The sequence below is a fragment of the Ruegeria sp. YS9 genome, assembly GCF_024628725.1.
Lineage (GTDB): Bacteria > Pseudomonadota > Alphaproteobacteria > Rhodobacterales > Rhodobacteraceae > Ruegeria > Ruegeria atlantica_C.
The window spans coordinates 2,264,189-2,319,777 of sequence record NZ_CP102409.1; the positions used below are offsets into that span (position 1 = coordinate 2,264,189).

General features: G+C 59.2%; 58 protein-coding genes, 4 tRNA genes and 2 pseudogenes (2 of these 64 running past the window's edge). 29 read left to right on the forward strand and 35 right to left on the reverse strand.

Features of this window, described 5'->3' with window-relative positions; translation table 11 throughout:
- The 3 genes from ggt to NOR97_RS11500 form a co-directional block, all read right to left on the reverse strand.
- On the reverse strand, positions 1–546 hold the 5' portion of the coding sequence (gene ggt, locus NOR97_RS11490; RefSeq protein ID WP_257599172.1) for a gamma-glutamyltransferase. The gene continues 1,242 nt to the left of window position 1, outside the view; only the first 546 of its 1,788 coding nucleotides appear in the window; the start codon lies at positions 544–546; its stop codon lies off the left edge, out of view.
- 110 nt (positions 547–656) lie between these two features.
- Entirely contained in the window at positions 657–1,046 is a 390-nt protein-coding gene (locus NOR97_RS11495) for a GFA family protein (protein ID WP_257599173.1), read from the reverse strand.
- Positions 1,047–1,066: 20 nt separating this feature from the next.
- Entirely contained in the window at positions 1,067–2,053 is a 987-nt protein-coding gene (locus tag NOR97_RS11500) for a D-glycerate dehydrogenase (protein WP_170343576.1), read from the reverse strand.
- Between the two features lie 198 nt (positions 2,054–2,251).
- Here NOR97_RS11500 and NOR97_RS11505 point away from each other — a divergent pair, with 198 nt between their 5' ends.
- The 5 genes and pseudogenes from NOR97_RS11505 (at position 2,252) to NOR97_RS11520 (ending at position 5,175) form a co-directional block, all read left to right on the forward strand.
- The gene (locus NOR97_RS11505; protein ID WP_170344704.1) at positions 2,252–2,713 is read left to right on the forward strand and encodes an SH3 domain-containing protein; all 462 of its coding nucleotides are present in this window, start codon (positions 2,252–2,254) and stop codon (positions 2,711–2,713) included.
- A 96-nt stretch (positions 2,714–2,809) separates the two neighbouring features.
- A complete protein-coding gene (locus NOR97_RS11510; protein ID WP_257599174.1) occupies positions 2,810–3,799 on the forward strand; it encodes an NADPH:quinone reductase in 990 nt (329 codons plus the stop codon).
- Between the two features lie 90 nt (positions 3,800–3,889).
- Positions 3,890–3,964, forward strand: a tRNA-Gln gene (locus tag NOR97_RS11515).
- 167 nt (positions 3,965–4,131) lie between these two features.
- A pseudogene (locus tag NOR97_RS21220) lies at positions 4,132–4,245 on the forward strand (hypothetical protein); the annotation flags it as partial.
- A 42-nt stretch (positions 4,246–4,287) separates the two neighbouring features.
- Complete coding sequence (locus NOR97_RS11520; protein WP_257599175.1) at positions 4,288–5,175, forward strand: hypothetical protein; 888 nt, start codon at positions 4,288–4,290, stop codon at positions 5,173–5,175.
- 42 nt (positions 5,176–5,217) lie between these two features.
- Here the strand turns inward: NOR97_RS11520 and NOR97_RS21225 are convergent.
- The 4 genes and pseudogenes from NOR97_RS21225 to NOR97_RS11535 all read right to left on the reverse strand — a co-directional run.
- Positions 5,218–5,319, reverse strand: a pseudogene (locus NOR97_RS21225) (DUF6538 domain-containing protein); the annotation flags it as partial.
- A gap of 589 nt (positions 5,320–5,908) precedes the next feature.
- Positions 5,909–7,186, reverse strand: a complete 1,278-nt coding sequence (locus NOR97_RS11525; RefSeq protein ID WP_257599176.1) for an O-antigen ligase domain-containing protein — start codon at positions 7,184–7,186, stop codon at positions 5,909–5,911.
- Positions 7,183–8,511 (reverse strand): hypothetical protein, encoded by a 1,329-nt coding sequence (locus NOR97_RS11530; protein ID WP_257599177.1) that lies wholly within the window; start codon positions 8,509–8,511, stop codon positions 7,183–7,185. The genes NOR97_RS11525 and NOR97_RS11530 overlap by 4 nt, the downstream gene beginning before the upstream one ends.
- Positions 8,512–8,778: 267 nt before the next feature.
- Positions 8,779–9,393 carry a response regulator transcription factor gene (locus tag NOR97_RS11535; RefSeq protein WP_170723061.1) on the reverse strand — a complete coding sequence of 205 codons (615 nt, stop codon included), beginning with the start codon at positions 9,391–9,393 and terminating at the stop codon, positions 8,779–8,781.
- A 252-nt stretch (positions 9,394–9,645) separates the two neighbouring features.
- Between NOR97_RS11535 and NOR97_RS11540 the strand changes: the two genes are divergently transcribed.
- The 4 genes from NOR97_RS11540 (at position 9,646) to NOR97_RS11555 (ending at position 15,112) form a co-directional block, all read left to right on the forward strand.
- Entirely contained in the window at positions 9,646–11,019 is a 1,374-nt protein-coding gene (locus tag NOR97_RS11540; RefSeq protein WP_257599178.1) for a WecB/TagA/CpsF family glycosyltransferase, read from the forward strand.
- A 20-nt stretch (positions 11,020–11,039) separates the two neighbouring features.
- The gene (locus tag NOR97_RS11545) at positions 11,040–11,921 is read left to right on the forward strand and encodes a UTP--glucose-1-phosphate uridylyltransferase (RefSeq protein ID WP_257599179.1); all 882 of its coding nucleotides are present in this window, start codon (positions 11,040–11,042) and stop codon (positions 11,919–11,921) included.
- Between the two features lie 101 nt (positions 11,922–12,022).
- Positions 12,023–12,529 (forward strand): molybdopterin-dependent oxidoreductase, encoded by a 507-nt coding sequence (locus NOR97_RS11550; RefSeq protein ID WP_257599180.1) that lies wholly within the window; start codon positions 12,023–12,025, stop codon positions 12,527–12,529.
- Between the two features lie 45 nt (positions 12,530–12,574).
- The gene (locus tag NOR97_RS11555) at positions 12,575–15,112 is read left to right on the forward strand and encodes an ATP-binding protein (protein WP_257599181.1); all 2,538 of its coding nucleotides are present in this window, start codon (positions 12,575–12,577) and stop codon (positions 15,110–15,112) included.
- A 1-nt stretch (position 15,113) separates the two neighbouring features.
- Here NOR97_RS11555 and NOR97_RS11560 read toward each other — a convergent pair whose 3' ends face one another.
- Entirely contained in the window at positions 15,114–16,343 is a 1,230-nt protein-coding gene (locus NOR97_RS11560) for a polysaccharide biosynthesis/export family protein (protein ID WP_171228899.1), read from the reverse strand.
- 195 nt (positions 16,344–16,538) lie between these two features.
- Here NOR97_RS11560 and NOR97_RS11565 point away from each other — a divergent pair, with 195 nt between their 5' ends.
- From NOR97_RS11565 to NOR97_RS11580, 4 genes are read left to right on the forward strand one after another with little or no spacing between them, the layout of a single operon-like run.
- The gene (locus tag NOR97_RS11565; RefSeq protein WP_257599182.1) at positions 16,539–17,777 is read left to right on the forward strand and encodes an oligosaccharide flippase family protein; all 1,239 of its coding nucleotides are present in this window, start codon (positions 16,539–16,541) and stop codon (positions 17,775–17,777) included.
- A complete protein-coding gene (locus tag NOR97_RS11570) occupies positions 17,774–18,688 on the forward strand; it encodes a glycosyltransferase family 2 protein (RefSeq protein WP_257599183.1) in 915 nt (304 codons plus the stop codon). The genes NOR97_RS11565 and NOR97_RS11570 overlap by 4 nt, the downstream gene beginning before the upstream one ends.
- A gap of 20 nt (positions 18,689–18,708) precedes the next feature.
- Positions 18,709–19,695: a glycosyltransferase family 2 protein gene (locus tag NOR97_RS11575; RefSeq protein ID WP_257599184.1), complete on the forward strand. Its 987-nt coding sequence runs from the start codon at positions 18,709–18,711 to the stop codon at positions 19,693–19,695.
- A 13-nt stretch (positions 19,696–19,708) separates the two neighbouring features.
- On the forward strand, positions 19,709–20,620 hold the full coding sequence (locus tag NOR97_RS11580; RefSeq protein WP_257599185.1) for a glycosyltransferase family 4 protein: 912 nt from the start codon (positions 19,709–19,711) through the stop codon (positions 20,618–20,620).
- A gap of 279 nt (positions 20,621–20,899) precedes the next feature.
- Here the strand turns inward: NOR97_RS11580 and xerC are convergent, their stop codons facing one another.
- The 3 genes from xerC to NOR97_RS11590 are packed head-to-tail and all read right to left on the reverse strand — an operon-like array spanning position 20,900 to position 22,715.
- The gene (xerC, locus tag NOR97_RS11585; RefSeq protein WP_257599186.1) at positions 20,900–21,985 is read right to left on the reverse strand and encodes a tyrosine recombinase XerC; all 1,086 of its coding nucleotides are present in this window, start codon (positions 21,983–21,985) and stop codon (positions 20,900–20,902) included.
- The gene (locus NOR97_RS21230) at positions 21,951–22,457 is read right to left on the reverse strand and encodes a helix-turn-helix domain-containing protein (protein ID WP_374041581.1); all 507 of its coding nucleotides are present in this window, start codon (positions 22,455–22,457) and stop codon (positions 21,951–21,953) included. Before NOR97_RS21230 ends, xerC begins: the two co-directional genes overlap by 35 nt.
- Before the next feature lie 9 nt (positions 22,458–22,466).
- Positions 22,467–22,715: an AlpA family transcriptional regulator gene (locus NOR97_RS11590; protein ID WP_257599187.1), complete on the reverse strand. Its 249-nt coding sequence runs from the start codon at positions 22,713–22,715 to the stop codon at positions 22,467–22,469.
- 125 nt (positions 22,716–22,840) lie between these two features.
- Here NOR97_RS11590 and NOR97_RS11595 point away from each other — a divergent pair, with 125 nt between their 5' ends.
- Both NOR97_RS11595 and NOR97_RS11600 read left to right on the forward strand, forming a co-directional pair.
- Positions 22,841–23,380 (forward strand): hypothetical protein, encoded by a 540-nt coding sequence (locus NOR97_RS11595; RefSeq protein ID WP_257599188.1) that lies wholly within the window; start codon positions 22,841–22,843, stop codon positions 23,378–23,380.
- 12 nt (positions 23,381–23,392) lie between these two features.
- On the forward strand, positions 23,393–24,571 hold the full coding sequence (locus NOR97_RS11600) for a site-specific integrase (RefSeq protein ID WP_257599189.1): 1,179 nt from the start codon (positions 23,393–23,395) through the stop codon (positions 24,569–24,571).
- 66 nt (positions 24,572–24,637) lie between these two features.
- On the opposite strand, the gene NOR97_RS11605 is transcribed toward NOR97_RS11600, so the two are convergent.
- From NOR97_RS11605 to NOR97_RS11680, 16 genes are all read right to left on the reverse strand, one after another.
- Positions 24,638–24,712: transfer RNA gene (locus NOR97_RS11605), tRNA-Phe, on the reverse strand.
- Positions 24,713–24,791: 79 nt separating this feature from the next.
- The gene (locus NOR97_RS11610) at positions 24,792–24,974 is read right to left on the reverse strand and encodes a DNA gyrase inhibitor YacG (RefSeq protein WP_257599190.1); all 183 of its coding nucleotides are present in this window, start codon (positions 24,972–24,974) and stop codon (positions 24,792–24,794) included.
- Complete coding sequence (locus NOR97_RS11615; RefSeq protein ID WP_257599191.1) at positions 24,971–25,993, reverse strand: ribonuclease E/G; 1,023 nt, start codon at positions 25,991–25,993, stop codon at positions 24,971–24,973. The genes NOR97_RS11610 and NOR97_RS11615 overlap by 4 nt, the downstream gene beginning before the upstream one ends.
- Positions 25,990–26,568 carry a nucleoside triphosphate pyrophosphatase gene (locus tag NOR97_RS11620; protein WP_257599192.1) on the reverse strand — a complete coding sequence of 193 codons (579 nt, stop codon included), beginning with the start codon at positions 26,566–26,568 and terminating at the stop codon, positions 25,990–25,992. The genes NOR97_RS11615 and NOR97_RS11620 overlap by 4 nt, the downstream gene beginning before the upstream one ends.
- Before the next feature lie 11 nt (positions 26,569–26,579).
- Positions 26,580–26,798, reverse strand: a complete 219-nt coding sequence (gene infA, locus NOR97_RS11625) for a translation initiation factor IF-1 (RefSeq protein ID WP_005978431.1) — start codon at positions 26,796–26,798, stop codon at positions 26,580–26,582.
- Positions 26,799–26,889: 91 nt separating this feature from the next.
- Entirely contained in the window at positions 26,890–27,765 is an 876-nt protein-coding gene (locus NOR97_RS11630) for a carbon-nitrogen hydrolase family protein (RefSeq protein WP_257599193.1), read from the reverse strand.
- A 67-nt stretch (positions 27,766–27,832) separates the two neighbouring features.
- A complete protein-coding gene (locus tag NOR97_RS11635) occupies positions 27,833–28,102 on the reverse strand; it encodes a DUF4242 domain-containing protein (RefSeq protein WP_152458857.1) in 270 nt (89 codons plus the stop codon).
- Between the two features lie 63 nt (positions 28,103–28,165).
- Entirely contained in the window at positions 28,166–28,759 is a 594-nt protein-coding gene (locus tag NOR97_RS11640; protein WP_257599194.1) for a GNAT family N-acetyltransferase, read from the reverse strand.
- Complete coding sequence (locus NOR97_RS11645; RefSeq protein WP_257599195.1) at positions 28,752–29,150, reverse strand: ketosteroid isomerase-related protein; 399 nt, start codon at positions 29,148–29,150, stop codon at positions 28,752–28,754. Before NOR97_RS11645 ends, NOR97_RS11640 begins: the two co-directional genes overlap by 8 nt.
- Positions 29,151–29,152: 2 nt before the next feature.
- Complete coding sequence (locus tag NOR97_RS11650; RefSeq protein ID WP_170346176.1) at positions 29,153–29,605, reverse strand: low molecular weight phosphatase family protein; 453 nt, start codon at positions 29,603–29,605, stop codon at positions 29,153–29,155.
- 3 nt (positions 29,606–29,608) lie between these two features.
- Complete coding sequence (locus NOR97_RS11655; RefSeq protein WP_257599196.1) at positions 29,609–30,088, reverse strand: UPF0262 family protein; 480 nt, start codon at positions 30,086–30,088, stop codon at positions 29,609–29,611.
- Between the two features lie 98 nt (positions 30,089–30,186).
- Entirely contained in the window at positions 30,187–31,488 is a 1,302-nt protein-coding gene (gene hisD / locus NOR97_RS11660) for a histidinol dehydrogenase (RefSeq protein ID WP_257599197.1), read from the reverse strand.
- A 61-nt stretch (positions 31,489–31,549) separates the two neighbouring features.
- Positions 31,550–32,071 (reverse strand): GNAT family N-acetyltransferase, encoded by a 522-nt coding sequence (locus NOR97_RS11665; protein ID WP_257599198.1) that lies wholly within the window; start codon positions 32,069–32,071, stop codon positions 31,550–31,552.
- The gene (locus NOR97_RS11670) at positions 32,072–32,548 is read right to left on the reverse strand and encodes a DUF2948 family protein (protein WP_257599199.1); all 477 of its coding nucleotides are present in this window, start codon (positions 32,546–32,548) and stop codon (positions 32,072–32,074) included.
- Positions 32,545–33,813, reverse strand: a complete 1,269-nt coding sequence (gene murA, locus NOR97_RS11675; RefSeq protein ID WP_257599200.1) for a UDP-N-acetylglucosamine 1-carboxyvinyltransferase — start codon at positions 33,811–33,813, stop codon at positions 32,545–32,547. The genes NOR97_RS11670 and murA overlap by 4 nt, the downstream gene beginning before the upstream one ends.
- Before the next feature lie 6 nt (positions 33,814–33,819).
- Entirely contained in the window at positions 33,820–33,975 is a 156-nt protein-coding gene (locus tag NOR97_RS11680) for a hypothetical protein (protein WP_170346170.1), read from the reverse strand.
- Positions 33,976–34,058: 83 nt separating this feature from the next.
- Here NOR97_RS11680 and NOR97_RS11685 point away from each other — a divergent pair.
- Positions 34,059–34,133, forward strand: a tRNA-Thr gene (locus tag NOR97_RS11685).
- Between the two features lie 289 nt (positions 34,134–34,422).
- Entirely contained in the window at positions 34,423–34,911 is a 489-nt protein-coding gene (locus NOR97_RS11690) for an invasion associated locus B family protein (protein WP_257599201.1), read from the forward strand.
- A 188-nt stretch (positions 34,912–35,099) separates the two neighbouring features.
- On the opposite strand, the gene NOR97_RS11695 is transcribed toward NOR97_RS11690, so the two are convergent.
- The 3 genes from NOR97_RS11695 to NOR97_RS11705 form a co-directional block, all read right to left on the reverse strand.
- A tRNA-Met gene (locus NOR97_RS11695) sits at positions 35,100–35,176 on the reverse strand.
- A 72-nt stretch (positions 35,177–35,248) separates the two neighbouring features.
- The gene (locus NOR97_RS11700) at positions 35,249–36,235 is read right to left on the reverse strand and encodes an alpha/beta fold hydrolase (protein ID WP_257599202.1); all 987 of its coding nucleotides are present in this window, start codon (positions 36,233–36,235) and stop codon (positions 35,249–35,251) included.
- Positions 36,236–37,708: an NAD(P)/FAD-dependent oxidoreductase gene (locus NOR97_RS11705; protein ID WP_170346167.1), complete on the reverse strand. Its 1,473-nt coding sequence runs from the start codon at positions 37,706–37,708 to the stop codon at positions 36,236–36,238.
- A gap of 226 nt (positions 37,709–37,934) precedes the next feature.
- Between NOR97_RS11705 and NOR97_RS11710 the strand changes: the two genes are divergently transcribed.
- The 4 genes from NOR97_RS11710 to NOR97_RS11725 all read left to right on the forward strand — a co-directional run bounded on the left by NOR97_RS11710 (position 37,935) and on the right by NOR97_RS11725 (position 41,336).
- Positions 37,935–39,482, forward strand: coding sequence for a trimethylamine methyltransferase family protein (locus tag NOR97_RS11710; protein ID WP_257599203.1), 1,548 nt, complete (start codon positions 37,935–37,937; stop codon positions 39,480–39,482).
- A gap of 71 nt (positions 39,483–39,553) precedes the next feature.
- Positions 39,554–39,877: a hypothetical protein gene (locus NOR97_RS21165; RefSeq protein WP_306976804.1), complete on the forward strand. Its 324-nt coding sequence runs from the start codon at positions 39,554–39,556 to the stop codon at positions 39,875–39,877.
- Positions 39,874–40,605: an SDR family NAD(P)-dependent oxidoreductase gene (locus NOR97_RS11720; RefSeq protein ID WP_257599204.1), complete on the forward strand. Its 732-nt coding sequence runs from the start codon at positions 39,874–39,876 to the stop codon at positions 40,603–40,605. Before NOR97_RS21165 ends, NOR97_RS11720 begins: the two co-directional genes overlap by 4 nt.
- A complete protein-coding gene (locus NOR97_RS11725; RefSeq protein ID WP_257599205.1) occupies positions 40,602–41,336 on the forward strand; it encodes an SDR family NAD(P)-dependent oxidoreductase in 735 nt (244 codons plus the stop codon). The genes NOR97_RS11720 and NOR97_RS11725 overlap by 4 nt, the downstream gene beginning before the upstream one ends.
- 10 nt (positions 41,337–41,346) lie before the next feature.
- On the opposite strand, the gene NOR97_RS11730 is transcribed toward NOR97_RS11725, so the two are convergent.
- From NOR97_RS11730 to NOR97_RS11745, 4 genes are read right to left on the reverse strand one after another with little or no spacing between them, the layout of a single operon-like run.
- Positions 41,347–42,687: an FAD-binding oxidoreductase gene (locus NOR97_RS11730; protein WP_257599206.1), complete on the reverse strand. Its 1,341-nt coding sequence runs from the start codon at positions 42,685–42,687 to the stop codon at positions 41,347–41,349.
- Positions 42,684–44,180 (reverse strand): aldehyde dehydrogenase, encoded by a 1,497-nt coding sequence (locus tag NOR97_RS11735; protein WP_257599207.1) that lies wholly within the window; start codon positions 44,178–44,180, stop codon positions 42,684–42,686. Before NOR97_RS11735 ends, NOR97_RS11730 begins: the two co-directional genes overlap by 4 nt.
- A gap of 5 nt (positions 44,181–44,185) precedes the next feature.
- Entirely contained in the window at positions 44,186–45,103 is a 918-nt protein-coding gene (locus NOR97_RS11740) for a dihydrodipicolinate synthase family protein (RefSeq protein ID WP_170346161.1), read from the reverse strand.
- Between the two features lie 7 nt (positions 45,104–45,110).
- Entirely contained in the window at positions 45,111–45,821 is a 711-nt protein-coding gene (locus tag NOR97_RS11745) for a GntR family transcriptional regulator (RefSeq protein WP_170346160.1), read from the reverse strand.
- Positions 45,822–45,989: 168 nt separating this feature from the next.
- On the opposite strand from NOR97_RS11745, the gene NOR97_RS11750 reads away from it, so the two are divergent.
- A complete protein-coding gene (locus NOR97_RS11750) occupies positions 45,990–46,940 on the forward strand; it encodes a GlxA family transcriptional regulator (RefSeq protein ID WP_257599208.1) in 951 nt (316 codons plus the stop codon).
- 499 nt (positions 46,941–47,439) lie between these two features.
- Here NOR97_RS11750 and NOR97_RS11755 read toward each other — a convergent pair whose 3' ends face one another.
- Complete coding sequence (locus tag NOR97_RS11755) at positions 47,440–47,997, reverse strand: DUF2796 domain-containing protein (protein ID WP_170346158.1); 558 nt, start codon at positions 47,995–47,997, stop codon at positions 47,440–47,442.
- Between the two features lie 249 nt (positions 47,998–48,246).
- Between NOR97_RS11755 and NOR97_RS11760 the strand changes: the two genes are divergently transcribed.
- From NOR97_RS11760 to speA, 7 genes are all read left to right on the forward strand, one after another.
- On the forward strand, positions 48,247–49,518 hold the full coding sequence (locus tag NOR97_RS11760; protein WP_257599209.1) for an imelysin family protein: 1,272 nt from the start codon (positions 48,247–48,249) through the stop codon (positions 49,516–49,518).
- A gap of 85 nt (positions 49,519–49,603) precedes the next feature.
- The gene (locus tag NOR97_RS11765) at positions 49,604–49,897 is read left to right on the forward strand and encodes a bacterioferritin-associated ferredoxin (protein ID WP_170346156.1); all 294 of its coding nucleotides are present in this window, start codon (positions 49,604–49,606) and stop codon (positions 49,895–49,897) included.
- A complete protein-coding gene (gene bfr / locus NOR97_RS11770; protein ID WP_170346155.1) occupies positions 49,845–50,330 on the forward strand; it encodes a bacterioferritin in 486 nt (161 codons plus the stop codon). Before NOR97_RS11765 ends, bfr begins: the two co-directional genes overlap by 53 nt.
- On the forward strand, positions 50,290–51,837 hold the full coding sequence (locus NOR97_RS11775; protein ID WP_257599210.1) for a di-heme oxidoredictase family protein: 1,548 nt from the start codon (positions 50,290–50,292) through the stop codon (positions 51,835–51,837). Before bfr ends, NOR97_RS11775 begins: the two co-directional genes overlap by 41 nt.
- Before the next feature lie 3 nt (positions 51,838–51,840).
- Positions 51,841–52,851, forward strand: a complete 1,011-nt coding sequence (locus NOR97_RS11780; RefSeq protein WP_257599211.1) for an imelysin family protein — start codon at positions 51,841–51,843, stop codon at positions 52,849–52,851.
- A gap of 3 nt (positions 52,852–52,854) precedes the next feature.
- Positions 52,855–53,940 (forward strand): DUF1513 domain-containing protein, encoded by a 1,086-nt coding sequence (locus NOR97_RS11785; protein ID WP_257599212.1) that lies wholly within the window; start codon positions 52,855–52,857, stop codon positions 53,938–53,940.
- 101 nt (positions 53,941–54,041) lie between these two features.
- Positions 54,042–55,589 carry the 5' portion of a biosynthetic arginine decarboxylase gene (gene speA / locus NOR97_RS11790; RefSeq protein WP_257599213.1) on the forward strand. It continues 342 nt past the right edge of the window, so the window shows 1,548 of its 1,890 coding nt (coding positions 1–1,548); the start codon lies at positions 54,042–54,044; its stop codon lies beyond the right edge, outside the window.

Consider the following 55,589-nt stretch of genomic DNA (forward strand, 5'->3'; position numbering starts at 1 on the left):
AGGCCACGAGGAACGCCCCCAGCGGCGATGCGCCTCTTCCAGCAAGGCAGGTGTGCCCGGCGTCCCCACAGACAGCCCACCGACGACCGCATCGAAGAATTTCAGCGGTTCACCATTTTCGTCCTGAAACAAGGTCGGCGTGGCCGCCAGCGGCGCCGTTTCACGCCCGTCCAGAGTTGTGATCTGACCGGTCGCTGCATCGTACCAGACCAGAAACGCACCGCCGCCCAAGCCCGAGGATTGAGGCTCGACCAGGCCCAGCACGACCTGCACCGCAACCATGGCGTCTGCGGCAGACCCACCTGCGCGCAATACTCTGGCGCCGGCTTCCACCGCCAGCGGGTTGGCCGCGGCGACCATCCAGTTCTGGGACGTGACCGGAACGCCATCCAGCTTGGCCTCGAGCGCCGCGATGACCTCGTCGGTCATGGCCTGTACCTGCCCTTCCGTGGCCGTTTCCGGCGCAACGGCATCGGCCGCTTCCTGAGCGAACCCCGGAGCTGCAAAACAAAATGCAGTAAGCAGTAGAACTGAAACACGTCTCATCTGATCAAATCCTCCAATACATCCCTGATTTTCAAAACCGCGCGCCGAACACGCTGTGAACAAGTCCAAGCTGCACGCCATCAACACATGGCGGACGTCCGCAGCACGCGTTAAGCCTTTGCGTCGTCTACCAATCGATCCCGATCATAACGGGTCATACCGCGGAACTCGGGCAACCACGCTTCACGCCGGGAGACCCAGCTTTCATATGTTGGCGTCAACTGGTCTGGCGCATCAAGGCACCCAAGATGCACTTCAACTTCAGCTCCGCTGCGCGCAAAGACCGGAGAGCCGCAGCCCGGGCAGAAGAACCTGTCAGCATAACCGCGCGCTTCGCCGGAAACCTCAATTCTGTCATCCGGGAAAACGGCCGCTGCATAGAACAAAGCGCCATGATGCTTGCGGCAGTCCAGACAGTGACAGATTCCGACCCGCAGAGGACGACCCGAAGCCCTGATGCGCAGATTTCCACAACGGCACCCTCCTTCATAGACGTCCATTCCTGCTCCTTTCCAGAGCGCTACAGCATCGCCGGCACGACCTGATCCGGCGGGCGGTGGCCGTCTTCGAAAGTCTTGATGTTGATGATGACCTTCTCGCCCATCTCCACCCGGCCCTCCAGCGTTGCCGATCCCATATGAGGCAACAAAACCACATTGGGCAGCTGCCGCAGACGCGGGTTCACGTCAGTGCCCTTTTCGTAGACATCCAGCCCCGCCCCCGCAATTTCACCTGCGCGGATCATCCGGGTCAGGGCGTTTTCATCCACGACTTCGCCACGTGACGTATTTACGATCACTGCCGAGGGTTTCATCAGTTTCAGACGACGTGCGTTCATCAGATGGAAGGTCGACGGCGTTGAAGGGCAATTGACCGAGATCACATCCATCCGCGCGACCATCTGATCCAGGCTTTCCCAATAGGTTGCCTCCAGCTCCTGCTCGGTCTCGGGGTGCAGCCTGCGGCGGTTGTGATAGTGGACCTGCATTCCAAACGCTTTCGCACGCCGCGCCACCGCCTGCCCGATCCGGCCCATGCCCAGAATGCCCAGACGACGACCTCCGATACGACCTCCCAGAAACGCGGTGGGCGCCCAGCCGGACCAATCTCCCTGCTGCATCACGCTCAGACCTTCGGGAATGCGTCTGGTAACGGCCAGGATCAGGGCCATCGTCATGTCGGCGGTGTCATCGGTCAGCACCCCCGGCGTGTTCGACACCAGAATTCCACGCTGACGCGCGGTGGACACGTCGATATTGTCGACACCGGCACCGTAATTGGCAATGAGTTTCAGCCGTTCGCCCGCCTGGCCCAGCAGACCGCCATCAATCGCATCAGTTACCGTAGGCACCAGCACATCGGCGTCTTGCACTGCGGCCACCAGTTCCTCGCGCGTCATCGGAGTGTCATCTTCGCGCAAGCGCACATCAAACAACTCGCTCAAACGTGTTTCGACCGCTTCGGGCAACCGTCGCGTAACGACAACACTCAAACGTTCTCTTGGCACCTCGGCCCTCCCACTGCTTTGCAAACGGACGCGCGCCATGGCATCGTGGCGCAGGAAAAGGCGGGGCACAAGAACCCCTTTGGCATTGAGTCCACCTTTTTTCGGAACCGGATCAACAGGCATAAGAGCAGGCAGTCAGTGAGTGGTATTCGACCGGTAAATCGCCGTTGTCTGGCGACACTATCCGTATTTCTGATCATGTTCGGCGCATGGGCTGCGTTTGCCGACGTGAAACGTGGACCGGTCACCAACCTCCCCCTGCCCCGTTATGTCTCGATGAAAGCGGCCGAAGGCAACGTAAGACGCGGACCTTCTTTGACGCATCGAATCGACTGGGTGTTCAAACGGCGCGGAATGCCGCTTCAGGTCACTGCCGAATACGGCAACTGGCGACGGGTTCAGGACCGCGACGGCGCTGGAGGCTGGGTTCACTACGCCCTGTTGTCGGGTGTTCGGACAGTGCTGGTTGAAGCCGAAATGTTGCCTGTCTATGCCCGACCCGATCCGACCTCGCCCGTGAATGCGCATTTCGAATCCGGGGTCGTGGCCCGACTGGGAACCTGTTCGCTGGACTGGTGCCAAATCTCTGCCGGCGGATATCGAGGCTGGACATTGAAATCGAACCTTTGGGGCGTCGACCCGTCCGAGGTTCGCGAATAGACACAGGGCCGACCTTCCCCCGCGTTTTGGACCCGCGACAAGGTGTTTGAGTTTCCCGCCGATATGCTGTGAAACTCGACCAAAACGGAGGCTATCATGCGCGCAGTTACATATTCCACCTTCGGAGACCCGGCCGATGTCCTGCGGATACAGGACCTCCCTCCGGTCCCGCCGGGTCCGGGTGAGGTCACGGTTGAGCTGTCCTTTTCCGGGGTGAACCCTTCCGACGTCAAAGCCCGCGCCGGGACCAGACCGGGCGTGACGGAGCCGCCGTTCCCCCTGATCATCCCGCACAGTGACGGCGCTGGTGTAATCTCGGCCGTTGGCGATGGCGTATCCGCATCTCGGATCGGTCAGCGCGTGTGGATCTGGAACGGGCAATGGCAACGCCCTTTCGGCACCGCCGCCAGCCACATCACCCTTCCCGATGCGCAGGCCGTGGCTCTGCCGGATGCAGTGTCGTTGCAGACCGGCGCGATTCTGGGCATCCCCGGTCTCACCGCCTGCCATGCGGTGTTTTCAGGCGGCCGCCCCGATGGGCATACGATCTTGATACACGGTGGCGCGGGCACCGTTGGCTTTCTGGCCGTTCAGCTTGCCAAATGGGCAGGCGCGCGCGTGATCGCGACCGCCAGCCCTCGCAACTTTGACCGGGTCAGGGAAGCCGGCGCAGATATCGTGATTGATTACGCCAGCGAGGATCTTTCCACCGAAGTTCTCGATGCAAATGAAGGGAAGACAATCGGCCGAATCATCGACGTCGAATTCGGCCGGAATATTCAAACAAACGCCGCGGTCATCGCCGAGAACGGTCGCATCAACGCCTATGGGTCCGCGCAGGACATGACCCCCGTGTTTCCGTTCGGACCGATGATGTTCAAAGCCATGACGCTTGAGACCATTTTGATTTACCTTCTTCCGCCGGATCTTCGTGCCAATGCCGTGAAGACCCTTCACAAGGCCTTGGCGGATGGCGCTTTGACCTGCCCTGTTCAAAAGGTTTTTGCACTTGAGGAATGCGCGTCTGCTCATGCAATGGTGCAGGACGGAAACCGGACCGGAGCCGTGTTGATCGACACCAAATGACCGCCCTGAAAAAAATCTGTTCAACCTGAGTTTTTTTGACAAAACGCTCTTGATCCCCGCCAGCAACAATCGTAGATAGCCGCTCACCGTTGGGGTGTAGCCAAGTGGTAAGGCAGCGGTTTTTGGTACCGTGTATCGTAGGTTCGAATCCTACCACCCCAGCCATCTTCCCGGAAAAATCATTTAAAAGCAATAATCTGAACCAATTCGCTCAGTAGAGCTGAGGACTTGGTTACACAGCTGGTTACACACGAGGTTGCACGGCCTCCTGCAAACCGGTCTGATGACGGATCTGACAGCATTCCTGGCAGTGACCCAGAATCGAGGTCACGATGCACGGCACTCTTTACCTGACGCGGCGCCGCGGGATTTACTTCTTTCGCAGGCGTGTCCCCAAGTTATCCACATGTTTGCCGCCGGTCATGGTGTCCTTGGGGACGACAGATCGAAACTCGGCTCATAGGTCCTGTGTGCAACTGACCGCACACATGGATCGAATGCTCGAGGAAAACGCTCATATCACGCTGCCGGAAGTCGATATACCGGCTTTCTTCAAGGCCGAACTCCGCGCCTATCTGGACGATTTGCGGAATGTGCGCATGATCGAGCGGATGGATGGATCCCTGACGACGGAACGCGCGCGCCTTCATCGCCTCGAAGCGTTTGTTCTTCGCAGTCTTGTCGAGGACGGTCTGCGTGAGGAGATGCCACCGGAACGACTGCTACAGCTTCCGATCTATGAGCGTCCGATCGCAGCGCGTATCCATGCAACCAAGTTCAGGGAATTCATTTCACCGGCGTTCAATCAGGGCGTTCAAGAACGCGCCGCGCGATTGAAGCGCCCCGAACATCTTTCGCAGCACGAGAAGCTGCGTCTTCGCTGGGCCGCGGTGGAAGCCCGTATGGCAGCGCATGACGCCGTGCAAACCGTGCCACTTCATTCCAGCTCGGCCGCCCGCAGCGCAGCTGCAGCTATGCTGCAGACTTTGGTCGATGGAACCGACACGCCCCACCCCCCGACACTGGCAGAAGATAGCCCTGGCAGCATCGGAACGAGCCGGTTCAACGAGGTGCCACCGGTTTCGTCTGAAATGGCGGCCGCACGCAAAGCTGAACTACCCTATGTAGCGGCCCCCGCACTCACGCCGGGCGTTTCATTGATCACAGGCCGCATCACGGCAGATTCGATCGCACATCAACGCGAACAGGCGCTCCAACAACCGGAAGAAGCGCTGTTTTCAGGCGAGGCAAAGGACGCCAGAGTCGAACGGTCTTTCGGACATGATCTCTTTGGTGTCGCGGTTCGGATGACACGCAGAAAGAAGTGCAATTCCGAGACCAAGAAACAGCACCTCAAATCTGTCACGCTGTGCTGACGCGACCCGTGCCGAGCGTGTTCGCAGCGAGTACGCGATTTTCTTCGTGTTGTAGTGCTTCAAGAGGTCAGACGGAACTCGCCTTTCGAAGTAGTAGATACCATTCTTAGTGAACGAGAAGGGAACAGATTTGTCATACACCATGTCCTACGCCCGCGCAGTTTCCAAAAGAAAACTGATGGTGAACAACAGGTTATGACTTGAAGTGGTGCCCGGGGGCGGAATCGAACCACCGACACGAGGATTTTCAATTATTGGCCCCGAGCATCCGAACTTCACCAATAATGCAAGATATGCTTGAAAAGCTAAGACCTTTCGTCGAAGCGATCACATAATCGCGTCCAGTCCATGTCGAACGAACCCAGAACGATCTGGGCAGAGTTACACAAAAATTACACAAGCCTTCACACAAGGTTGCCAACTTGTTCACATCCACCAAAAGGCTACGACCGCAAACGGCCCTTTATCAGTCATCTGACAAAATCGCTCAGATGACCGCGTTGAGCCCAAAGCAGACTACCAGATATCCGATCTCAGTAGTTGGCTGAAGAACCAAACTGTCGTTGATGAACTTTGAGATGCAGATTTCAGATCGACAGCAAGTTCACCGAAAAAAAACATGAAAGTCTTCACCTGAAAATCTCTACCATTCGTTCTCGAGAGTGGTAATTGAACCAACCCAAAAGAATGACGTCTGACACTACGCTGGTATCGCAACAATCCTAGCGGCGTATCAGCTTCCCAGACACACTGATTTGACCTCTCGCAAATGCAATCCGAGCATCAGTAAGGTCGGCCAGAGGAGATAGGTTTGGATTTCGACGTTCTCTCCAAAAGTCAGCAGGAGAACAGTGAGCAACAGCCCGAGCGGCAGCCTCCCGCGTTCCGACTTTATGGCGTCCAAGGTGACGATTGCGAAATGAACGACGAAAGGGATGAGAAACGCGGCAAATCCGGTCAACCCTTTGACGAATAGCAACCCGTACCAGGTGTGATGGCTGCCGATCGGCATGTATTCGACAAGATGCGCTCCGGGTCTGACCGTGCCGTGCCCGAAAACCATCGCATCCGATTGCCATCGTTCATACGCAATGCGCTGCAGCGTTTCGCGTACGCGGGTACTGTCGGCCCGCGCGGATTTGAAGCTGTAGATGGCTCGGTTGCCGAACTCGACAAAGACTACGCCCCAAACGGCTATGGCTGTGGTGGCTGTAGACAATAACAGCCATCCCAAGCTGCGGGCGACAAGCGGCAAAAGGCGGGGTGACAGCGAGCAGACTACTAATCCAACCAAGCCCATACGGGACTTGGACATCAGGATCATCAGAACTCCGGCAGCTAGACCGATGGCTTTCCAACTGCGGTGTTTTTCCTCCAAAGCAAACAAGACCATACAGACACCCAACAGGGCTGCGAAAGGCGACCAGGGCGCAAAGAACTGCCAACGCGGCGTGCCGCTGGCGGGGTCGATTGTATACAGGTAGACCGAGAAATATTCAGGTCCCGGACCGCCCACTGCTTTCAAAGGAGACGTAAACAGCAAGTGCGGCAGTCCGGCATAGGGAGCGACCACTAGCAACGGCAGAAGGCACAAAGTCCAAAGGCCCAGCGCGCATTGTCCTCTTACTAAAACCGCTCGCCGGATTGGTAAAACCGCCCCTGCAAGGATAAACAACGGGATCAGCGCCCAACCCTTGGCCCAACCGATGCTCGACTTGATCGTTTTGATGGTGCCGAGGTTCCAATCCGCGTGGCCTGCCCAAAGTGAGACCAGCATAACCAGCATGCCAACGCTCCAGATCCAGACCAAGGCGGGGACGGGGCCGGTTGCGCGCATGTCCGAGCGGATCGCCGGGCCAAGGTAAAGTGACAATCCGGCCATCGCAGCCAACATCCAACCCAGCACTGGACCGACAACATAGAGCGCACCGAGCCCGTAGAACGGCCAAGTCCAGATCAGCGTGTACCAGACGATCTTTTCGACCGGGGTTTGAGGGGCTGCACGCGTCAAACTGCGGCCTCTCTCTGGTCTTTCAGCAGCTTTGAGATCAGCGGGTTCCGGACCCATGCCAGCACCAAACCCATTAGCAGCATAAAGCTTGCGGCGATCCCGGCGGCAATCGAGATCTTCTTGTTCGGTGAAGTCGGGCGGGTCGGAAGCGACGGGTTTTCCAACATTTGGATCAACGGGTAGGAGGCGTAGACATCGGTTTTTTTCGACTCGGACCGAGCGATGGCAGAGGCGAACACGGCTTCTGCCACTGCGAAATCTCTCTGCCGGTCCTCCAATTCAGCGGCGATGGGGGCGAGGTCTGACAAGCGCAGAGTTTCCAGACGAACTTGTGCGCGCAGCGTCGCGAAATGTTCTTCCAATCCCGCACGCAAGGCATCCTCGCGCACCAACTCGCTGAGCAACTGCGCCCGTTGCCCTTCCGGCGCGCGATCCAGTCCACCGAGCTGCTCGGCCGTCAAGCCCGTCACCTGCGTCGCGCGTTGTAACGCAACTGAACGCGCCCCTTCATAGTCGTTTTGGGCATTCACGTAGATCGGATGGCGCGATCCATAGGTCGCGTCAGCTTGCGCCAGCTTTGCAGCCCCCGCCGACACGTCCTCAAGCAACGATAGGTACTGCGCATCAGCATAGAGTTTCAGCGTTGCCGCCGCTGCATCAGAGGGCAGATCCAACGCGACTTGAAGCGCGGCGACACGTTCCGATTGGCGTGCCAGCTCGCTCTCCTGCGTACGCAACTCCTGCTTTGCACGGTCATTTGCAGCGACCTGCTCTTGGTATTGCGCGACTGATACTAGGCCGCTTTGCGACTGCAGCTGTTTGATTTCGGCCCGTGTGGCCTGAATTGCGCGCGTGTAGTCTTCGATCGCGCCCCTATTGCTGGCCTCACGGGTGGCAATTTCATCGGCGCGCAGAGCGTCAATTTCGGCGAAAAAAGCCGCCACTAGGGCGTCACCATATTGCTGAGCGTCAGCCGGAGAGGCCGCTCGAAGCTCGATATGGATCAGGCTGGTTTGATCGACCAGTTGAACCCGCGGCTTGCCAAACGCATCTCGGTCAGCCTCTACCGCCTTGGCTGCCGCATCGAGGATGCGATCGGCCGACAACAAACGTTTATACGTCTCGGTCGGGCTGATCGAACCGTTGGCAAAGGCAGAATTCGCGTATGAGGATGCCTGACCGATATCGGCCAGGTTCACCGACGCCGAAGCGCCAGACCCTGGCAGGATAAGCGATGCGTGTGAGGTGTATTTGACTGGCGCGGTTGCCAGATATCCGCTGATCGGGGCCCAGATGCAACTCGCACCCAGAAGGAACAGTGCCACGTAACGGGGCAGGCGGCCTAGATCGCTAAGGCGCCCACCCTTTAAGATGCGACGCCACCCCAGCGTTCTAAAATTGGATCGGGAAATGCGCACCCAATGCAGAAATTGCATGTCGCGCGTGGAATCAGAGGAGTTCGAAATCTGTTGCGGCATGGAAAAACCCTTTCTTGCAAGGGTGATATACCGCATCTGATCGCTGATCATTCGCTCAGCAGGCTAGGGGCCGAGGGGATTGGGAGCGCCCCCTATCCCTTTGGATAGTCACGCTTAGAACAACCCCGCCTCGCGCGCGGCCAAGGCGGCCTGGGTTCGATTGCTGACACCAACTTTGCGGTACAAAGTCTTCATATGCAGTTTGATCGTCGGCTCTGACAGATCCAGATCGCGGGCGATTTCCTTGTTGGATTTGCCCTCAGTCAGCCCTTTGAGGACTTGCCGCTCTCGCTCTGTGAGTTTTTGAGCCATAGGGTGGGAGTCTTCTGGCTGCTCCGCGTTCATGAAACCCGCAGGAAGGTATTGCTCGCCCATCGCCATAAAGCGGATCGCGTTAACCAGGGATTTGGCAGGTAGAGTCTTTGGGACGAAACCGGCCGCGCCAAGTTCCAGCGCGCGTTGCGCCAGATCGCGCGAGGTGTCGCCGGTAAACAAGGCCACATGCTGGGCACCGTCCAAAGCGATGCAGGTTTCAAGTCCGGCCAACCCGTTCATGCCGGGCATGTTCAGGTCCAGAAGGACCAGATCAAAGGCTCCGTCGTTCTCAATCAGAGTCTTCGCGCCCGGGAAATCCGGCGCGGTCTCTACCTCGATCCCGCCTGCGGCATCTATGAAGGCAACGAGCGTGTCCAAAATAAGCTCGTGGTCGTCAGCAATAAGAACTTTCATCTCAAATCTCCGTCTGCCCCCAACCACACCCAAATGCGTTAATAAATCATTGAACCCATGGCATGAAGCCTTCCTGACGGACAGGTGAATATCCAATCGGATAGGTCAGCGGGCCGTTTCCACCACGCTATGTGCTGCGGGGTCGCTTGAATAGACCTATTCTCCGATCCCTCTCCGGATGCTCGCCTATCGGCTGCAGGATCACATTGGCAGTCTGAAGCCACAGATTGTCATCGTTGATCGGAGAGTTCCATGCAGTTCCTGTCAGTCCAAGATATTTACAAAGGCGCGCAGCCAACACCCATACCACCTCTGAAAAAGACCGAGATTTTGGGTTTGCCAATTGTGAATACCCAATCCGGACAGGTGATCTCAAAACTGCTGGATGGGACGCGCCGGACGGTATTTTTCCTGAACGCACATTGCGCAAACATACGGGCCCGTAACCATACCTATCGAGCAGCATTGGCCCGGGCAGATATGATCCTACCTGACGGTATTGGAGTAGAGGTCGCGGCAAAGTTGCAAGGCGTCCCGTTGGCCGAGAACCTGAACGGTACGGACTTTGTGCCCAAACTGCTGAAACGCGCGGCGTGCCTTGGGCAGTCGGTCTACCTGTTGGGGGGACGTCCCGGAACAGCTCAGGCAGCGGCGGCGCGGTTGCAGCACATGTTCCCCGATTTGGCCGTGGCTGGTACCCGCGATGGCTACGCGGGGGCCGCGCGGGTTGATGAGGCGATCGACGATATCAACCAGTCCGGCGCGGACATCCTGTTGGTCGCGATGGGCGTCCCGCTGCAGGAGCTGTGGATCACGCAGAACCGCCACCGGCTTGATCCTTGTATCGCGCTGGGCGTGGGTGCTTTGTTTGATTTCCTGGCTGGCAACGTGCGCCGGGCACCGCGCATTGTTCGGCGCTTCCGGATGGAGTGGGCATGGCGGTTGGCGATGGAGCCCCGTCGCATGGCCCGCAGATATCTATTGGGCAATTTCGAATTCCTTGGGCGTGCCGCGCACAATTCTGTTCCCAAGGTCTCAGCATGTCGCCTGCTGGACCTCACTTTGGCGGTGGTCGCGCTGTCTCTTCTGGCCCTGCCCATGGCCGTAATCGCCGCATTGGTGCGATTGGACAGTCGCGGCCCCGCCTTTTTTCGGCAGACACGGATCGGTCGAAACGGCGTGCCCTTTACGATGTACAAGTTCCGCTCGATGACGCAGGACGCCGAAGCGCGGCGTGCGGATCTGCTCACCCAGTCAGATCGTGAGGGCGTGTGCTTCAAAGCCAAAAATGATCCACGCATCACCCGTGTCGGGAAAGCTCTGCGCCGGTGCTCGCTGGATGAACTGCCGCAAATCTTCAACGTGCTGAAAGGGGATATGTCGCTGGTCGGCCCGCGCCCGGCTTTGCCTGAAGAGGTTGCAGCCTATCCCGAACAAGCACTTGAGCGCCTTCAGGTGCGTCCCGGTATCACGGGCCTCTGGCAGGTTTCGGGCCGTGCAGGCATCGATTTTGACCGCATGATCGAGCTGGATACGGCCTATGTCCGCTCCCGCTCGCCCCTTTTGAATCTCATCCTCATCGCATTGACCGCACGTGCCGTCGTGTCGGGTCGCGGTGCTTACTGATCAAACCTAGGAGCATTGAAATGACACGTATTCGCAAAGCTGTTTTCCCGGTCGCGGGTCTGGGCACAAGGTTTCTGCCCGCTACAAAATCTGTAACCAAGGAGATGTTGCCGCTGATCGACCGCCCTCTGATCCAATATGCGGTTGATGAGGCCCGCGCCGCCGGGATTGATGAGTTCATCTTCATCACCTCAACCGGCCATTCCGCGCTTGAGGCGTATTTCGGGCGCAACTCGGGGCTGGAGCGCAAACTGAAAGATGGCGGCAAAACCACCCTGCTGAACCGTTTGCGCCGCACGAACCTTGAGGATGAGACTTACAGCTTTGTCCAACAAGACAGCCCGCGCGGTCTGGGCCACGCAGTGTCGCTGGCGCGTGACATTGTCGGTGATGAACCCTTTGCGGTGATCCTGCCGGATGATGTGATCCATGCGCAGCGCCCGGTCCTGGCGCAAATGGTTCAGAACTTTGAAGGCAGCCACATGATCGCGACTGAAGCCGTTCCTTCCGACCGGATCAGCGCCTATGGCGTGGTCGATATCGCGCATAGGGCTGGGCAGGTGCAGCATCTGAAAGGGTTGGTTGAAAAGCCATCCGCCGACCAGGCCCCATCCGAGTTTGGCATTGTCGGGCGGTATCTGCTGCACCCGTCTATTTTCGATCAGTTGAACGGATTGGCACCCGGCGCGGGCAATGAAATCCAACTGACCGATGCGATAGCGGCGGATATCGAAAGGACCGGTTGCCACGGCTTCGCCTTTCAAGGAGAGCGCTTCGATTGTGGATCGGTCGCCGGATATCTTGAGGCAACCACCGTCTTTGCGTTGCAACGTGCCGAACTGCGGGACGGATTCAAATCCATGCTACGTCAGCGCATGAACCTCCTGTCTGCCGCCGCATAAGACAGAGGCACCTATCCGAACGGATAGGTGCGTATCCCCATGCCCATCTGTCGCTGCGGACCTATTTCTGGTTTCTTATGGTCAAAGAAATGGAGACCAAGATGCGTCTGTTTTTTGCGATCATAACAGCGGCGTTCACTTTTTGCCTGACGTCTGCGCAAGCCGAAGACTTGGCGGCCCCGTCAGGTGAGGTCGTCCTGACCATTTCGGGCAATATCGCACAGACCGGGCCCGAAGGGGCGGCGCAGTTCGATATGGAAATGTTGAAGGCGATGCCGCAGCGCAGTTTTGAAACCTCGACGATCTGGACTGAAGGCGAAACCAACTTTGTCGGCGTCCCCCTGTCTGTCTTGCTGGAACGGATCGGAGCAGAGGGCGACGCGATCCGGGCGACGGCGATCAACGACTACGCGGTTGAGATCCCTGTGGCGTCGATCTCGGCACAGGACCCGATTGTCGCCTATGAGATGGACGGCGCGGCGATGTCACGGCGGCAGAAAGGTCCGCTATGGATCGTATATCCATACGACAGTGACACCGAGTACCAGACAGAGGTGATTTACTCTCGCAGTATTTGGCAACTCGACAGGTTGGAAATCGTTAAATAGCGTGGGGTTACAATACGGTATGAAGTGGGCGATACGGGCCAGACATTGACAAGAAATTTCCAAAACCACTCGCGGCGCCGGTGGGCTTTCGGGCTCATCGGCATCGCCGTTCTGGGTGCCCTTGCTTTGGTTTTGTTGCTGTCCGCCAAGGTGATATCCGACCTGCGCGACCGGCAGTCAGCCCGGACAGATAACGTGCAATGGACGCTAACGCAGGTCGAAGTCGAGTTCCTGTTCTACCTCAACGCGCTTGAGGCGGGTGTATCGGATGCAGGGCCAAGTCTTGAAAACCTGGACCTTGTCCGCCGCCGTTTCGATCTTTTGTATAGTCGTATCGACATTCTTGACACCTCGCGTTTGTTTGAAACGCTGCGAAGTGACCCGAAATTCGTTGAACCTCTGAACGACGTCTCCGCCTATTTGAAGGCCTCGGTGCCTACAATCGACGCTGAGGACCCAGGCCTGATTGCTGGGCTGTCAAATCTCTATGACGGTGCGCAGGGGATCGCTCCGCGGGTGCGCGAACTTTCGGTCTCGGCGATCTCGTACTTTGCAAGCCAGTCGGATCAGCGCCGTGAGGAAACCGCGCTCAGCCTGTTTCAACTGGCCGTTTTGTCCGGTGGGTTATTTCTGACGCTGACTGCGGTCAGCGCATACCTCTTGGTGGTCAACCGCAAAGCTGATCGGCGGGGGCAGGCGATTCAGCAGGCAAACCAACGCATGAATACGATCCTTTCGACCTCATTGGATGCCGTGATCGTGGTGAACGCCGCCGGCACAGTGCTGGAGTTCAACGCGGCTGCACAAGCAATTTTCGGGTATTCCGAGGCAGAGGCCAAAGGGCATTCGATCGGTGAATTGATTGTGCCTTCGCATCTACGCGAGGCCCACAACCAAGGCATGGAGCGGATGCAGAGCGGAGGAGACCGCCACGTCGTCGGCAAAGGTCGCGTCCAGCTTGAGGCGATGCGCAAGAATGGTGAGGTCTTTCCCGTCGAACTTGCGTTGCAATCCGCCCAGGCCGGGGACGAGGAAATCGTAATCGGTTTCGTCCGCGATATCTCACAAAGCGTTGCGGATCAGAAAGAGCTTGTCTCGGCCCGCGACCGTGCCCTTGCCGGGGAAAAGGCGAAGTCGGATTTTCTGACTGTAATGAGCCATGAGATCAGAACCCCGTTGAACGGGCTGCTGGGCAACCTCACCCTTCTAAAGAATACACGCACGACCAAACAGCAGTCTCAGTTTGTCCGCAACATGGAGATCTCGGGCCAGGTTCTGCAAAACCATGTGGATGCGGTGCTGGATATTGCTCGGTTCGAGGCCGGCAAGCTGTCAGTCGCGCACGAGCCAACCGACCTGAACGCGATGCTGCAGGACCTAGTGGATGGTCAAAGCGGCAATGCGGCCTCGCGCGGCAACTCAATCTCTTGGCAATGGGTGGGTGGAGCCTATCCGCATGTCGCGACTGATGCGCAAAGGTTGCGGCAAATTCTGCTGAACCTCGTGGGTAATGCGATCAAGTTTACCGAAAATGGCCGTGTTTCTATTGAGGTCGAAAGATGTGAACCTGAAGATCAGGGTAAGGCACATGTATACGAAGTGCGTGTGATCGATACCGGGGCTGGCATCGCCGATGATGAGATCGACGCCATTTTTGATGACTTCTACACCAGCGATCCATCTATCGGTCGCACGGTCGGAGGAACCGGGCTTGGCCTGGGAATTGCCCGTAGGTTCGCGCAGGCCATGGGCGGTGAGGTCGGGGCGGAAAGCACATTGGGCGAAGGCAGTGTTTTCTGGCTGCGGATACCGTTGCAGCCGTGGGCGCGCGACCAACTGCTAGAAGCTGCTCAGATCAATACCGAGACCGTTCGCCCTCTGAACTTGTTGGTGGTCGAAGATAACGAGATCAACCTCGAGGTTATCTGCAACATGCTGGCGCTGGACGGTCACCGTGTGACGACAGCAAAAAACGGGCAGGTCGGCGTCGATAAGGCCAAGGGACAGCGCTTTGACGCGATCCTGATGGATATCAGTATGCCAGTGATGGATGGGCCAACCGCTGCGCATCATATTCGTAACGGTCAGGGGCAATCGGCAGATGTGCCGATTATTGCGGTGTCGGCCAACGTTCTTCCAGACGCAGTTGAGGCCTTTCGCGCCGCTGGAATGACGGCTTTCATCGGCAAGCCAATTTCGATAGACGCCCTGCGCAGGGCGCTTTCGATGGTCACGCAACCCGAGATGCCGGTTTCGCAGAGTGCGCAGCCTGATCCATTGGCAGAGTTGAAAGACAGCGTCGGGCCTGAGGTCTTTGCCCGCCTTCATGCCAAGTTTATTGCCGAAGGGGATGAGTTCATTGGATGGCTCGAAACCCGAGCATTTGGTCGGTCAGATTCGAATGAGCTCGCACGGGCCTGCCACAAACTGGCCGGTAGCGCGGCGACCTTCGGTGCGGAAGAGTTTCGAGAGGCGTTAGTTGCGGTAGAGATTGCAGCAAAAGAACACAAAGACATCACTGACAAGCTCGCTGCAGTCTCCACCGCTTGGGAGCGGGCGAAATCATCGCCCGCTCGGGATTGATTTACGGCGCCAGCAGCGCCGCAGCACCGACGATACCAACCGCACGGGCAACCTCGGTCAGGCCGGTCACCTTGCTGTCGTAGCAAGCAATGGCATCACCCGGCAGAACATAGGGGTCATAATCATCCCGATCCCCGCGCCGCAGCAGTTTTTCGATGTTGCGTTCAATGACGATCGAGTTGCCTGTCATCGGGTTGCGGGTGAACAGGACCGCGCTGCGATTGGCATTGGTGGTCTTGGCTCCGCCGACACAGTTGGTGTCGACAACCGCCTGAAGATAGCGCGTGCCATAGGGAACTTCGCGCACGTCGCGTCCGATGGCCGATTCAGCGTTTCCGGTGGCTGGTTGAGTGAGGTTTGACATGTACAGCGTTACACCGGGCGGGCTGATCGGACTGGGACGCATCAAGTCATCCTGGAAACATCCTCGGCTGTTGACCACGATCTTGTCCCCGGTCAGCAGCATAATGTCGGTCGGGTCGGTGCCTTCGAACACACCGCGCAGATCCATACGATAGATCGTGCCGTGACGGTGCAGCTCGACCGCTGACAGATCAGCATCCGGGCGTACGCCTCCAGCGGAACGAATGGCAACCGACAGGTTGCGCGCCTCGGTCGAGGCTCCCAACACACCCTGACGTCCTCGATCCAGCGCGTCGCCGGGGATGCCTCCGATCTCAACCGAGTGGGGTTCAAACACTGCACCTTGCACGCCGACAGTAACCGAGGCGAAGTCGCTAATGCGCGCCGTTACGCGCGGCGTGCTGTCATAGAACTGCGCCTCCACCAGAACACGGGCCACATCCCGCTCCACCTGTTCGGTTGTTCGACCCTGCGCGCGCACCGGTGGCAGGTAGGGCAGCTTCAGGTCGCCATCGCGAGACACAACGTAGGTGTCGCTGAGAAGTTCGTCACCGTCGATTGTGATCTGCACCATGTCATTGCGCGAAAGCTTTTCGCCCAACAGCGGACTAAGAGCAGGCTGTGACCATTTGGCAAAGGCGCTTGCGCCTTGATCCCCGGCCTGAGACCGACATGCGCGCCCGTTCATATGCTCCGATTGCAGCAAAGGCGCGTTTGCAAGGCGCCGCGATGGGGACCGGTACTGGGCTTGATAACTTTCGCCCTTCGCGACGGATTCGATGTTGCGCGGGGTCTTCATGCTACTACAGCCCGACAGAGCAATTGCGCTGACGGTTCCTAAAACCAAAACTTTGAAATGTCGTATCATTTTCAACTCTCCTGAACTGCATCCACAGCTACAGCAGTGCTTTCCTATGTGTCAGACCGGTATCGGGATTGCCGCCTATCCCATTCGGATAGGTCGCTCACCGGATGGTTCGTTCGGCTGTCCACCCGCGTCTGGGACAGAGACTTCGCCGCCAATTAAAACTGAGCTCAACACTGTTTCTGGACATTAGGTGAGATGACTCAGCGATTGGCACATTCCGGTTTTTTGCGGCACTTGCTGGCCTATGCGGCGTCCGAAGTGGCTGCAAAGGCGTCGCGTCTTTTGGTCGTTGTTGTCGTGGCCCGCAGCCTCAGCCCCGAGGCGATCGGTCTGGCTGCAGCTGCCCTCGCCGCCGGGGATATCCTCAAGGCGCTGACCGAAAACGGTGTGGGGCAGAGGATCATCCAAGCCCCTCAGGCTGAGTTGGAACAGCGCTGCAATACCGCGCATCGCATCTTCTGGGTCTGGTGCGGGACGCTGTTCTTGCTGCAATTGGCTATCGCCATTGCTCTCTATGCGGTAGGGCATGAGACGCTGGCGCTGCTGCTCGCCATTCTGGCCGGAGAGTACCTGTTCATGCCTGCCGGTCTGGTACAGGCCGCGCTTGCGATGCGTGAGGGCAAGCTGCAACAGACCGCCGCCATTGCCGGAGGGCAGGTGGTTGGCGCGAATGTCATGGCGGCGCTACTGGCGCTGCTCTGGGCCTCGCCGCTGGCTTTGGTGCTGCCCCGCTTGCTGGCCGCTCCGATCTGGCTGGTCCTGATGCGCCGTCTGCGTCCCTGGGCATCGGATACCAAACAAGGATTTGCTGCCCTTCGCCCCTTTGTTGGGTTCGGCTGGGCCGTTCTGGGGGTCGAGATCGTCAAAGTTCTGCGTCTGCAAGCCGACAAGCTTGTCGTCGGCGCGATGCTGGGGGCCGAGAGCCTTGGCATCTACTTCATGGCTTTCAACGCTGGGCTCGGCTTGGCGACATCGTTCACGCAGGCCTTTTCAGTCGTTCTTTTCCCACATCTTTGCGCAGCCCCGGATAAAACCAAGGCGCTGCGTCATGGGCTCGGCACGTCCCTCCTGGTGCTGAGCCCGTTGGTTTTTCTGCAAGCCGCGCTTGCGCCGGTCTACGTGCCGCTGCTGCTGGGGGCCGAGTGGCAACAGATTTCACCGGTGGTTTCGGTCTTGTGCCTTGCCGCATTACCCAGCGTCATCTGGTCCGCCGTGGCCGGCTGGCTACGGTCCGAGAACCGCGCGATTACTGAGCTGCGGGTCAGCGCGGCTTTGGCTTTCGCATTGATCCTCAACACCGCGATCATGGCTCCGTTCGGGCTGATGCCAGTGGCGTTCGGATACCTGCTGACCAGTACTGCCCTGATGTTGACCGCCTCTTGGGTGCTGTTGCCACGGGATCACAAATCAACAGAAAGGTTCGGCTTCCAATGACCCGCTTTACCGTCATCGTGCCGTTTCACACCGATGCGGATACAATTGCCGACACGCTGACCAGCATTCGCACGCAAAGCTTCACGAATTGGGAGGTGATCTGCGTCGGCGACCGTCCCTCAAGCGCGTGCCTGTCCGTCGTGCTAGATCACATCGCGCAAGACCACCGTATCCGGGTCGCCAGCAGCCCCTTCGATGGCCCAAGCGCTGCCCGCAACTATGGGGCCGAACTGGCCAAGGGTGACCTACTGGCGTTCTGCGACGCGGATGATCTGTGGCACAAGGACAAGCTGGCGCAACTAGACGAAGCCTTTCAGCCGTCTTTGACAGATGCAGTTTTTGGGCAAATCCGGTTCTTCACCGATCAGCCCGGAGATTCTCAGACACGCTCGACCGTTCCAAGTGCAACGCTGACCATTCAGGACCTGTTGGCCGAGAACCCGGTCTGCACCATGTCCAATCTTTCGATACGTCGTGAAGTCTTCAACGCCGTTGGCGGGTTAGACACGAGAACGGTGCATAACGAAGACTTGGAGCTGTTGATCCGCCTCGCAGGCGAAGGGTTCACCATCGAAGGGGTCAATCAGTTCCAAGTCTGGTATCGCACCAGCGCCCGGGGCTTGTCGTCGGATTTGGCCGCAATGCGCGCTGGGCGGGCCTACGCGGTCAAAACAGCCGCATCATATGGCGTGTTCCCGTCGCGGTCATCCGAGGCCATCTATCAGCGCTATCTTGCACGCCGGGCGCTGCGGTTGGGGCATCAGAGTCAGGCCCTGTTCTACACACGCAACGGCTTGAGCCTGCATGCGCGCAGTTTCCTGCTGCCCCTGCGCCGAGGACTGCTTACCGTCGCAGGGGCCGCGCTGGCCCCGATCCTGCCGCAAGCGATCAAACGCGCGTTGTTTTCATGAGAATTCTGAAGGAGATCACCATGCCCACAGCATCCATCGTCGTACCCGCCTACAACGCCGAAGCAACCTTGGCCGAAACGCTCGCCTCACTGCAGGCGCAAACCTATGACGATTTCGAAATCATCATTGTCGACGATGGATCGCAGGATGCGACCGCCGAGATTGCCCGCGCACACCAAAGCGACCCAAGCGTACGACTGGTCCAGCAAGCCAATCGCGGGCTGGCGGGGGCCAGAAATACCGGCATCGCTGCCGCGCGTGGTGCATTCGTCGGCTTTTGCGACGCCGACGATCTGTGGATGCCCGAAAAGCTGGCGGCTCATATTCATCATCTCAAGGCCGAACCGGATGTGGGGGTTAGTTACTCCGGCAGTGCCTTGATCGACGAGGCGGGGTGCGCGATGGGGATCAAACAAGCACCCCGCCTGAAGGATGTGACCGCAGCACATGTTCTGAACCGCAACCCAATCGGCAATGGATCGGCGGCCGTTATTCGAAAGACGGTGCTGGAGGCTCTGGCCTACCGCCCGAGCTTTGAAACCCAGCGGGATTGGGTCTTCGATGAGACATTCCGCCAGTCCGAAGATATCGAATGCTGGATGCGGTTGATGTTGAAGACCGATTGGCAGATCGAAGGTGTTCCGGGGCTTCTAACCCACTACCGGATCAACGCAGGCGGGCTTTCGGCGGCTTTGGATCGCCAGTTGGAGGCGTGGGAGCGGATGGTCGCGAAGCTGCGCCCGCTGAACCCTGAATTCTTTGCCCGGCACGAACCCTCGGCCCGTGCTTATCAGCTGCGCTATCTGGCGCGGCGGGCCATCACCAACCTCGATCAGGACACAGCTTGGGAGTTGTTTGCGCGCAGCGTCCAGGAAAGCCTCCGCCCGGTGCTTGAGGAACCTATGAAATCGTTCAGCACCTTCGCCGCGGCCCTTGTGTTGAAAACGCTTGGACCCGGCCCGATCACCCGGCTGGGACAAATGAAATCCAAACTTCAATCGATCTGAGAGAGGGGTCATCATGGAACAGAAAAAGATCCTACACCTGGTAGACGACACCACAGCGGGTGGCGTGATGCGGATGCTCGACCATCTTTTGGCGCAATCAGATCTGTCCGGCGCGGTCGAGCAAAAGGTGTTGAAAGTCAAACGGACAGCATTTTCTTGGGGCAAACTGAATGCGGATGTCATCGTGTCCCACGTCGTACCAAGCTGGAGAAGCCTACCCGCATTCTCGGCGCTTCGCGCAATGCACCTGGACACTCGACTGGTCCATGTCGAACACAGTTACACCCGGGCATTCACCACCCTTAATGTCCCTTATAAACGTCGGTTTTTTGCGATGCTGCGTGTGATCTATTCCTTCTTTGATCAGGTGGTCGCCGTCAGCCATGCGCAGTCGGACTGGATGAAGGAACGACGCCTGGCTGCTTCGGAAAAACTGGCTGTCATTCCTCCGACCGTTGATCTTGAGCAGTTGTCACGCAACACTATGCCTCCCAAGTCAAAGACCACAATTGGCGCTATCGGGCGGCTGGAACAGCAGAAAGGGTTCGACATCCTGATCCAGGGTTTTCGGTCAACCCGAACGCCGGAGGCGCGCTTGTTGATCTTTGGCGAAGGCAGTCAGCGTTCATACCTTGAGGCGTTGGCAGAGGGTGACCCGCGCATCGAATTTAAGGGCCATGCCAAGGACCCGGCAAAAGCTTATCAAGCCGTCGATATCATTGCGATTCCCTCGCGTTGGGAGGCTTATGGACTTGTGCTGGACGAAGCGCTTGCCGCGAAGCGCAATGTGATCGCCAGTAAAGTTGATGGGTTACGTGACCGTGAAGGAGATACGAGAGTTTCATTCTGCAACCTTGACCCTTATGCTTGGCGACTTGCGATCAATAATTTTCTGCTTTCCAACACTATTGAGAAAAGCAGCTGAATCAAAATTTGACACTGGATCTTTTGCGTTTTGCCGAGCCATTCACTGCAAAATCAATTGTGATTTCAAAGAAATTGCCTGAGTCCAGCTTTGCGTTTTGTGCGCGAGCCTACTTAGCGCAGTACATTTTGGTGCCCTCTTTGGACTGCGAGCGGTCATTGCCTTGTGCTAAGTGGACGGCAGCTATGTCCGCACTGCGGTCATAGCCGCATTTTTCGCCAGTGTCCGCTCTGGGTCAAAGCTGCCGTTTAAACCGCGCCGCGTTTATAGGTCCAGTGCCTACAAGTCCTTGAAGTCGAATTTTTCCAACAAGAGTTCAAGCTTGGCGTCTAAGTCCTTGCTCTTACCAGCGTTGCGGATGAGTTCGCGCTGTCGGGCCAGAGGTATCTGTCCATAGCTAGACAAGGTCGTGACGACGCTCTCATGGCCGAGGTTCTGGCTGAACGCTTTGAATTCCTCGGGCGTCCGACAGGTGAGGTAAGCGTATTCAACGACGGTGTTCCGTACCCGGTGCGGTGTGAAGTAAGGCAAGCCAGCTTTATCAAACGCGCGTCTGAAAATCTGACGGATCGGTTGAGAACTGGACCACACTTGGCGTTTGATGTCGTCGACGACCGGCCCCCTTTGAGCGTCGATCCGGTGCCGCGATTGAGGGAAGAGCGGATCGTCGGGCTGCCACCGGAGTTCATCGCGCAAGTAGCCGACCCAGGAGAACAGGACGCTTTCAATCTCTGGTCCAAGCGGCAACAGCACAGACTCTATCAGCTTGCTGTTTTTGGTGCGGACAGTTTTCGGGTCTTGGACGATCATCTGCCGATCGATGTCGACATGGCCTAGCAGCAAAGAGGCGGCTGCGTTGTCGCGGATGCCAGTCATCATGAGAAGCGCAAATACGGCGCGATCACGCTTTTCCAGAATGGTCTCCGAAGGCATCGATGCCAGTGCGTGCTTCAATTGATCCATGGTCGGCGAGGGCTTCGAAGGCGAAGACGTCGCCGCGCGAATGTCCTTTTCAGAGAGGTTGAAGTAGGCGATGGCGTTGGTGTCGATCTTGGACTTGAACCCAGGTTGTACTGAAAGCCACCGGAAGAACCGTTGCACAGCTTTCAAGGTCGATAGGACCGTCGAGTTTCCGAGGCGTTTGCTTTCGTCAGCAGGCGAGGATAGCGCCGCCCTGAAGCCTTTCGCCTGATCGCGATTGAAGCGTCCAAAGTCGCAGTAGCCGGTGTATTCCTCGAATCGTAGGATCGCCTTTTCGACCCCGCGTACCGTGGCTTCTGACTTTTGATCCGCTTCGCGCAGGAACTCAGCATACTCACGCTTGATCCGTTCATTTTCCGCGTTGAATTTGTTCACAATCGTCATGCTCCTTTGAGTCACCATCCAAGAGGGGAATGCTGCTCCCCTTTAAGCGTGGGGTTTGCCTCTGGAGTGGCCCGAATGACGCGGTGTATTCTGGCAGTCGTGAAGCGCTCCCTGCGCGGCAGATTTTCCTGCCACATGTGCAGCACACCCCAACCAGACGAACCGTTTTCTCGTTGAGATCGGCAATGTGGACGGAGCCCAGAATTGGCAGGCGCGGTGCACGGCATGAAAGGCAAAACATTTCATCCGGGCCGCACTTTTGCTTCCTGACTTTGGCGCGGGTGTCGAGATATCTGCGAAGTTCAGCGCCGTGGATCAGTGTCGGCTTCTGGCCATCAATTGAACCCAACCCATTACTGAGCCATCGGCGAACAGTGTGAACGTGAATTTCGAGGAGAGCCGCAATTTCGGGGACGGAGTAGGTGCGCCTGATACGGATACGCCTGCGATCCGGCTTCTTGGTTCCCGGCATTGTTGCGACCTAGTCGCTTGCCGGGGTTTCCCGGCCACCGGTCCCGGCGAGGCGAGGCGCAGCAGCGATCCAGGATTGCAGGTCTTCGAGGAAGTAGAAGGCGCGCCCGCCCAGCAGAACGTAATCCGGTCCTTGGCCCTTCATCGCCCAATCGGCCAGCGTCTTTGGCGAGCATCCAAGGTAGCGGGCTGCGTTCTTGCGGTCCATCCGTCCGTCCGGGTGAATGAAGACGCGCTGCGTGTCAGTGTCGATTTTCATAGCTTGTTTCCTTGCTCAACAGGTTTTGCCAGTAGGCACACGGAAAGAATTGCAAGACATGTATTGAAACTCAATACGTAACGTGCAAAATGGATCAAGACAGAATGTTTTGACACGAGGACATCATGGCAATCAAGGGTCCCAAAGGCGCAGGCTCCAAGCTCGGGAGGACCGAGACGGTATCGATTCGGCTCGATCCACGCCTAAATTATCTATGTGAGTTGGCGGCGAGGTCTCAGCGGCGAACTAAGTCGTCGTTCATCGAAGCGACCTTGGCCGAACATATTCAGACGCAGGTCATCAACAAATGGCGCAACTCAGATTTTGATGAGCCGAATACTTTCGGAGAACGCGCCGATGTGCTTTGGCACGTCCGCGAGAGCCAGCGTTTGGTCTCACTCGGAATTGTCGCTCCGGAGTTGTTGACCTTCGAAGAGCAACACATTTGGGCGCTGATCGAAGAGAATGGACATTTCTGGCGCGGTCGTTGGCGGGGGAACGATTGGGATTTCAACATCAGTTTGGACACCATCGTCAGAGAGCGGGTTGACGAATATTGGGAGGACCTAGTTGCGGTCGCGATGGGCGAGAAGAAGCCAGACGCCCTTCCGGATGTTGGTACGACGCCACCCTGTAAAGAAATCGACGACGAGATTCCTTTCTAGAGGTTCATTGAAATGGCTATTCGCTTCTCAAAGCTCACACGTCCCGCGATCCGTTCTCTGAAGTCAGGGGCTTCCATTTCAGAGCACGGCATCACCTTTCGACGGGATGGCAACGGCGACGGAGTCTATTCGGTCAACATCATGGTTGACCGTCGGCGAATTCATTGCGTGATCGGACGAGAGTCCGAGGGTGTAACGAGGCAGCAGGCGGAAGACTTCATCGCCCAAGCGAGAACTGATGCAAGGCGTCAGCGCTTGGAGTTGCCCGGAGGTCGTAAGACGCCACTGAGCTTCGAAGAAGCCGCAGACCGCTACGTTCAGAGGCTTCGGGATAGTGACGGAAAAAACATCGACATCAAAGAGCGTCAGCTGCGGCAGCACTTGGTCCCATTCCTCGCGGCCAAGCCGTTGAGTGCAATCGAGTCATTCGACGTTGAACGCTACAAGAAGGCCCGACGCTCCGCGGGCGCAGCAAAGGCTACCGTGAATCGGGAATTGGCCACACTTTCACACCTGCTGAACCAAGCCGTCGAGTGGAAGTGGATCAAGAGCAAGTCGGTCAGGATTAATCGCTTCAAAGAAGATAACCAGCGAATCGTAAACCTGACGGATGATCAGTGCGTCGCGTTGTTGGAAGCGGCAGCATCGGACCACAACGAAAACGTTCACGCCTTCGTCATGGTTGGACTGCACACGGGAATGCGTCATGCGGAAATTCTCGCGATCCGTCGAGAAGATGTCGATGTCGGAAAGCGAGTGATCTGGGTTCCGCAGGCGAAGGCGGGGTCTCGTGAGCAACCTATCACACGTGAACTGGCTGATTATTTGGAAAGACGCATGGACATGCTGCCGCCAGGCTGCGAATGGATGTTCCCCTCTCCGGGAAGCGCCACCGGCCACGTTCACACGATCCGCAAGGCGTTTCGCCGCTCCGCTGAGCGCGCTGGGCTTGATCCCGACCAGATCACCCCTCACACGCTTCGTCATACGGCGGTGACACATCTGGTTCAGGCGGGCGTCGACCTGCCCACAGTCCAGCGCATTTCCGGTCACAAGACTTTGTCCATGGTTGCGCGCTACGCGCATCAAAGCGGGTCGCATATCGAGGCGGCAATGGATCGGCTGGAAGGGCGGGTTAGTGGCCATCAGCAAGGCAACATTCGCAAGCTCAAGCCAAAAAGTTCGGCCTGATTACACACGAATTACACATGCACTTGAGTGCATGGCACGAGATCTTCTCTAAGCTATTGATTTTTATGGTGCCCGGGGGCGGAATCGAACCACCGACACGAGGATTTTCAATCCACTGCTCTACCCCTGAGCTACCCGGGCACGGGAACGACGTTCGTCGTTGGGTGGGGGCCTTCTATGACTTGCTACAAGCGGTGTCCAGAGGCTTTTTCACATTTTTTCAATGTGGTCGCTTTGGCGTGAAGTCCTGCGTGTCATCCTCGACTTCAAGGTCCTCTTCGCGCTGCGACGGAACCGAGTAGGACCCGTTCAGCCACTTGGCCAAATCAATGTCCGCACACCGCCTGGAACAAAACGGACGAAATTTCTGCTCGGTCGCGGCACCGCAAATCGGGCAGCTCATTTCAGGACCTCCATCACAGGAACGCGACCACGCTTTCGCTGCAACTCAAAGTGGCCCAGCGGGGTCCAGCCTGCAAGAATCGTCTCGTCCGGGTCCGATCTGAACGCGGTACGTAAAGCGGATTCAAACCCGCGGCGATCCTTCTTTGGCATGGGCGCGAGGTCCAGCGTAATCTGACCAGCCATCCCACGTACGCGCAAAGCACGGGGCAGCATCTTGGCGCAGGCGAAATTGGCCTTGGTGCCCGCCGCCAGCGAGGTGTCCGCTCCGGTGTTCACATCCACGGCGACCAATGCGCGTGTGGGTTCGATGTAAAGATGCCCCCCGCCCGGCAAAGGCTCGGACGCTCCCCGCACCGTATCCAGCGCATCCAGAACGCCGTGGGTTTCGAACCCGCCCGCCTGTGTCACGACTTCGGCCGGGTCGGTCCAGTCGCGCCAGGCAAGGATATGGGGGCTGTCACCCTCGCTGAGAAGTTCAGGCTCGGTCCCGTCGTCATTCATCACCTGCTCGGCCTGCGTCAACATGGCCGCGATGTCTTCCGAGATCTCTTCGGCATCCGCACCCGCGCAGCAGGAGCGCAGGATCAATCCATAGGCGCTGTCACCCATCTGCTCGTGCGCGATTTCAAGCAGTTGATCGCGTATGTCTTCGTTCTTGATACTGCGCGAAATGTTCAGGCCCGGAGCGTCCGGCGTGACAATCGCATAGCGGCTTTTGAAAAGGATGCGATTGCTCACCGGTATGGCTTTGCCGGGCTCTGCAAAGCCGGTGACCTGTACCAACAACAGGGCGCCGGGACCCAAGCCTTTGACTTGTCGCAGGAAAGCAGGGCCATCTGGCGTGGTCAGGAACATTCCGCCCTGCCCCTTGACCGGGCGGTCAGCCCGGGCGCGGTAGATCGTGCCGGGCGCAGGGGCGTCCGCGGCGATCAGGAAGTCATCCAACTTGCCGTCAACCATCAGCGCAGCCGCTTCGCGGCCTTGGATGTGGTCCAGAACAATGGTGCGACCTTTCATGATGCCTCTCGATACAGTGGATAGCCGATGCCTTGCAGCAAGGCCGCGGTCTCGGACAGGGGCAGGCCGACGATGCCAGTAAACGACCCCGAAATCCATGGAATGAAAGCCCCTGCGGGCCCCTGAATCGCATAGGCACCTGCCTTGCCGCACCAGTCTCCGGTCGCCAGATAGGCGTTGATCTCGACATCCGACAGACGTTTGACCTTGACCTGTGAGATGACATCACGCTGTAGCACACGGTCTCCGCGCCGGACCGCAACCGAGGTGATCACGCGGTGACGACGACCAGACAGGGAATGCAGAAACTCCGCTGCCTGCCCCACATCCTCGGGCTTACCCAGAATCCGACGCCCCAAGGCCACGGTGGTATCTGCACAGAGGGTAACGTCACCTCTATCCGCCTGAACAGCCTGCACTTTTTGGCGCGTGATGCGGTGGCAATACGGAACTGGAAGCTCGCCCTTCAAAGGCGTTTCGTCGATGTCAGGAGGGCAAATGGCATCGGGCCGCACGCCAAGCTGGGCCAGCAGGTCCAGCCGTCTTGGGCTGCCCGATCCGAGAATGAACGCCATTGCGGCAGGCGTTACTTGAAGCGATAGTTGATCCGACCCTTGGTCAGATCATATGGGGTCATCTCGACCTGAACCTTGTCGCCGGCCAGAACACGGATGCGGTTCTTGCGCATCTTGCCTGCCGTATGTGCGATGATCTCATGGCCGTTTTCCAGCTCGACCCGAAACGTCGCATTAGGCAGGAGTTCCTTCACGACACCGGGAAATTCGAGCGTATCTTCCTTGGCCATGTTGTCTCCATCATTACGTTGCACCCGCAGAATCTGCGGGGGTGTGCGCTTAAATGAGCCTATTTCCGCCTTATTTCAAGGGCGGAATCACCTAAAGAGCGGATATTGTGACCGATTCGACTCGGGCGACCTGTTCCTCCCAATGGGTTCGGTTCAGCACGTGACCGTCTGCGCGGACCTCGGCGATGGCTGACAGGTCGACATCCGCATAGGTCCAGCCGGGTTGATTCAGCGTGCCTTCGGCCAGCACACCGGTGGCCGGGAACCCTTTGTCGGGCGGACCAAAGACGCCTCCGGTCCCGGTGTTCATATCCACCGCCTTGGACCACTCGTTGTTCCCGACCAGCGAGGCCATAACCGTAACACATTGATTTTCCAAAGCTCTTGACATCGCGCCGATCCGCACACGCCAGTAACCCGAAAGCGCTTCGGTACAGGATGGCGCAAGGATCAGGTCTGCCTCATGCAGTGCGCGGCCCAGCAACGGAAACTCGCTGTCGTAACAGATCAACACACCGATCTTGCCCAGCGCGGTGTCGAACAGCTTGAGCGGACCCCCCGGGGCGATGTCCCAATCCTCGCGTTCGAACCGGGTCATGATCTGTTTGTCCTGATGGTCAGAACTGCCATCCGGCGCATAGAAGGCGGCGCGGTTCACCGGACGCCCAGGGCCATCCACAACCGGCGCGGATGCGCCCAGAATGTAGGTTTTGTACGTCCTGGCGAGGCGGGTGTGCAGGTTTTGTACATCCTCCATCCGGTCGGATACGGCCCGGATCGAACGCTCCAGATCACCGGCAACCTCGGCCCCGTCCAGGGTCGAAAGCTCCATCGCGCCGTATTCGGGAAAGACCAGCAATTCGGCCCCCTGCCCTGCGGCCTGGGACACCCACCCCTCAAGCTTGTCTTCGTACTGCGCCCAGCTATCCAGCCAGTCGAGGTCATAGGCGGCGGTTGCGACTTTCATGGCAGCGTCCCCGTGCGGTCAAATTCGCATGACCTTAGTCGCGGACGCGGACCGGAGTACAGCCCAATTACCCTGCGGTCGTTGGATCGATGATGGTGGTCACTTCGGTGATCGTGTTGGCCGGGAACCCGCTGAGCTCGGCGTGCTTGTGGATCGCGTCCTCGCTCTCGGCCAGATAGATGCAAAAGGTCTTGTCACCGGCAACATAGGAATGCTCCCACTGCACGCCGGGTATTTGCGCCAGCGCTTCGTTCGACTTCGCAGACGCGCCGCACAGTTCGTCACCGGACATGGAACCTACACCCGGAAGATCGCGTTCGATAACATAGCGTTTCATGGCACTTCCCCCACAGAAAACCCAACACTACCATGATTCGGGAATTTTTTCTGCGTTTGGCGTTCAGAGGTCACGGATCCAGAACTGAAGAGGTTTTTTTGATTCGCCTTCGTCGCCAATATCTTTCCACGAAAACTGCGCGATCGCGCCGGGCAAAGGCGTGTATCCCCTCGCCCTCCAGAAAGAATCCAGCGGGCGGTACTTGTCGGGCCGCATCGGGTGATCTGCGGGGCGTTGTACACCGCAGAAGGCGCATTTTGTGAAGCCCAGCGCGCGGGCGTGGGTTTCGCGTTCGTCGAAGAACCTGTGGCCGACACCTTGCCCGCGATAGTCGGGCAGCAGCACCGACTCGGCGCAATAGAAGATGTCGTTCAGATCAAACCCGGTGCCCTCGAAAGCCGCCGCGAAATCTCCGGCGTGGTCGATCAGAGGGGCGCCGGTTGACGCGCCGATCAGGCGGTCGTTGTCGAATGCGCCGACCACAATGGCCTTGTCGCTGTCGCGGTAGGATTGCAGGTAGTTCCGTTCATATCCCAGGTCGCCATCGTAAAGATACGGCCAGGCATGAAACACCTTGATGCGCAGCTGGGCAACGTCATCCAGGGCGGCTTCCAGCGCCTCTCCGATCAGGGGGCGGACGGCTGTGACCTCAGCCATTCGAGACCTGTTTGGTCCAGTCCGCAAGGTTGTAGAAAGTGGTGACGCGGGTGATCTTGCCATCCTTCAGGTCGAAGAAAGACCCGGCAGGCAGGCGGTAGGTCTGGCCATGCGCATCCGGAAGGCCGTCATCGGTTTCCAGATAGGTTCCGTTGACGATGAATTCGGCCGCCGCGCGGGTGCCGCCTTCGGCTTCGAATAGGACGATGTCGGTCAGGTTTTCTTTGTAGCAGCGGTTCATATGCGCGCAGAACGCGGCGAACTTCTCCTTGCCAATGCGGATCTGGCCTTCGTTCACGTGATGGGCCACGTCATCGGACAGGCAAGCCAGCATGGCATCCACGTCACCGGCATTGAAGGCTTCGAAATAGGTTTTGACGGTCTGGTTCATGGTCACTCCGTAGGTTCGCCCCAGCGGTCTTTCAGATGTTTGATGATCTGATCGCGGGTCTGTCGGTAGTGATGTAGCTTTTCTTCGCGGGTCTCGCCCAACCCGGTAGGGTCCATTATTGGCCAATAATCGACATCGAGGTGAAAAACCCGGGTCAGTTCCAGCGCCCGGCGCTGACTGGCGGGCGAAAGCGCCACGACCAGATCGAACGAGCTGAGATCGTCGCCCCATTCCTGCATCTCGTCAAAGGACCGCGAGCGATGACGGGACAGTTCCACACCCACCTCCTGGCAGGCCGCGATGCAGAACCCGTCGATTTCAAGATCGTTGTGCACGCCTGCGGACTGGACATAGGTGCCCGTGCCGTAAAACTTCTTCATCAGCCCCTCGGCCATCGGAGATCGAACCGAGTTGTGGTCGCAACAGAACAGGACCGACTGCGGCAGAGGCTTCACCCGTCAGCCCCCGAAATGCAGCACGCAGATCAGCGTGAACAGGCGTCGGGCCGTATCGGTATCCACTTCTGCCTTTCCCTCCAGCCGTTCCTGTAGAACGCGGCTGCCTTCGTTGTGGATGCCGCGGCGGGCCATGTCGATGGTCTCGATCTGGCTCGGTGGAAGGGACTTCACCGCGTCGAAATAGCTTTCGCAGATCTGGAAATAATCCTTGACCACCTGCCGGAACGGGCCGAGCGACAGGTGAAATTCGGCGGCTTTTTCATCCTCTTCCGTCGCGACATCAAAGACCAGCCGTTTGTCGCGGATCGAAAGCTGCAAGTGGTAAGGCCCATCAGGAATGACGCGGTCATCCCGTTTGGGCAGCGCAAAGCTGTTGTCTTCCAGCAGATCATAGATGGCAACCTTGCGTTCCTGCTCGATCTCGGGGGTCGGAGGCGGCAGGTTTCGGTCATCCAGTTCGATATGCGAAATACGGGTCATCTTTACGGCAACTATCCTTGTGTCAGCACAGACCTATAACAACGGCATTCCGTCGGCAACGCAGAGAAGCGCCATACATGCCCGGTCTTTGCGTCATTTTAGCCATTCAGGCGGTTCAGGCGCGCCGTGACCGAAAGGCCGTGCGCCTCGAGGCTTTCCGATTGCGCCAGCTGTTCAGCGGCGGGCCCGATGGCGCGCAGGGCTTCCGGGGTCATCTGGCTGAGCGTGGTGCGTTTGAGGAAATCCATCACGCTGAGCCCGGACGAGAACCGGGCGGACCGGGCCGTTGGAAGCACGTGGTTGGGGCCGCCGACATAATCACCGATGGCTTCGGGGGTGTACTGGCCCAGAAAGATGGCCCCGGCGTGGATGGTCTTTTCGCTCAGCGCCACCGGGTCCGCGACGCAAAGCTCCAGATGCTCCGGGGCGATACGGTTGGAAAGCGCCGCGGCCTCGTCCAGATCGCGCACGGTGATGATGGCGCCAAAGTCGCGCCAGCTGGCCCCGGCGATGGCGCGGCGTTGCAGGGTTTCGAGGCGCTTTTCGACAGCCTTGGCAACGCTCTGGCCAAAAGCGGCATCATCCGTGATCAGGATCGACTGTGCGCTTTCATCATGTTCGGCCTGGCTGAGCAGGTCCAGCGCGATCCAGTCGGGGTCATTGTCCTTGTCGGCGATGACCAGGATTTCCGAGGGGCCCGCAATCATGTCGATGCCGACCTTGCCAAAGACGCGCCGCTTGGCCGCTGCCACAAAAGCATTGCCCGGGCCGGTGATCTTGTCGACCGGTGCGATGGTGTCGGTGCCATAGGCCAGCGCCGCCACGGCCTGCGCGCCGCCGATGCGATACACTTCGTCCACGCCCGACAATTGTGCCGCCAGCAGCACCAGCGGGTTCACCTGCCCGTCCGGCGTGGGCACCACGATGGTCAGCCGTTCCACGCCCGCCACCTTGGCCGGAATGGCATTCATCAGAACCGAAGACGGGTAAGACGCCAGCCCGCCGGGCACATACAACCCCGCAGCAGAGACCGCAGACCAGCGCCAGCCCAGTGTGGCCCCGGCCTCATCCGTCCATTGGTGATCCTCGGGCATCTGCTTTTCGTGATAGGCCCGGATCCGGCCGGCGGCCAGCTCCAGCGCGGCGCGGTCTTCGGCCCCGACCTGCGCCACCGCGTCTGCGATCTCCTGCGCGCTGAAGGCCAGCGTTTCGGGTGTCAGCTCCAGCCGGTCGAATTTCGCGGTCAGTTCGATGACCGCCGCGTCGCCCCGTTTGCGCACATCGTCGATGATCTGCGCCACGACCGCGTCCACATCCGGACTGTCCTCGCGCTTGGCGGACAGCAGGGTCTGGAAGGCGGCTTCGAAATCGGGCGATGTGGCGTCGAGGAAAACGGGCATGGTCTGGCACTCCGGGCGTTGCGCCACGGGACATATCGCCCACGGGGCGCGGCCTCAACCCTCAGCCCTGGGGGTGCAGCGATTTGCGCATGGCAAAGCAGGACAGGTCCTGACGGTTACTGCATTGCCCGGTGACCTGCCAGCCGTGGCGCAGATAGAATTCGCGCGCGGTCCGGGTGCCATCAAGATGCGCCTCGGAACAGCCGCACGCGGCCAGTTGCCGCTCCAGCCTGTTGAGCAGTGCGGCCCCCACCCCGCTGCCGACGTGATCCGGGTCAACGTAGAGCAAGGTGATCTTGCCGGTTTCGATCAATCCTCCGACCGCAGCCACCTGACCTTCACGCTCGGCCAGCCAGATCTGGGATCCCGGCTTGAACCAGCCCCGGATGGTCGCCGGGTCTTTGTTCGCGGTCCACTGCTTCAGATGGTCGGGATCGTTGTTGTGATCGGCCACGCAAAGCTGCGTGATCGACCGGATCAGCACCCGGCTTACGTCAAACACATCGAACACCGTGGCCGGGCGCAATGCGATGCCTTCGGGCACCTTCAAAAACGCCTGAGGAATGCCACGCTTGTTCTGCATCTATTCGGGGTGCTGCGGGGCCCGACCGGATGGGGCCTGATACGGGCGCGTGACGTCTTTGAGCGTGGCTTCCAACGCCTCGACCGTCAGGCGGATCGCGCCATCACCCGCCAGTGTCAGCAAGACCTGGCCCGCGCCATCCTCGCCGGGTTCGAATTCGACGGACAGCAGGGACATGACCATGTCCTTCTCGCCGCGATCAATGCCCTGACTGGCCACGGACAGAACGGAATCGAAGACCAGAACCGACTGCACCCGTTCAAACGGGCGGTCACGGCGGGCGGCGGCATCCTTGTCTTCCCAGCGAAAGCGATTCAGCAGCAGGCCAAAGCGGCGCTTCGACGGTTGCCATTTCATCTCGGTCACGGGAAAAACCGCGTCCTGGGCAAGGGTCGAGATCACCTTCAGGTCTTCTGCATCCTCGGCCCCCAGATTCAGCGGGGCTTCGCGCCCGTCTTCAAAACTTGCGTCCGTCATTCGCCCTTGATCCGTTCGATTTTTGCGCCCACGCCTTCCAGCTTGCGCACTACATGCTCATATCCGCGGTCCAAATGATAGACCCGGCTTACCGTTGTCTCACCTTCTGCCGCCAATCCGGCAAGGATCAGCGACACCGAAGCCCGCAGATCCGTCGCCATCACCGGGGCGCCTTTCAGGGCTTCGACACCCGTGACGGTGGCGGTGCCGCCGTGCACTTCGATATTCGCGCCCATGCGCACAAGTTCCGGGGCATGCATGAAACGGTTTTCGAAAATTCGCTCTTCCAAGACCGAGGTTCCTTCGGCGGTGCACATCAGCGCCATCATCTGCGCCTGAAGGTCGGTCGGGAACCCCGGGAAAGGTTCGGTCACCACATCCACGGCCTGAACCCGGCCGTTCTTGCGGGCCACTTTCAAGCCGTTTTGGGTTTCGGCGACACTGACCCCCGCCGCGTCGAGCTTGGCCGCAAAGGATTCAACCAGCGCCATGCGCCCGCCCAGCAGTTCGACCTCGCCGCCGCAAATCGCCGGGGCCAGCATATAGGTGCCCAGTTCGATCCGGTCGGTGACAACCTGATGGGTGGCACCGTGCAGCCGGTCGACGCCCTGAATTTCGATGGTCGAGCTGCCCTCGCCCGAAATCTGCGCACCCATCTTGCGCAGGCATTCGACCAGATCGACGATCTCGGGCTCGCGCGCGGCGTTCTTCAGTACCGTGGTGCCCTTGGCCAGCGTCGCCGCCATGACGATGTTTTCGGTGGCCCCGACCGAGGCAAACCGCATCTCATGCACCGCGCCTTTCAGCCCTCCCGGAGCCCTGGCGTGCAGATACCCGTCTTTCAGCTCGATCTCGGCGCCCAGCGCCTCGAGCCCTTCCACGTGCAGGTCCATCGGACGGGCTCCGATCGCGCAGCCACCGGGCAGAGAAACGACCGCTTGTCCAAATCGCGCAAGCAAAGGTCCCAACACCAGATTCGAGGCACGCATCTTGCGCACGATGTCATAATCCGCCGTTTGGCTGGTCAGGTTGTGGCTCGACATCGCGATCACCTGACCATCTTGCAGCGACGACACCTCGGCCCCCAGCGATTGCAGCAGAGCCGTCATGGTCTTGATGTCGCTGAGACGTGGTGCGTTGGTCAGCGTCAGCGGTTCTTCGCTCAGCAAGGTCGCGGGCATCAGCGTCAGACACGCGTTCTTGGCCCCCGCAATCGGTATCTGACCGTTCAGCGGGCCGTTGCCCGTCACCAGAATCGAATCCATCTGCTCTTATCCCTCGTCCTTGTCGGCTTTGTCCCCGGAGGCCGCCCGCGCCTTGGCCTGCGCCTTGCGCCGCGCCATATTGGCCTTCAGCGCCGCTTTCAGCCGCTCTTCGCGCGCATCCCCGGATTTGCCTTGTTTTTTGGGTGAATTTTTATCCGTCATGATCTTTCTCTACAGGAGGCGAAAAAAACCGTCCAGACACCCTTGCGCCGCGTTTCGTTTGAGTCTAATCACCCGCCCACAGCGCTGCTGTAGCTCAGAGGTAGAGCACTCCCTTGGTAAGGGAGAGGTCGAGAGTTCAATTCTCTCCAGCAGCACCATGATCTCCGATTTAGTTGATGTTTCTGAAACGCGTGGTTTTTAAACCCCGCTTTTGTCCTCTTTTCCTCGACGGCCAAACGCCCGGGCTTTGGACGCCGTGTCAGCCCAATAATGTGTGGCTAGCAAAAACCCAATCTCCACCATCGACAAAGCTCAACCCGATTTCAGTTTTTTCCGTCAGGCTTTATCGAGGTTTATAGCCCAGGCATCTTTCCCCACTAAAAGCTGGCAGAAACACACCCCCAGCGTTACTGAAAGAGACCAGTTAATCCGTTTTTGAGGGCTTCGATGCTGAAGATTTTTCTTATTGCCGCATCCATTTTCCATACCGCCAGCCAGGCGGAAGCACGGTCGAAGAAAGTTGCCAAAGCAGGTGTTTGGGACATCTACTGCGACTCGTCCAAGTCAGAGTGTTCGGCGATCCAAGGCATCAAGTACCACGGCAAGAACATCGCGAACATAATTGGTATCCCGATGGACAACAACGAGGTTGTAGCCGGGCTCGTTTTGCAGTTGCCTACAACAACGGACTTGAAAAATGGAGTGGTTGTGACACTTGATGGCAGGTTCAGTCGAAAGTACGCATATCAGTTTTGCGCTCCGCAATATTGCCAAGTCAACGTCGGGCTGACGAAAGAATTGTTGAACGCAGAATTCGAAAAGGTGGAGTATTACTTTGCGGCTTCTCCAGCCGTCAAACGCAGTTTCACGTTCTCACTTTATGGGTTTTCTGCGGCCATCGAAGAGGTTCGGAAACGCGGCTACCCCTCCAATTGACAACAAGTTGCTGAAACCGGCCAGCGACCTGGAAAGGTACCTGCGTACAGGTCGATTCAAACCGTGACGCTGTTATCCGGGCGTTGGCCTCGATTTGGTTGTGGACTGCCAAGCAGTGGATAAGATGCCGGCACGCTCCGCACAGGACGTCATTCCTGTTTGCAATCCATTGCTTTACTTCAGGTGGGTGGTAGCGGAGGAGGGACTTGAACCCCCGACACGCGGATTATGATTCCGCTGCTCTAACCAACTGAGCTACTCCGCCGTGAGTGAGAGGCGATGTAAGCGAGGGGCCCGGGAGGGTCAAGAGGGAAATCAACCAACCCGAAGATTTCTTTCACGCCTGCTCTGATGGCCTGTCCTGCAAGGATGTCCGGGGGGATGTGGTCGCTTCGGTCATCCTGCGGATGAAGGCGGCACAGATTTCGGGCTCTGTGATCGGAATCATGTGGCCGAACCCGTCCAGCTCTTCGTAACTCAGCCCGAACTCGGTCATTGTCGGCCCGTGCAGCGGCGGTGACAGTATCGCGTCCTGACGACCATACAAGATGCCCCCGGGGACAGTCAGTTTCGGATAGCGCGCGACCTGCGCATTGATACTTGCATCGACGCCGGCAACGTCCTGAGAGGCCGTGACAAAGGCGGAAGGCCGCAGGCCAAGCGCGCCGCCTGCCCGGTCTAGAAAGTCGTCCGGCGGGGTTTCCGGGTCAAACGCTGCGCTCAGCGTGTGCGGCGCGGTTTTGGACGCCAGAGGAACGGCGACCGTGTTGCCGATCAGACTGCGCAACCATTCGGAGCGGATCTCGAGCGGTTTGAAGATCGCCGGGGTTTCGGGCAGTTTGTGCGTCAGTGGCGCCAGCAGCGCCAGACCGGCGACCCGGGCCGGATGGTCCAGTGCAATCGCTAGTGAAACTGCGCCCCCCAGTGAATGACCGACCAGAACAGCGCGGTCCACGCCTTTTTTGTCCAGAAACTCGGCAATCATGCCAGCCTGGCGGGGTAATTGCGCCAGCTCGGCCGTATCGCGCGTTGAATACCCGCATCCCGGCCGATCCAGTGCGATGACGTGGTAATCGTCGGCCAGAAGATCCACCAGCGCATAGGTAAAGTGCTGCAACTGCCCGGCCAGGCCGTGGATCATGACGATGGTCTGCGCCTCGGGGTTTCCCTTTTCCACATAGTGGATGCTGCCGCCGCGAACGGGTGTGATCTGACCCAGCTGTGGCACGGTTTCAAGACCGCGGCGGGTAATCTTCCGGGTCCACAGGTTCATGAAAAACAGAACCGCGACAAGGACGGCGATTGTGATCAGAACGGTTGTCATTCAGCTTTCTCCATTGCCAAGGGCGGCGGGTCTGTATTGTTCCAACCCCGATTGTGCCATGCGTTTCTGAAACTCGGCAACGGTGCCGGGCCACAAGGTCGTGTTGCGGCCTTCCGCATCCATGTACCAGGATGTACAGCCCCCGGCCTGCCACACGCCCTCTGCATGGCGATCGTGCATTTCCCGTATGAACGCCGCTTGTTTGGCGGCGTCAGGAGTGATAGCGGACAGCCCTTCGCGCTGCATCTCGCTCAGGACCCGGCCGATATGGCCAACCTGGGCTTCGATCATCAGCACGACCGAGTTGTGCCCCAGCCCGGTATGCGGCCCCAGAAGCAGGAAGAAATTGGGAAAACCCGCAACTGCGGTACCCAGATGCGCACACATGCCATCCGACCAGGCAGAGCGCAGCGTCAGCCCGTCCGTACCGGTAATGTCCAGACGCTCGACCACGTCGGTAACGTGAAACCCGGTGCCCCAGATCAAGACATCCGCCCTGGTCGGGGTGCCATCCGCCGCGATGACCGTGTCACCTTCGATTCGGGCGACGCCTTTTGGAACAACACTGACATTGTCGCGGGCCAGGGTCGGGTACCAATCGTTCGAACTCAGGATACGTTTGCAGCCGATCCGGTAGTCGGGGGTCAGAATCCGTTGTTCGGCCGGATCGGTGATGGCGCTCTCCAGTGCCTTTCGCCACATTTTCAAGGCAAAATTCACCGCGCGTTTCTCGCCGCGAAACACGCGGTGGCGAAATTCGAAGATCATGAATATCAGTTTGCGCCGAATGCGCGGCAAAATGGGAAACCGGGCGTAAAGGCTGCGCACCCAGGGCGCAATCGGACCGTCCGGGCGCGGCATCACGTAAGGCGCACTGCGCTGAAAGATCGTGACGTGGCCAGCAATCTTGGCGATCTCGGGTACAAACTGAACAGCGGACGCCCCGGTACCGACGACCGCCACGCTCTTGCCGGTCAGATCGACATCGTGATTCCATTCGGCCGAGTGGAAACTGGGGCCCGGAAACCTGTCTGCGCCGGGGATATCAGGGATGCTGGGATGATGAAGTGCACCAATGGCCGAGACCAGAAACCGGGCCGACCAGTGCTGGCCATCCATCGTTTCAACTTGCCAGCGCGTTCCATCCCACCTGGCCGATTTCAGCTCCTGCCCGAAATGGCACAGGTCATACAACCCTTCCTGACGCGCGACATTTTGCAGATAAGCCTGTATTTCCGCGCCACCGGCATATGCGCGGCTCCAATGCGGGTTGAGGTGGGTCGCCATGGAATACAGATGCGACGGCACATCACAGGCGACACCGGGATAGGTGTTTTCGCGCCATGTCCCCCCGATATCATCGGCCTTTTCCAAAATCGCGATATCCTTGATGCCGCGCTTGCGTGCCTCAAGCGCCATCGTCAGCCCGGCAAACCCGGCGCCGACGATCAGCATCTCTGTATTGTGGTGCATGAGTGAGTGCCTTCTGAATCAACCCTGCGTTTACCTGTTGCAGATGTATGCACTTGCTTGGCTGTGAAGTAGGTCACACAGGCAAGAATGACCCCGCGTCTTTTCGTTACGCAGGGGCATAATTATTTGGAATGACCCGTGTCGCTTCTTGCAAGCACATATCGCAATCAGAGAGGTGGGCGCGCCGCGAATCCGTCAGTTTGTTTCAAAATTGGAGGATTGCCCCTTGCCCACTCGCACTGCCACGCGTTCCGGCGGACGTTCTGCCCGCCGTGCCATACGCTCCGCTCCGAATTTTGACATGCTGCCGGGCCTGACCCGAGGCATCCCGCTGTGCGAGGTCATGGACGCAACCCAGGTTGAGCGCATCGACAATGCGGCGATGGACATTCTGGAAAATGTCGGCGTTCAGTTCCGCGACCCCGTCGCGCTGGAAGACTGGAAAAAGGCCGGGGCCAAGGTTGACGGCGAACTGGTCTATCTGGACCGCAATATGGTGCGCGAGCTGATCTCGACCATTCCGGCGCAGTTCACCTATCACGCGCGCGATCCGCAAAAGAACCTGGCGCTGGGGGGCAAGCACGCGATCTTCGTGCCGATGACCGGCGCGCCATTCCTGCGCGATCTGGACGATGTACGCCGCAACCCGACGCTGGATGATCTGGCGATGTTCCACAAGCTGTCGCACATGATGCCGGCGCTGCACAGCTCGGCCCATCACATTGTCGAGCCCTACGATCACCCGATCAGCCAGCGGCACCTGCGCATCACCTATTCGTCGATGAAATACTCGGACAAGACCTTCATGGGTATGACCACCTCGCCCAGGAATGCCGAGGATGTGATGGATATGTGCGATATCCTGTTCGGCGAAGGGTTCATTGACGATCATCCGGTCACCACCGGCAATTGCAACGGCAACAGCCCGCTGGTGTGGGACGAAACCATGCTGGGTGCATTGCGGGCCTTCTGCCGCCGCAATCAGCCGGTTTTGTGCTCGCCCTTTGTTCTGGGTGGTGCGAACACCCCGGCATCGGTGCCCGCGACCGTGGCGCAGCTGACCGCCGAGGCGCTCTCGGCGCTGGCCTATACGCAGGTGATCCGCAAGGGCTGCCCTGCGATCTGGGGGCATTACCTGTCGACCGTTTCGATGAAATCCGGAGCACCCATGGCCGGCACGCCCGAGATCAGCCTGATGAACTTCATGATCGGCCAGATGGCGCGCTTTTACGATGTTCCGTGGCGCACCTCGAACACGCTGGGCGGGGCCAAGACCTTTGATGCACAGGCCGGGTACGAATCCGCAACGACGCTCAGCGCGGTCATTCACGCCGGGGCCAATTATATCTGGCATTCGGCAGGATGGAACGAGGCGGGCATGCATTGTTCGGTCGCCAAGTTCATCGTCGACGCCGAACAGTGCGCGATGGCTTACCGCATGGCCGAAGGGCCGAAATGGCACGATTTCGATGAGGCCCTGGCTGCGGTTCCCGATGTGGGGCCCGGCGGGCATTATCTGGGTCATCCGCACACGCAGGACAACTTCCAGACCGCGTTCTTCATGCCGGAACTGTTCGACAACAACTCGATCGAACAATGGGTCGCCGAAGGTGAAATTGAAATCACCGAACGCGCCCTGAAACATGCACGGAAGTTGCTGGCCGAATATCAAGAACCCAAACTGGACGAAGCCAGGAACGAGGCCCTTCTGGACTATATCGCCCGCCGCGAGAGGGAGATCCCGGCGGCGGATGAGTTGAACCAGACATACTGATCCACACTCCGCTTACTGGCCCGCCCGTCATCCGGGTGAGTCCTTTTTTCCGGTCAGGACAAGTACACAAGATGAAGATCGTCGAACTGCATATCCACAGCCACGACCTGCCGGTCAAAAACGAACCCGACACCAAGGCCAGTGCCAAGGTCCGGGCGCTGGATACCACGCTGGTCAAAACCGTCGCATATAACGGCGCAACCGTTCGGCTCGACCTGGTGGAAGGCGTCTGGCTGGCTGCACCGTATATCGAAGGCAACTGCGATCCCGAAAACGGCACCCGGATCAAGGGCGGGCATATCGCGCCGCCAACCGGGCCGGGGCTGGGCGTGGTTCCTGATGAAAGCCTGCTCGGAACACCTGTCGCATGGTTCCAACAATGGGTGACTTCATGAACCTGAATGGAAAATCGGCTCTGGTCACTGGCGCGGCTGGTGGCATCGGGGCGTCAATCGTTCAACGGCTGCGCAATGCGGGGGCACGGGTCGCCGTTGCAGACCGATCTGTGGATGGCATCGAGGCCGAGGCGCATCTGCCCGGCGATCTGCTTGATTCTGATTATGCCGACCAACTGCCCGGCGAAGCCGCCTCCGCATTGGGCGGGCTTGACATCGTGATCAACAATGCGGGCGTCATCACGCGCGGGTCGGTCACGGATACGTCTGATGCGGATTGGTCTCTGTCATTGGGTGTCAATGTCGAAGCCCCTTTCCGCATTTGCCGCGCTGCAATTCCGATCATGGCGAAAGCTGGCGGCGGGACCATCGTCAACACCTCGTCCTGCTGGGGGCTGCGCCCCGGCCCCAATCATGCGGTCTATTGCATGACCAAGGCGGCCATCGCGTCCCTGACCCAATGTATGGGCATGGATCATGCCCATCAGGGCATCCGCATCAACGCGGTATGCCCGAACGAGGTGAATACCCCGATGCTGCGTTCGGGCTTTGAAAAGCGGGGCTTTGACCCCGATACGGCCGTGGCCGAACTGGGCCGGACCGTGCCGCTGGGCCGGATCGCCGAGCCCGAGGACATCGCCGACGTCATCATGTTCCTTGTCTCGGACGCGTCGCGTTATGTTTGTGGCGCGCTGATCGAGGTCAACGGAGGGAAACCGGTTTCATGAAGCGGTTCGACGGAAAGGTGGCGCTGGTCACCGGTGGGCGCAGCGGCATTGGCCGGGCCATCGCCCGACGTTTGCAGGTCGAAGGTGCGCGGGTCTTCACCGCCCAACGTGGCGAGGACACCGAATTCCACGGCATCGCCGCGGATTTTACCCTTCCCGACAGCCCCGCGCAGGTGGTCAGCAAAGTGACTGCCCTGGCCGGGCGTCTGGACGTGCTGGTCAACAACGCCGGCATGATGCAGGAAGCCTCGGTCGAGGGGATGAGCCTTGAGGACTGGCACCGCACCCTGACGGTGAACCTGACCACCCCGTTCCTGATGATCAAAGCCGCGCTGCCGTATCTGCGCGACACCAGGGGCACTGTCGTCAACACCGGATCCATCGAAGGCTTGGGCAGCAATCCCGGTCACGCCGCCTATTGCGCATCAAAGGCGGGGTTGCACGGCCTGACCCGCGCCGTTGCCGTCGATCACGGGGCCGAGGGTATCCGCTGCAACGCCGTCGCGCCCGGTTGGATCGATACCGAGTTGAACGAGGATTTCATCGAATCCATGCCCGACCCGTCCGCATTCCGTCGCGACATTGCCAAGATCCACCCGGTGGCCCGAACGGGGCGGCCTGAAGAAGTTGCCGCGCTCGTCGCGTTTCTGGCGTCCGGGGATGCGGGTTTCATCACCGGGCAGGTCTTTACGATAGACGGTGGGCGCATGACCAAGCTGAGCTTGCCCTGACGCCTGCGCGTCATTCCTTGCCGGACCGCCACTCTTTCCAGATCAAATAGCTGTTCGCCCCAAGCGAGGCGAAGGGCTCGGGCGGCAATCGCGGAAGGTCCGGCTGCGCCAGAAAGTGATCCCCGATCTCTGATCCGCCTTGCAGCGCCAGTTCCGCTATGCCCATGCCTTGCAGGGTGCCACGGGCGATGCCCAGGCCGTTCTGGCAGCAGGCCGAGAACACGCCATCCTCCAATTCGCCGAACGCTGCGGATCCGTTGCGGCTGAGGCACAGCATCCCGGCCCAGCGATGCTCCATCCGCACATCCGACAGATGCGGAAAGCGTTCCCGGAACTTGCGGTCATGCACCCAGCCGGCATTGCGCAACCGCATCCGGCTGGTTTCGATCGTCGGGTGAAAACTGGATCCGGTGCGGATCAGAATGCGATCCCCGTAGCTGCCCGAAATGCGCCGGACCGAGGTGCCCATCGGATCCGCCGGTGTCACCGACCAGCGCGGTTGTCCGCCCAGTGTCTTGATCTGCGCCTCGGTCAGCGGGTCCGTGATCGAGGCGTAGAGGCAGATATGCATCAATTGCCGTTGGTAGAACCCGAAGCTTTCCAGATGACCATTGTTGGCCAGGATGATCCGCCCGGTGCTGACTTTGGCCTTGGCGGTGTTGACCACCCAGCCTGTGCCCTGCTTTGCAAAGCTGGTGACTGGCGAGTTCTCGAATACGTCAATCTGGCCAGCCAGTTTACCCGACAACGCCCGTACATAGGCCGCCGGCTGAATCATCACCGTCCCCGGCGCAAACAGCCCCGAAACATAATGCGGGCTGCCCGTGATCTCTTGCATCTGCTTTTGGTCGTAGAGAGTATGCGGCTCACCCAGTTTGGTCAGATGCCCGGCAAAGGCGCGGTTATGGGCGTCTCCTGCCCGTGTGGCGGCTGCATTGTATTTGCCGCAAGGGTCGAACACCTCTTGCGGCAGGTCGCAATCGGCGGCGATCTCGGTCGCGAAGGCGATGGCCTTGCGGTTCAGGGCAATGGCGGCGCGGTCCGCATCCAACCCATCGCCTGCGTAATTGTCCGAGGCCAGATCATGCGGCAGGTCGATCATGAACCCCGAGTTCCGCCCCGCCGAACCATCCGCAAACCGACCCGCTTCCAACAGGGCGATCTTCAGCGAGGGGTCCAGCTGGTGCAATCGCCGCGCCGCCGTCAGCCCGGCAAACCCTCCGCCGACAATGGTGATGTCGGCGATCAGATCCTGTTCGAGCACCGGCAGAGGATCCTGGGGCGGCAGGATGGCATTCCATCCTGCCGGGCCCGTCTGCCGGGGCAGTCTTTTGGCCTCGTACCGCGTCAATCCACCGCCTCGTCGGAGTCGTCGGCAAGATCGATCCAGATGGTTTTCAGCTGGGTGTACTGATCATGCGCATGGATCGAATTGTCGCGCCCGCCAAAGCCCGATTGCTTGTAGCCGCCAAACGGCGTGGTGATGTCGCCTTCGCCGAAACTGTTTACTGTAACAGTCCCTGCCCGGATGGCCCGCGCACCGCGAATGGCCCGGCTGGCGTTGGCGGTGAAGATCGAGGCACACAAGCCATAGTCCGTGTCATTGGCGATCTTGATGGCCTCGTCAAAGCCCGACACTTCGATCACCGACAGGACCGGGCCAAAGATCTCCTCTCGGGCCAGCACGGTGTCATTGCCCGGCACTTCGACGACGGTGGCCTCGACAAATCCCTTGTCCGCCTTGCCGCCGATCACCACCTTTTCAGCCTGATCGAGATATCCGCAGACCTTGTTGTAATGCCCTTCGCTGACCAGCGCGCCCATGCGGGTTTCAGGGTCCAGCGGGTCGCCGGTGTTCCACTGTTTGGCGTGATGCGCGATGCGGTCCAGCAGTTCGGCCTTCACGTCTTTATGCACGATCAGGCGCGACGAGGCCGAGCAGTTCTCGCCCATGTTCCAGAACGCACCATTCACCACATGCGCCGCCACCCGGTCGAGGTTTTCGGCGTCGTCCATGACGATGGCAGGGTTCTTGCCGCCCATCTCAAGCACCACTTCCTTGGCATTGCTTTCCGCCGAATAGGTCAGGAACCGCTTGCCGGTGACGGTCGAGCCGGTGAAGGACACCATGTCGATATCCATGTGCCGCCCGATGGGTTCGCCCACATCGGCACCTCCACCCGGTACGATGTTCAGCACGCCACGGGGAAGACCAGCCTCCATCGCCAGTTCGGCCATACGCAACGCGGTCAGCGAGGTTTCAGCCGCGGGCTTTACAACCACTGAGCATCCCGCCGCCAAGGCAGGCCCGATCTTCCACGCCAGCATCAGCAGGGGGAAGTTCCACGGCAGAACCAGCCCCACCACGCCGATGGGCTCTCGCACGACCATTGCGATATGGTCGTCGCTGGCGGGTGAGACCTGATCGTAGATCTTGTCGATCGCTTCGGCATGCCATTTCAGACAATGGATGGTCTCGGGCACGTCCACGGTTTCGCAGTCATAGATGGTCTTGCCACTGTCGAGGCTTTCCATCACCGCCAGTTCGCGGGCATTGCGGGTCATCAGCTTGGCCAACCGGATCAGCACGTCCTTGCGCTCGGACGGGTGCAGTTTCGACCAGCGGCCATCGTCGAAGGCCTCACGCGCCTTTTCGACCGCAAAATCCACATCCGCTGCGCCGCAGGACGCGATATCGGCAAGCTTGTCGCCGGTGGCCGGGTTTACGGTTGCAAACGTCTCGCCCGAGATCGCCGGGCGGAAGGCGCCGTCGATGAACGCCCCGGTCGGCAGGGTCAGGCCTGCGGCGATGGATTTGTATTCGTCCTGTGTCAGCAGATCCATGTCTCTTACCCCTCGGCCACGATGTCGGCGATTGTCTTTTTCAGCACGCGCGTGACCTGTTCCAGCGCGCGCTTGTCGTCCTTGTTCAAGCCCTTCAGCGGAGGCCGCACCCCGCCCGCGCTGATCCCGTTCATGGTAACGCCATGCTTGATGGTCTGGATGAACTTGCCACCCTGTTCCAGCACCCGCATCAGCGGCATCATCGCGGACATGATCCGGCGGCCCTTTGCGAAATTGCCTTCAACCACGCAGGCCTGATACAGCGCCACATGTTCGGCAGGCAGGAAGTTCGACCCGCCGCACACCCAGAACGGCGCGCCCCAGGCGAAGAATTCGAGCGCCTGATCATCCATGCCGCAACCAAGCTGGATATGTGGATAGTCGCGGGCCAGCAAATGCACCCGGTTGATATCGCCCGAGCTTTCCTTGATGCCGCAGAAATTCCGGCTGCGGCCCACACGGTCAAGGAACTCTTCGCCCATCATCGTACCGGTGCGGTGCGGGTAGTTGTACAGCATCACAGGCAGATCGGCGGCCTTGTCGATGGCCAGTGCATTCAGCGCGTTTTCCCGATCAGTCGGCACCGAATATGGCGGGCTGGCAAGCAGGATTGCGTCTGCGCCGATCTTATGTGCGCCCGAAGCCAGAGCAATAGAATCCGGCGTCAGCATCGCGCCTGTGCCAACCACCAATGGCAACCGGCCCTTCAACTGCTTCTGCGTGAACCGGGCCAGTTCCAGCCGTTCTTCCACAGTCTGCGCATAGTTCTCACCGGTCGAACCACCCGAGATCAGGCCATGCACACCATTCTCGATCAGGTATTCGATCACGTCGGACAAGGCGCCCCAATTCACGCTGCCATCGTCGTGATAGGGCGTGACCACGGGGGTATAGATCCCCTCAAACTTGAAAATCGGGTTCATTCCGTCCTCATGCAGGTTTCGAAAGAGGCGGGACGCCCATCGGGACATCCAGCGCGTCAGGCATCACGAACATCTCGATCTGATCGCGTGACAGGTTCCAGTGATCTTCCGCCAACTGCGCCGCCGTCGCTTCATCGCGCGCCTCGATGGCTGCGATGATCGCGTCATGCTGCTGGCTGGCCAGCGACAGGTTTTCCGACATTTCGCCAGTCTGTGGCCGATAAAACGTCATACCGATCCGGGCGTGATCGATCAGCAGCCGGTTGAACGACGGCAGCAGGTAGACATTGCCGGACATTTCGCCCGTCACGTCATGAAAGCGGTTGTTGGCCAAGGCACGGTCCTCGCCGGACCCGGACCGAAGGGCCGCCTTGAACGCCTGCTGGGCCTCTTTCAAATCATCAATCTGGGCGTTCGTCGCATTCAAAGCCGCCAAACGCAGGATTGCTCCGTATACCATGGGCGCGGCAAGGAAGAAGTCGCGCAGGGTGGTATAGGACATCTCGGAAACCCGGGCGCTGCGGTTTGTCCGCAAGTCCAGATAACCTTCGCCAGCCAACTGACGAAACACCTCGCGCAGCGGCGTGCGCGACAAGCCGAATTCCTCGGACAGATGCGCCTCGTCCAGATCGGCGCCCGGGCGCAGGCGCAGCGTCAGGATGGACACTTTCAGGTGCTCTCTCAGCGCGCTTTTGCGAGATTTGGCTTCGTCTTTCATGCTTTGGCCCCATCCTTCTGTTCGGCGTCCGCAGTCGAATCGCGTGCGGTCACAGTTTTGTATTCCATTAAAATACAACTTGTATACAAAAAGAATTCGTGCAGCATGGAAGCCGGCGAAATAGACTCAGGTTTCGGGCGTTGTCCCAGCTTGCAAACGGTACTGCTCATGCCTCAGACGCGGCACATCTCGTTCATCCTTGTCGAGGAGTTCTCGCATCTTGCGTTTTCCTGCGCGGTCGAACCGTTGCGGATCGCCAATCTGGTGAGTGGCGAAGAATTGTACCGCTGGTCCTTTGTGTCCGAACATGGCGAGCAGGCCGTGTGCTCGAACGGATCCGTCACGCTGGTGCATTCCGGTCTTCAGGGTCTGGCCAAATGTGATCAGCTGTTTGTCCTGTCGGGCATTCACATGCGTGACCACGTCACCCGCCCTCTGCTTGCAACCCTGCGCCGCGAACGTGCGCGTGGCACGAAAATCGGCGCCCTGTGCTCGGGGGCGTGGGTGCTGGCCGAGGCTGGTTTTCTCGACGGAATGCAGGCGGCGATCCACTGGGAGTACCACGACGCGTTCATGGAGGCCTTTCCCGAGGTCAATCTGGTGCGCAGCGTGTTCGTGGCCGACGAAAAGCACATTACCGCATCTGGCGGGACCGCAACGGCGGATCTGATGCTGCACCTGATCGAACGCGACCACGGCGAGGAACTGGCCATCGATGTGGCGGATCAGATGGTCTATAACGCGGTACGCAATGCCACGGCCAAACAACGGGTTTCCCTGCAATCACGCAACGGAATGCGCAATGCGCACCTGGCAAAGGCGATCACCATCATGCAGGACAGTATCGAAACCCCGGTTTCGCCTTCGTTCATTGCAGAAGAGCTTGGCATTTCAACCCGACAGCTTGAGCGGTTGTTTGGCAAATACCTCAACACGTCGCCCAAGAAATACTTCATGGAAATGCGGCTGGCGCGCGCCCAGAAACTGTTGCTTCAGACCGAAGCATCCGTCACCGAGGTTGCCGTGGCCTGCGGCTTTGAAAACCCGGGCCATTTTTCGCGCGTCTACCGGTCAAGCTTTGGCGTTACCCCGCACGCGCAGCGCAACAAGATCGACTGACATTGTTTGGCGGTGGGTCTGGCGGTGGGTCTGGTGGTGGATTTGCCCTGACCTATACGGCAGGGGATGCCGCGATTCACCGGCCCAAAACGGGCCTGAACGGGCATCCCCCTAACCCTGCCGAGATACCCCCTCATTAAAACCGGACTAGTCAACAGATCGACAGGATGATGTACCAATAGATTTGGATATTGGCATAAGTTTTGCGAGAACTTGTCATCCATGCGATTCTTGTGCCCTTATTCGTTAATCTTTGCCTCAATTGGAGATTTGTGATTCAACGGAATCCGGCAGCCTCAAAGATCATGACATCTTGCAAATAAACTATAATTCATGGGCTTCACTCATTGCCGCATTCAGGGACCGCACTGGGAAACAATCTGCTTCGATCTGAGGAGTTCGTTTTCTGCCCGGTGCCCCAGGGATGGACGGGGCAATCTTGGCTCGACAGCTTCGGCTGCTTGCCTGACACCGCCCAACAGGCGCTCAAGCGCCATCTCTAACGGATTTGCGTCATATCCAGCCTGGGCGCGGCGCGCGTGATTTCATGGGTGCTGTTCTCCGCGCCTGCTCCGACGCGAAGGTTCAGCTTCCTTGTCCCGCTGAACCGCTGGAAATACGCAAATTCTATCGCGTTCAGCGCATCCATATCCTGACATTGAACAACGTAGTCAGCCTGAAATTCCGAATGTTCTCCCGCCGTGGATGACGTGCCCCCCTCGCCCGCGGTGTCCTGCTGCCCCGGGACATCATGCGTCAGGATCACGTTTGCAGATGCAGTAAAGCACACGGCCTCGGGCGGGACGACAAACAGGTCCAGCGGCTTGGACAGTTCGGAAATCGCGATGGCGACACGCGTGCGCTCGTCATCACTGGCTACCGGGGTCTCGAACCCGATGATGTCAATGCTTGGAACCCTGAGGGACAGCGAAAATCCCGTGTCCGTGAGCACGATTTCCAATTGACCGGACCCATGGTGATGGGTGGACGTGATCTGCGTCGCCTGAGCAGCAAGAGCTGCCGGAAAGAGAGACAAGGCCAGAACAGAGCACTTCATTAACCAACAACCGCCTTAAACAGAATCACACCAGTGATTTTAACGCGAATCACCTGCCACGCAATGCTATCCCTCGGATCGGAGCCCGCCAGATATGGGGAGGCTTGTTGGGTTCAACAGCCCCCGCCTATATCTGACAATAAAACTCAGGTTGACATTGCCGACTAAATAACTCAGTTATTTCTTCGCCAAACCCGCGGGGCATTCCCGCACGATCCGACAGTTCTGACAGGAAAGCACCGAACTCCTATGACCAAGTTATTCACCACTGCCAGCGCCCTGACGTTCTGCATGGCAACCGCCGCGATCTCGGGTGATGCCCCCACCAAGGCGGATGTACTGAACACCTATGCCAATATTGCGGAAGCCAAATTTGAGGACAGCCTGATTTCAGCCAGAAAATTGCAGGATGCGGTCAACGCACTGATCGCCGATCCGTCGGACGCAACGCTGAACGCGGCGCGCGCGGCCTGGGTTGCTGCCCGTGTTCCCTATCAGCAAACGGAAGTCTATCGCTTCGGCAATGCCATCGTTGATGACTGGGAAGGCAAGGTGAACGCCTGGCCCTTGGACGAAGGTCTGATCGACTATGTTGACGCGGCCTATGGCGGCGCGACGGACGAAAACGAGTTTGCCGTGCTGAATGTCATCGCCAACCCCAGCTTCCAACTGTCGGGCGAGACCATTGATGCCAGCGAAATCACCCCCGAACTGCTGAGCGACATCTTGCACGAAGCCGATGGTATCGAGGCGAATGTGGCAACCGGCTATCACGCCATCGAGTTCCTTCTGTGGGGCCAGGACATGAACGGCCATGGCGCTGGCGCCGGCAACCGCCCGGCCACCGATTATGCGCAGGGCGAGGACTGTACCGGCGGCCATTGCGACCGTCGTGCGCAATACCTGAGCGCTGCGACCGAACTGCTGGTCAGCGACTTGGCCTGGATGGCGGATCAGTGGAAAGACGGCGGAGCGGCGCGCGCAGCCTTGATGGAGAACGAAGCAGAAGGTGTCAGCGCGATCCTGACCGGCATGGGCTCTCTCTCCTATGGTGAGCAAGCCGGTGAACGGATGCGCCTTGGCCTGATGCTGAACGATCCCGAAGAAGAACATGACTGCTTCTCGGACAACACCCACAACAGCCATTACTATGACGGGTTGGGCATCCAGAACGTCTATCTGGGCAGCTATACCCGCATAGATGGCACCCCGGTTTCGGGCGCATCTCTGGCCGACCTGGTCATCGCCACCGATCCGGCGCTGGATACCGAGATGAAAGCGAAACTGGCCGCCACCATGCAGGCCCTGGGCAAGATCAAGACAACAGCCGAGGCAGGATTTGCCTATGACCAGATGCTTGAGCGCGGCAACAAAGGCGGTGAGGCCCTGATCATGGGCGGCGTCAACGGCCTGATCGATCAGACCAAGACCATCGAGCGCATCGTAACAGCGCTGGAACTGGACGGGGTTGCGTTTGAAGGGTCAGACAGCCTGGACAACCCGGACGCCGTCTTTCACTAAACCCAAGCGGGCCGGAGAGGGTTTCTTTCCGGCCCGTGCAACCTTTTCTGATCGCCTGTAGAGGCGGCGAAACGAGCCAAGACCAATGATTGTCTGCCACTGCACCAACATATCCGATCACGACATCCGCGCGGCCATCGACTGGATGCGCACGGCGGATCCGCAGACCATCATCACCCCCGGCAAAATCTACCATGCCCTTGGCAAATCGGCGGATTGTGGCGGGTGCATGCCGCTGTTCCTAGACACAATGCGGGCCAGCGGTAATCTGGGCGTACCGATGCAACTCCGCACATTGCGTGCCGGAGCAACACAGGAGAAAGCTGATGAAGGGCGATCCGAAGGTCATCGAATATCTGAACAAGTCTCTGCGGCATGAGCTGACGGCCGTCAGCCAATACTGGCTGCATTACCGCCTGCAAGAAGACTGGGGCCTTGGCCATATGGCCAAGAAAAGCCGCGAGGAAAGCATCGAAGAGATGGGCCACGCGGACAAGCTGATCGAACGGATCATCTTTTTGGAAGGCCACCCCAACCTTCAGAAGCTGGACCCGCTGCGGATCGGGCAGACGCCGAAGGAAACGCTGGAATGCGACCTGGCGGCCGAGATCGACGCAAGGGCTCTTTACAAGGAAGCGCGCGAATATTGTCGGGAGGCCGGCGACTTTGTCTCCATGTCGCTGTTCGAACAGTTGATGTCCGATGAAGAGGGACATATCGACTTCCTCGAAACGCAGCTCGACCTGTATGAAAGGATCGGCGAAGCCAATTATGCGCAACTCAACGCATCGAAAATGGACGAAGGCGAATAGCCTTCTTGCCTTGTCGGTGGTCGCCCTGGCGGCCACCCCTTCCCTGTCAGCCGAGCTGCGGGACCTGCATCTGAATGTCACCCCCCGCACCGATGAGGAACGCGCCCGCATTGCCGCCGCGACTGCGCCCCCGCAGGATTATGGCGTGTCGCAGCCGTTCGAAGAACTCTCTGCCGGGGCGGCGACTGTCCGGGTCCGCAACGACGCGGATGCGTTCTCGCAACCCTCGGGCAATCTGAGCTTCGAACAGGAGCTGGATTTCAAGGTCGGCAACGGGTTGTTCAAGAAAATCTGGGTTTCGTCACCATCATCCACGTTGGCCTCTGACGGGTTGGGGCCGCTGTACAACGCACGATCCTGCCAGCGTTGCCACATCAAGGATGGGCGGGGGCACACACCCAACGGACCTGATGACAACGCGGTCTCGATGTTCCTCCGGGTCTCGATCCCCGGTGCGCCGGAAGACGGGTATGGAGGGATCGAAGACTACATCGCCACCCGGCCCGAACCCAACTATGGCGGGCAGATGCAGGATTTCGCACTTGCGGGACATCCGGCGGAATATCGGCTGGATATCTCGTATGAGGAAATCCGCATCGCGCTTTCTGACGGTGAAACCGCCGCTCTGCGCCGGCCAACCTATCGGGCCGCGGATCTGGGCTATGGCCCGCTGCACCCCGATGCGATGCTGAGCCCGCGGGTCGCACCGCAGATGATCGGGCTTGGGCTGCTGGAGGCGATCCCGGTCGAAGACCTGCTGGCCAAGGCTGACCCTGATGACGTGGATGGGGACGGCATCTCGGGCCGTCCGAACATCGTCTGGTCTGTTGAATACGGTGCGCCCATGATGGGACGGTTCGGGCACAAGGCAGGCATGCCGACAGTCATGGAGCAATCTGCCGCGGCCTTTGCCGGGGATATCGGTATTTCAAGCCCGCTTTACCCGGCACCTCAGGGGGACTGCACGGATTTGCAGGTGAACTGCGTCGAGGCCCCGCATGGCGACACCGATACGCGCGAGTTCGAGATCGATCAGCAGGGCATGGACCTGGTGGATTTCTACAGCCGCAATCTGGGTGTGCCCGGTCGCCGTGATGTCGACGACCCCAAGGTGTTGCGCGGCAAAGAGGTGTTTCACACGACCGGCTGCGCATCGTGTCATACTCCGGCCCATGTCACCCACCGGCTGGAAGATCGGCCCGAGCACAGCTTTCAGCTGATCTGGCCCTATACCGACCTGCTGCTGCATGACATGGGCGAAGGCTTGGCGGATCACCGCCCCGAGGCCCGCGCGACGGGGCGCGAATGGCGGACGCCGCCTTTGTGGGGCATAGGTCTGACCGAACGCGTCTCGGGCCACACGCAGTTTCTGCATGACGGGCGGGCCCGCAATCTGCTCGAGGCGATCCTGTGGCACGGGGGCGAAGCCCAGGCCGCCCGCGATGCAGTTGTGTCGATGCCGAAAGCTGACCGAGACGCCCTGATCCGTTTTCTGGAGAGCCTCTGACCTATGCATATTCTTACTCTTGTTGTCGCGTTGATGATGCCGCTTGCCGCGCAGGCGCAGGATCGCGCGCCGATCCTGATGGACGTGGCCGAGACACATATTCTGCCCCGGGTCGGCAAACTGCCGGAAACAACCGGGGCTCTGGTCAGTGCATCCCGGGTGGATTGCGATCCGACCTCACCGGCGCTGCGCGCGGCTTATGACGCGGCCTTCGACAGCTGGATTTCCGCCAGCCATCTGCGGTTCGGTCCGACCGAGGTCGACGATCGTGCGTTTGCCATGGCGTTCTGGCCCGATACGAAAGGGTTCACCTCAAAGGCCCTGTCCCAGCATATCGCAACCGAGGATGACGCCGTGCAAAGCCCGAACACCTATGCCGAGACCTCCATAGCGGGGCGCGGATTCTTTGCGCTCGAACGGATGCTGTTCGATCCCGCCTTTGCAGAGCAGGGCGATGCGGACTACCGCTGCGCGCTGATCCAGGCGATCGCGGCGGATATTGATGCCAATGCCCGGGCGATGGCCGAGGACTGGCAAAGCTATGCCCCCAGCCTGACCCGACCCGGCGAGAGCAGCCGCTACCGAACGCAGGACGAAGCCATGCAGGAACTGTTCAAGGCTTTGTCCACGGGTCTTGAATTCACGGCCGACACACGGCTTGGTCGCCCGTTGGGCACGTTCGATCGCCCGCGCCCCAACCGCGCCGAAGCGTGGCGGTCGGAGCGATCCTTGCGCCACGTCGAGCTTTCGCTGATGGCCCTTCGTGATCTTGCGGCACGGTTGGCTTTTGATCACCCCGAAATTGCCGCCGATCTGGATGCCGCCTTTGCGCGCGCGATCGAGAATGCCCAGGCCATCGAAGACCCGGCGTTGGCCGGCGTTGCGGATCCGCAGGCCCGGTTCCGTATCGAGGCCCTGCAACAGTCCATCCATGACATCCGCGCCATTGCTTCATCCGAACTTGGCCCGACACTGGGCATCAGCGCTGGCTTCAATTCGCTGGACGGGGACTGAAAAATGACATCGCGTCGCCGCTTCCTTGCAGGGCTTGCTGCAACCTCTCTGACTCCGGTTCGTGGATGGGCCTCGGTGGGCAGGCCGGATTTTCTGGCAGCGGGGCTGTTTCCGGATGGTTCGTATCGACTGGCCGGACTGGATGCACATGGAGCACTCCTGTTTTCCGTGCCCCTGCCCGCGCGCGGGCATGCGGCGGCGGCGCATCCTGTCAAAGCACAGGCCGTTGCCTTTGCGCGCCGACCCGGTACTTTTGCCGTCGTGGTCGATTGCGCATCAGGCGCGCAGACCGCGCAGCTGACAGCGCCGGAAGGTCGGCATTTCTATGGTCACGGCACCTTTTCTGCGGATGGCGCGCATTTCTTCACCACTGAAAACGATTACGAGGCCGGAAAAGGTATCATAGGCGTCTGGGACGCAGAAACCTTTGCGCGGTTGGGCGAGTTTTCGTCCGGTGGCGTTGGTCCGCATGACATGCGGCTGATGCCGGGTGGAAAAACGCTTGTGATTGCCAATGGCGGGATCGAAACCCATCCCGAAACCGGGCGCACGAAGCTGAACCTGCCGACGATGGAGCCCAATCTGACCTACCTTTCCCTGTCGGGCCTGGTTCAGGAACAGGTGTCGCTGACGCTTGCGCTTCACAAGAACTCGATCCGCCATCTGGCGGTCCGTCGCGACGGGCTGGTAGGCTTTGCGATGCAGTGGCAGGGCAGCAAGGCCGAACATCCGCCCTTGCTGGGTCTGCACCGTCAGGGGGAAACCCCGCACCTTCTGTCCGCCCCGGAGCAGGACCAAGGCACGCTACAGGGTTATGCGGGCAGCATCGCGTTTTCGGCGGATGGCGCAACCGTTGCCATCACCTGTCCGCGCGGCAACGCGCTGCATCGGTTCGACGTGGCCAGTGGCACATTCAGGGATGCGTTCGAGCTTGAGGATGTCTGCGGGCTTGGATCCGGCCCGAACGGCTTGGTTTTCACCACCGGAACCGGTGTGTTCGGCGCGTTGACCACTGCGCACCCCAAGATCCGGACCCGCGCGAAGTGCCAGTGGGACAATCATCTGGTCCCGATCAACCCACCGGCATGAAATTCGGATTTTTCCGTCACATAGTTTAGGCTTGGAAGAATCAAACAGCTGCCGTATTGGCGGTCGCGAAACTGGCACCCCTACGTTAAGGACCGACTTGATTGAAACAGACGCCGGACGCACCGCATTCCATCTACGGGGTTGAGAAATGGGGCAAAGGCCTCATCGAGGTGACGGAGCAGGGCGAGATCGGTCTGCGCAACCCCCTGGCACCCGAGGTTGATGCGATCAGCCTGCCCGGTATTCTCAGCGATCTGGATGACCGCGGCATCAAGGCCCCGATGGTTCTGCGCGTCTCTTCCTATCTGGAACACGAGATCGCGCATCTGAACGAAAGCTTCCGGGATGCTATCGCCCGCGTCGGTTACAGGGGCAGCTATCGCGGTGTGTTCCCGATCAAGGTGAACCAGCAGGCCCAGGTCGTCGACCGGATCGTCGAATTCGGCAAGAAATACAACTATGGGCTCGAGGCCGGGTCCAAACCCGAACTGGTGATCGCGCTGGCGCATCGTCTGGCCAGCGAGGCGTTGATCGTCTGCAACGGCGTCAAGGACGCCGAGTTTATCCAACTGGCCACGCTTTCCCGCAAAATCGGCTTCAACACGGTGATCGTTCTGGAAAGCCCGAAAGAGGCCGACACGGTGATCGAGGTCTACAAGGAACTGGGGATCGAACCGCTGATTGGTGTGCGGGTGAAACTGACCAACCAGATCAGCGGCAAATGGGAAGAAAGCTCGGGTGACCGGTCCGCCTTTGGCATGAACACCGATCAACTGGTGGCCACTGTGGACAAGCTGCGCGATGCGGGCCTTCTGCATTGCCTGAAGTTGCAGCACTCGCATCTGGGATCGCAGGTACAGGACGTCAACGACGTACGCCGCGCGGTGGGCGAGGCATGCCGTTATTACACCGAACTGACCCGCGAAGGCGTGCCACTGACCCATCTGGACCTCGGCGGTGGCATGGGCGTGGATTACACCGGTGAAAAGAAGGCGGCTGAAAACTCGATCAACTACACGGTCGAGGAATATTGCGCCAACGTGGCGGAAACCGTGGCCTACGCGATGGATGAGGCCGAAATCGACCACCCGACGCTGGTCACCGAAAGCGGTCGCGCTGTGGTGGCGACATCGTCGATGCTGGTGTTCAACGTGTTGGAAAGCACATTGTACGATGCGCCCAACGGCCCCGAGGTTGAAGCCGACGATCATCACATGGTTTCGGACCTTGCCGCGGTGCACGGCTATCTCAGCAAAGACCGTCTTCAGGAATGCTGGAACGACGCCAATTTCTACCGCAACGAATTGCGCGCCCTGTTCCGCCGTGGGTATGTAGACCTGCGCCAGATGGCCCGCGCCGAACGGATCTATCTGTCGCTGGTGGCCCGCCTCAAGTCACTGGCGGCCAGTGACGATCTGGAAACCGACGTGGACGACCAGCTCGAGAAAGTGGCCGATATCTACCACTGCAATTTTTCGCTGTTTCAGTCCCTGCCCGACGTCTGGGCGATCGACCAGCTGCATCCGATCGTGCCCTTGCAGGGCCTGAACCAGACACCCAACCGCCGCGCGGTTCTGTCCGACATCACCTGCGACAGCGACGGCAAGATCGACCGGTTCATCCTGGCTGATGGCGTCTCGCCCAGCTTG

Excerpts from the sequence above, each read along its gene's own strand:
- NOR97_RS11495 (WP_257599173.1), bottom strand. The coding sequence starts at position 1,046 with ATGGACGTCTATGAAGGAGGGTGCCGTTGTGGAAATCTGCGCATCAGG.
- NOR97_RS11505 (WP_170344704.1), top strand. The coding sequence starts at position 2,252 with ATGTTCGGCGCATGGGCTGCGTTTGCCGACGTGAAACGTGGACCGGTC.
- NOR97_RS11510 (WP_257599174.1), top strand. The coding sequence starts at position 2,810 with ATGCGCGCAGTTACATATTCCACCTTCGGAGACCCGGCCGATGTCCTG.
- NOR97_RS11520 (WP_257599175.1), top strand. The coding sequence starts at position 4,288 with ATGGATCGAATGCTCGAGGAAAACGCTCATATCACGCTGCCGGAAGTC.
- NOR97_RS11535 (WP_170723061.1), bottom strand. The coding sequence starts at position 9,393 with ATGAAAGTTCTTATTGCTGACGACCACGAGCTTATTTTGGACACGCTC.
- NOR97_RS11540 (WP_257599178.1), top strand. The coding sequence starts at position 9,646 with ATGCAGTTCCTGTCAGTCCAAGATATTTACAAAGGCGCGCAGCCAACA.
- NOR97_RS11545 (WP_257599179.1), top strand. The coding sequence starts at position 11,040 with ATGACACGTATTCGCAAAGCTGTTTTCCCGGTCGCGGGTCTGGGCACA.
- NOR97_RS11550 (WP_257599180.1), top strand. The coding sequence starts at position 12,023 with ATGCGTCTGTTTTTTGCGATCATAACAGCGGCGTTCACTTTTTGCCTG.
- NOR97_RS11560 (WP_171228899.1), bottom strand. The coding sequence starts at position 16,343 with ATGATACGACATTTCAAAGTTTTGGTTTTAGGAACCGTCAGCGCAATT.
- NOR97_RS11565 (WP_257599182.1), top strand. The coding sequence starts at position 16,539 with ATGACTCAGCGATTGGCACATTCCGGTTTTTTGCGGCACTTGCTGGCC.
- NOR97_RS11570 (WP_257599183.1), top strand. The coding sequence starts at position 17,774 with ATGACCCGCTTTACCGTCATCGTGCCGTTTCACACCGATGCGGATACA.
- NOR97_RS11575 (WP_257599184.1), top strand. The coding sequence starts at position 18,709 with ATGCCCACAGCATCCATCGTCGTACCCGCCTACAACGCCGAAGCAACC.
- NOR97_RS11580 (WP_257599185.1), top strand. The coding sequence starts at position 19,709 with ATGGAACAGAAAAAGATCCTACACCTGGTAGACGACACCACAGCGGGT.
- xerC (WP_257599186.1), bottom strand. The coding sequence starts at position 21,985 with ATGACGATTGTGAACAAATTCAACGCGGAAAATGAACGGATCAAGCGT.
- NOR97_RS21230 (WP_374041581.1), bottom strand. The coding sequence starts at position 22,457 with ATGCCGGGAACCAAGAAGCCGGATCGCAGGCGTATCCGTATCAGGCGC.
- NOR97_RS11590 (WP_257599187.1), bottom strand. The coding sequence starts at position 22,715 with ATGAAAATCGACACTGACACGCAGCGCGTCTTCATTCACCCGGACGGA.
- NOR97_RS11595 (WP_257599188.1), top strand. The coding sequence starts at position 22,841 with ATGGCAATCAAGGGTCCCAAAGGCGCAGGCTCCAAGCTCGGGAGGACC.
- NOR97_RS11600 (WP_257599189.1), top strand. The coding sequence starts at position 23,393 with ATGGCTATTCGCTTCTCAAAGCTCACACGTCCCGCGATCCGTTCTCTG.
- NOR97_RS11610 (WP_257599190.1), bottom strand. The coding sequence starts at position 24,974 with ATGAGCTGCCCGATTTGCGGTGCCGCGACCGAGCAGAAATTTCGTCCG.
- NOR97_RS11615 (WP_257599191.1), bottom strand. The coding sequence starts at position 25,993 with ATGAAAGGTCGCACCATTGTTCTGGACCACATCCAAGGCCGCGAAGCG.
- NOR97_RS11620 (WP_257599192.1), bottom strand. The coding sequence starts at position 26,568 with ATGGCGTTCATTCTCGGATCGGGCAGCCCAAGACGGCTGGACCTGCTG.
- infA (WP_005978431.1), bottom strand. The coding sequence starts at position 26,798 with ATGGCCAAGGAAGATACGCTCGAATTTCCCGGTGTCGTGAAGGAACTC.
- NOR97_RS11630 (WP_257599193.1), bottom strand. The coding sequence starts at position 27,765 with ATGAAAGTCGCAACCGCCGCCTATGACCTCGACTGGCTGGATAGCTGG.
- NOR97_RS11635 (WP_152458857.1), bottom strand. The coding sequence starts at position 28,102 with ATGAAACGCTATGTTATCGAACGCGATCTTCCGGGTGTAGGTTCCATG.
- NOR97_RS11640 (WP_257599194.1), bottom strand. The coding sequence starts at position 28,759 with ATGGCTGAGGTCACAGCCGTCCGCCCCCTGATCGGAGAGGCGCTGGAA.
- NOR97_RS11645 (WP_257599195.1), bottom strand. The coding sequence starts at position 29,150 with ATGAACCAGACCGTCAAAACCTATTTCGAAGCCTTCAATGCCGGTGAC.
- NOR97_RS11655 (WP_257599196.1), bottom strand. The coding sequence starts at position 30,088 with ATGACCCGTATTTCGCATATCGAACTGGATGACCGAAACCTGCCGCCT.
- hisD (WP_257599197.1), bottom strand. The coding sequence starts at position 31,488 with ATGCCCGTTTTCCTCGACGCCACATCGCCCGATTTCGAAGCCGCCTTC.
- NOR97_RS11665 (WP_257599198.1), bottom strand. The coding sequence starts at position 32,071 with ATGCAGAACAAGCGTGGCATTCCTCAGGCGTTTTTGAAGGTGCCCGAA.
- NOR97_RS11670 (WP_257599199.1), bottom strand. The coding sequence starts at position 32,548 with ATGACGGACGCAAGTTTTGAAGACGGGCGCGAAGCCCCGCTGAATCTG.
- murA (WP_257599200.1), bottom strand. The coding sequence starts at position 33,813 with ATGGATTCGATTCTGGTGACGGGCAACGGCCCGCTGAACGGTCAGATA.
- NOR97_RS11680 (WP_170346170.1), bottom strand. The coding sequence starts at position 33,975 with ATGACGGATAAAAATTCACCCAAAAAACAAGGCAAATCCGGGGATGCG.
- NOR97_RS11690 (WP_257599201.1), top strand. The coding sequence starts at position 34,423 with ATGCTGAAGATTTTTCTTATTGCCGCATCCATTTTCCATACCGCCAGC.
- NOR97_RS11700 (WP_257599202.1), bottom strand. The coding sequence starts at position 36,235 with ATGACAACCGTTCTGATCACAATCGCCGTCCTTGTCGCGGTTCTGTTT.
- NOR97_RS11705 (WP_170346167.1), bottom strand. The coding sequence starts at position 37,708 with ATGCACCACAATACAGAGATGCTGATCGTCGGCGCCGGGTTTGCCGGG.
- NOR97_RS21165 (WP_306976804.1), top strand. The coding sequence starts at position 39,554 with ATGAAGATCGTCGAACTGCATATCCACAGCCACGACCTGCCGGTCAAA.
- NOR97_RS11720 (WP_257599204.1), top strand. The coding sequence starts at position 39,874 with ATGAACCTGAATGGAAAATCGGCTCTGGTCACTGGCGCGGCTGGTGGC.
- NOR97_RS11725 (WP_257599205.1), top strand. The coding sequence starts at position 40,602 with ATGAAGCGGTTCGACGGAAAGGTGGCGCTGGTCACCGGTGGGCGCAGC.
- NOR97_RS11735 (WP_257599207.1), bottom strand. The coding sequence starts at position 44,180 with ATGGATCTGCTGACACAGGACGAATACAAATCCATCGCCGCAGGCCTG.
- NOR97_RS11740 (WP_170346161.1), bottom strand. The coding sequence starts at position 45,103 with ATGAACCCGATTTTCAAGTTTGAGGGGATCTATACCCCCGTGGTCACG.
- NOR97_RS11745 (WP_170346160.1), bottom strand. The coding sequence starts at position 45,821 with ATGAAAGACGAAGCCAAATCTCGCAAAAGCGCGCTGAGAGAGCACCTG.
- NOR97_RS11750 (WP_257599208.1), top strand. The coding sequence starts at position 45,990 with ATGCCTCAGACGCGGCACATCTCGTTCATCCTTGTCGAGGAGTTCTCG.
- NOR97_RS11755 (WP_170346158.1), bottom strand. The coding sequence starts at position 47,997 with ATGAAGTGCTCTGTTCTGGCCTTGTCTCTCTTTCCGGCAGCTCTTGCT.
- NOR97_RS11760 (WP_257599209.1), top strand. The coding sequence starts at position 48,247 with ATGACCAAGTTATTCACCACTGCCAGCGCCCTGACGTTCTGCATGGCA.
- NOR97_RS11765 (WP_170346156.1), top strand. The coding sequence starts at position 49,604 with ATGATTGTCTGCCACTGCACCAACATATCCGATCACGACATCCGCGCG.
- bfr (WP_170346155.1), top strand. The coding sequence starts at position 49,845 with ATGAAGGGCGATCCGAAGGTCATCGAATATCTGAACAAGTCTCTGCGG.
- NOR97_RS11775 (WP_257599210.1), top strand. The coding sequence starts at position 50,290 with ATGCGCAACTCAACGCATCGAAAATGGACGAAGGCGAATAGCCTTCTT.
- NOR97_RS11780 (WP_257599211.1), top strand. The coding sequence starts at position 51,841 with ATGCATATTCTTACTCTTGTTGTCGCGTTGATGATGCCGCTTGCCGCG.
- NOR97_RS11785 (WP_257599212.1), top strand. The coding sequence starts at position 52,855 with ATGACATCGCGTCGCCGCTTCCTTGCAGGGCTTGCTGCAACCTCTCTG.